This is a genomic window from Sphingomonas phyllosphaerae, from assembly GCF_036946485.1.
Taxonomy (GTDB): Bacteria; Pseudomonadota; Alphaproteobacteria; order Sphingomonadales; family Sphingomonadaceae; genus Sphingomonas; species Sphingomonas phyllosphaerae_E.
Map to the genome: position 1 here is coordinate 230,200 of NZ_JAQIJA010000006.1, position 57,671 is coordinate 287,870.

The following is a 57,671-nucleotide window of genomic DNA, read 5'->3' on the forward strand; positions in this document are numbered from 1 at the left end:
GTTCAGCATCGCGGCATCATCCTCGCCCAGCCGGCACCCCCGCGCGATCAATTGCACGTCCATCAGCGACGCCTGCTCGATCGCACCCATCAGGAAGTCCATGATGTACGAGCTGCGCGGATTGTTGTGCAGCAAGCCGAACCGGAGCTGACGCGCGCCCGACAGCATCCGCGCCGATCGGTTCGGCGTGTAGTGCAGTTCGGCGATGATGCGCACGACCCGCTCGCGCGTTTCCTCGCGCACGGTCAACGGCGCGCTGAGCACGCGCGACACCGTCATCTTGGAGACGCCGGCCTCGCGCGCGATGTCCGCGATCGTCGCCGCGCCGCGGTGACGGGCGCTGTTGCTTTTCGGTTTGCGAGAATTGCCGGCCATTTCATTCGCATCAGCGATTTGTGTGCCTTGGGTCAACAATCAACTCTTGCCTGCTACCGGTATCACTGTTACCGGTAATAAAGATCGGTGAACGGGCCGGTCGACAGGAGGGGATCACGAAGATGCGCGTTCGCATGTGGGAGGCGTTTGCCTGCTCGACGTCGTTGATTGCGGTGGCCATCGCCGCGCCGTGTGCGGTGGCGCAGACCGCCGCCGGGGCCGGGACCGGCGCGCAAACCGCGGTCGCGCCAGCCTCGGATGCCGATGCCGATGCTGATACCGCGCAGGACATCGTCGTCACCGGCGTGCGCGCCAGCCTTGACCGCGCGATCAGCATCAAGCGCAATTCCAACGGCGTGGTCGACGCGATCAGTGCCGAGGACATCGGCAAATTCCCCGACACCAACCTCGCCGAGTCGCTGCAACGCGTCACGGGTGTCTCGATCGACCGCGTCAACGGCGAGGGATCGCAGGTGACGGTTCGTGGCTTCGGGCCCGGGTTCAACCTCGTGACGCTGAACGGGCGCACGCTGCCCTCCGCCAGCGTCGGCGCGATCGGCGCGGGTGACGGCGCCGACTTCGCCACCGGCACCAGCCGGTCGTTCGATTTCTCCAATCTCGCGTCGGAAGGCGTCAACACGCTGGAGGTCTACAAGACCGGGCGCGCCGCCGTGCCGTCGGGCGGGATCGGCGCCGCGATCAACGTCATCACCCGACGCCCGATCGAGGCGCGCGACACCGGCTTCAGCGGGACGATCGGTGCGAAGGCGCTGTACGACACCAGCGCCGACCTGCGGCTGGACAAGGCCGCCAAGGTGACGCCGGAAGTGTCCGGCCTCACCAGCTGGACCAACGAGGACCGCACATTCGGCATCTCGCTGTTCGGCAGCTATCAGAAGCGCAACTTCACGACTCGCGGCGCGACGGTCGCTTACTGGAATATCCGCAGCTACGACCAGTTCCGCGATCCCGGTAATGGCTTCATCAATTCGCAGACCAGGATCACCAACGCGCCGGCGAATGGCGGCCAGCTGGTTGCGGTGCCCAACGACAGCAGCTTCTTCTATTCCGAGGCGCAGCGCGAGCGGATCAACGGCGCGGCGACGCTCCAGTTCAAGCCGATCGAAACCGTTACGATCACCGCCGACGCGATGTTCGCGCAGAACCGCCAGCGCGACGTGCGCACCAACCAGGGCAATTGGTTCAACCGCCCATTCGCGCAGGTGACGTTCGACCAGAACCCGGTGGTCGCCACGACCGAGTTCCTGCAGGAGACGATCGCGGGCGTGAAGGACGCCGGCTTCGCGCAGCAGGATCGCGCGCTGAAGAACCGCCTGCAGGATTACGGCGGCAACATGAAGTGGGAGCTGACCGATCGCGTGACGCTGTCGGTCGACGGTCACTGGGGCAAGGCGGACAGCCTGCCCGACAACCCGAACGGCAACAGCTCGAATATCACCACGATCGCCGCGCCGGTCGTCGCGGCGCAGACCGCCTCCTACACCGGCTATATCCCGGTGCAGACGATCACGCTGAACGACAAGCTGCGCGGGAACGGCAATGGCGTGCTTGACGTTGGCGATGTCGGCACGCAGATGTCGCGCTTCATCCGTTCGTCGCAAAGCCAGTCGATCAAGGAGATCCGCGCCGATCTCGGCTGGCAGCTCGACGAGGCCGGCAGCCGCCTCGACGTCGGCGGCGACCTGCGTAACCAGACGCTCACGCAACGCGCGAACTTCAGCCAGCAGGTGCTCGGCGACTGGGGCGTCAGCAATCCCGGCGACATCGAGCGCACCGCACCGGGACTGCTCGAGGAATTCTGCCTGACGTGCAAGTTCCGTCACTTCGATGCGGGCGCGTCGGGCGCGTCGCTGGTGGCGTTCCGCGCGCCGGGCACTGCGCTGATCAACGCGATGTCGCCGGTCTATGCCGCGCGCGGCAACAACATCTTCTCGACCGGGCAGCAGGATAACCGCGTGCGCGAGAAGATCACCGCCGCTTATGCGCAGCTTACGTGGAAGGCGGATCTCGCCGACCGTCCCGCGACCCTGGTCGCCGGGCTGCGTTACGAGAAGACCGACGTCTTCTCCTCTTCGGTCGTCGCGGTGCCGGCGGCGATCATGTGGACGGCGGACAACGACTTCACCCTGACCGTCTCGAACCAGAAGCAACTGGTGACGCAGACCGGCAGCTACGAAAACCTGCTGCCGTCGATGGATTTCCAGATCGAGATGGCGAAGAACCTGATCGGTCGCGCCTCGTTCAGCCGCACCATCGCGCGCCCCGATTTCGGCAACCTGTTCTCCGCCAGTTCGGTCAGCATCCCGAGCCGCGCCACGGCGGTCGGCGGGTTCGCGCCGGGATCGACCGGCAACGCCAATCTGTCGCCGCTGATCTCCGACAACGTCGATTTGTCGCTGGAATGGTATTACAAGCCGTCGAGCTTTATCTCGTTCGGCTTCTTCGACAAGCGCGTCCAGAACTTCGTCGGTACGGGGCAGACCAGCCAGAATCTGTTCGGCCTGCGCGACCCGGCCAGCGGCGCGGCGGGCACCCGGTCCGGCACGGCCAAGGCCGCGTTGCAGGGGATCGGCGCCGACATCAGCGACGTGAACCTGTTCACGATGACCGCGCTGTTGCAGCAGACGGGGAACATCGCCGCCGCGACGCAGCAGTTCCAGGCCAATCGCGTCAACGGCGCGCTGACCCAGTCGTTCATCGACGACACGCTGAAGGCCGTCGACATCATCGCCAACGCCAGCGATCCGCTATACCAATTCTCGGTCACGCGCCCGATCAACAATCGCGAGGGCAAGATCCACGGGTTCGAAGCGGCGTTCCAGCACTTCTTCGGCGACACCGGCATCGGTGTGGCCGCGGCCTATACCTATGTCCGCGGTGACGTGGGCGTGGATGTCGGCGCCAATCCCAGCGTCGACCAATTCGCGCTTCTGGGGCTGAGCGACACCGCCAACGCGACGCTGATCTACGACAAGCACGGTATCTCCGCGCGACTGGCCTACAACTGGCGCGACCGTTTCCTGCAGGCGACCAATCAGGGCGGCGATCGCAATCCCCTGTTCGTCGAACCGTTCGGTCAGTTGGACATGAACATCAGCTACGACATCTCGCCAAACTGGTCGGTGTCGCTGGAGGGGATCAACCTCACCGAGGAGAGCATCCGCACCTACAATCGCTCGAGCCGCAATCTGGCCTATGCGCAGGAACTCGATCGACGCTTCCTGCTCGGCGTGCGGACGCGCTTCTGAACGATGGGCGGCACGGTTCTTCTCGACCATGTCGATCATGGCGGACTGCGCATCGCAGTCCGCCATGGCACCGCGTTCGGCGACGCGGTCAATCAGATGCTGGTCGTGCCGACCGAGTTCATCGCCGCACAGCGCGACTACCCGATCCTGTTCCGGTTCGCGCCGGATACGCAATTCACCGCCGTCGTGCTCCTCGGACTGGATCGCGACGAGAACCTGTTCCTCGACCGGGACGGCTGGGCCGAAGGCCGCTACGTGCCGGCCGTCCAGCGGCGCGGCCCGTTCGCGATCGACGTTGCGGCCGACGATTCGGAGGATTGGGCGATTCGCGTCGCGCTGACCGATCTCCGGGTCGATGACGCGGAGGGCCGGCCGTTGTTCCTGCCCCACGGCAGCAAGGCGCCATACCTGACGCACGTTCGCGAGGCGTTGTCGACCCTGCACGCCGGAGCGGAACTGGCCGCTGCGATGTATCGCGCCTTCGACGACGCCGGTTTGCTGACCCCGGTGCGCATCGATGTCACCGTCGATGACGGACGGCGCTATGTGATCGACGATTGCTGGGCGATCGACGGCGAGCGGTTGGCGACGCTCGACGGTGCAACGCTCGGGCGGCTCAACCAGGCGGGCTATCTGGCGCTCGCCTTCGCGGCCCATGCCTCGCTCGACAACGTACAGCGCCTGATCGCCTTGAAGAACCGCGTGATCGCCGCGGGGCCGGGCCCGGCGCACCATGATTTTCTCGCGACGTACCGTGCGGACGTCGGCGTCCCGACGAACGCTTCCTGATCCCTGCACTCTATCAAGGACTTGATCATGGCATTCATCAGCCGCTGCTTCCGTTTTCGCAACGCCCTGCTGCTCGGCGTGGCGCTTGGCGTGCCATCGACGGCCATGGCGCAGGTCTACAAGGACCCGGATGCGCCGGTCGAGAAGCGCGCCGAGGATCTGGTGTCGCGCATGACGCTGGAGGAGAAGGCGCGGCAAATGCAGAACGCCGCCCCGGCGATCCCGCGGCTTGACCTGCCCGCTTATGACTGGTGGAACGAGGGGCTGCACGGCCTCGCACGCGCGGGCGAGGCGACCGTCTTCCCGCAGGCGATCGGCATGGCCGCGACCTGGGACAAGGACTTGCTGAAGGCCGAGGGCCGCGTGATCGGCACCGAGGCGCGCGCGCGTTACAATCAGGCGCAGCGCGAGGGCAATGTCGACCGCTATTTCGGGCTGACGATCTGGTCGCCCAATATCAACATCTTCCGCGATCCGCGCTGGGGGCGCGGGCAGGAGACGCTGGGCGAGGACCCGTATCTGACCGGCACGCTCGGCACGGCGTTCGTGGAAGGATTGCAGGGCGACGATCCGCGCTACTTCCTGACGGTCGCCACGCCCAAGCATCTGGCTGTCCACAGCGGACCCGAGCCGCTGCGCCACACCTTCAACGTCGATGTCGCGCCGCAGGACCTGACCGAGACGTACCTGCCCGCCTTCCGCCGCACGATCACCGAGGGTGGCGCCTATTCGTTGATGTGCGCCTATAACGCCATCAACGGCAGCCCGGCGTGTGGCAGCACGATGCTGCTCAAGGACTATGTCCGCGACGCCTGGGGCTTCAAGGGCTTCATCACCTCGGACTGCGGCGCGATCGACGACTTCGTCGCGGGGCATAAGACCCAGAAGAATTGGGAGGGGGCATCCGCGGTCTCGGTCAAGGCCGGTACCGACACCGGCTGCAACTTCCGCGACGAATATCTCGCCATCCCCAATGCGGTCCGACAGGGGCTGCTCTCCGAGCGCGACGTCGACACCGCGGTCAAGCGGCTGATGACCGCACGCATCCGGCTGGGGATGCTCGATCCGGCCGATCGGGTGCCTTTCGCCTCGATCCCCTATGCCGAAAACCACAGCGCGGCGCACCGCGAGGTGGCGTTGCGCGCGGCGCGCGAGTCGATCGTGCTGCTGAAGAACGATGGCGTGCTGCCGGTCGCCGCCTCCGCGCGCCGCGTGCTGGTGGTCGGCCCGGCCGCCGCGAGCCGCGAGGCGCTGAACGGCAATTACAAGGGCACTGCCGTGGGGCAGGCGCTGCCGGTCGACGGCATCGCGGCAGCGCTGGGCGCGGAGCGCGTGACGTTCGCGCAAGGGGCACCGTTCATCGAGCAGGTCGCGGTCACCGTGCCGCGCACCGTCTTCGGCGCGCAAGGCGTGACCGCGCGCTTCTGGAACGGCACCGGCTTCGCAGGGCCGGTGATCGCCACGCGTACCGAGCGCGAGATCGACAATGACTGGAACGGCATCGCCCCGGCGCCCGGCGTCGACAAGACTGCCTTCTCCGCCGAATATGCCGGCACGCTCACCGTTCCGGCCAGCGGCGATTACGTCTTCGAGATCGGCGACCGGCGCTGCGACTGGTCGGAGGATCAACAGACCTATGTGCTGAGCATCGAAGGTCAGCCGGATGTCCGCGCGACCTCGAAATGCTTCACCGGCGTGCCCCTGTCGACGCCGCCGATCCGCATGGAGGCGGGCAAGCCGCGGACGTTCCGCCTTGCCTTCACCCATCATTCGCCGCGGCTGGGAGCGGGGCTGACGCTGACGTGGAAGCCGCAGCCCGATGCCTTGTTGCAGGAGGCGGTGAAGGCGGCGGGCGACGCCGACATGATCGTCGCGATGGTCGGGCTGACCGCCGGATTGGAAGGCGAGGAGATGAAGGTCAACGCGCCCGGCTTCGAGGGCGGCGACCGCACCACGATCGCGCTGCCGGCGGTGCAGCAGCGCCTGCTCGACGCGCTGGTCGCGACCGGCAAGCCGGTGGCGATCGTCGGCGTGTCCGGATCGGCGCTGACCTATGGCGCGGCCGGGGCACAGGCCAAGGCGGTGGTGCAGGCCTGGTATGGCGGCGAGGCGGCGGGGCAGGCGATCGGCGACGTGCTGGCCGGGACGGTCAACCCGTCGGGACGCTTGCCGGTCACCTTCTACGCCTCACTCGACCAGCTTCCCGCCTTCGGCGATTATGCGATGAAGAACCGCACCTACCGCTATTTCGAGGGTCAGCCGTATTATCCGTTCGGCCACGGGCTCAGCTACACCCGATTCGCCTATTCGGGCGTCGGCGTGCGCTCCACGATCCGTGCCGGCCAGCCCGCCGAGGTGGCGGTAACGATCCGCAACACCGGCCCTGTCGCCGGTGACGAGGTGGCGCAGCTCTACGTCCGGCCCGTCGGTCGCCCCGATCTGCCAAAACGGTCGCTCAAGGGCTTCCAGCGCGTGCGGCTCGCCCCCGGCGAGGCACGGCAGGTGCATTTCACGCTCGATCCGCGCGACCTCGCCTTCGCCGATCAAAAGGGCGTGATGCGCGTCACGCCCGGTCGCTATGCCTTGTGGATCGGCGGTGGGCAGCAAGGCACCAACGCACCGGGTGCAGCCGCGGAAATCCGCATCACCGGGAGCAAGGTTCTGCCCAAATAGTCATCGCTTTCTTGCGCCGCCCGCCCCGGCAACAGGTTGTCGGCGGGGCGGGACGGTGCGATAGAGTGCGCGGGTGCTCGTCATGCGCGACGGGCAGGTGTTCATGCCGGTCGGGCCGCCGGCAAGCCTGCGGCGTGGAAGAACCCGATGTCCCGATTGCCCGTCTCTCCGCTGGTGCGGCTGCGTCCGCCTTCTGCGCTGCGTGCCTTTCTGAAGGGCGAGGCGTCGGGCGGGATCGTACTGATGCTGGCGGCGGCGGCGGCGATGATCGTCGCGAACAGTCCGCTGGGCGACGATTATTTCGCGCTGCTTCAGTGGCATGTCGGGCCGCTGTCGGTATTGCACTGGATCGACGACGCGCTGATGGCGTTGTTCTTCCTGCTGGTCGGGCTGGAGATCAAGCGCGAGCTGGTCGACGGGCATCTGTCGAGCTGGTCGGATCGCGCACTGCCCACGATCGCGGCGGCCAGCGGCATGGCGGTGCCGGCACTGATTTACCTGTTCGTGGTGAAGGAAACGCCGGGGCTGGCGCGGGGCTGGGCGATCCCCTCGGCGACCGACATCGCCTTCGCGATCGGCGTCATGGCGCTCCTGGGACCGCGCGTTCCCGCTTCGCTCAAGCTGTTCCTGACCACGGTCGCGATCGTCGACGATATGGGCGCCGTCGTGGTGATCGCACTGGCCTATACCGCGTCGATCGGTGGGCTGGCACTGCTGGCGGCCGCGGCGATCATGGCGGTGATGGCCGCGCTCGGGCGTGCCGGGGTGACGCGTTTGTGGCCGTATCTGCTGCTGTCGGCGGCCTTGTGGGTGGCGGTGTGGATGTCGGGGGTTCATGCGACGATCGCCGGCGTGCTGGCGGCGTTCATGATCCCGATCCGCTGCTCGCCCGGTGCGCCCGACGATGTCCGCTCGCCGCTCCATCGGCTGGAACATGCGTTACAGCCGTGGGTGGCGTTCGTGGTGGTGCCGGTGTTCGGCTTCGCCAATGCCGGTGTCGCGCTGGCGGGGGTCGGAGTGGCGACCGTGCTGCAGCCGTTGCCGCTCGGCGTCGCGGCGGGGCTGGCGATCGGCAAGCAGGTGGGCGTGTTCGGCGCGGTGCTCGCCGCGGTGCGGCTCGGCTGGGTGGCCAAGCCGCGGGAGGCGTCCTGGCCCCAGATTTACGGTGCGGCGCTGTTGTGCGGGATCGGCTTCACGATGAGCCTGTTCATCGGCGGGCTCGCCTTCGCCGACGCGGTGCAGGTCGATGCGGTGAAGATCGGCGTGCTGGCGGGATCCCTGCTGTCGGCGGTGGCCGGCTTCGTCGTGCTGCGGCTGGCGTCGTTTCCTCGCGCGCGGCGTTGAGGCGCGATGCTGCTGTCCCTCGCGCTGGCCGCCGCCAGTCCCGCCACCTTCGATCCGCTGCGCTTCTTCGCGGGGGAGACGCGCGGCACGGCTGTGCTGAAGGTGATCCTGCGCAAGGCGCGCCCGGTGAGCGTGCGCGGCACCGGACGGATCGGCGCGGACGGCGTGCTGACGCTCGACCAGATCGTGACCGAGGGCGACAAGCCGCCGCGACCGCGCCACTGGCAGCTACGCCGGATCGCGCCGGGGCGCTATGCGGGCACGCTCACCGACGCGCGCGGGCCGGTGACGGGCGTGGTGGAGGGCGCAACGCTGCGGCTGGCATTCACCAGCACCGGCGGGTTCCGCGTGCGCCAGACGCTGACGCTGCAACCCGACGGCCGCACGCTCGCCAACCGGCTGGAGGCGCGGCGTTTCGGGATCAGGGTGGCGGTGCTGACCGAGCGGATCGTCAAAGTATCGTGACGGAACGGGGCGGCATCACCGGCGGTTGGCGATGACGAACAATCTGGAGCGAGCGATGACCGACCCCCTGGTGCAGACCCGTCAGCGCGAGATCGCGACCGAGCATCTGTTGTTCAGGCTGATCGAATATGTCGAGGCGAAGCACCCGGGCCTGCTCGACTATCTTGACTACAGCCTCGACCATCTCGGCGATCCGGCCGCCGATGCCACGAAGGACGACGAAGGGGTGCGCAAGATCGCGCGGCGCATGATCACGGGCGCGCGGCGGGACCGGTAGCCCCGTCGCCCCGGACTTGATCCGGGGCCCCGCTTCTTCCTCGGCGCTCGCGTAACGAAGCGGTATCCCGGATCAAGTCCGGGATGACGGTGGCCGTCAGCGCGTCAACCGCGTGACATGCCCCATCTTGCGGCCGTCGCGCGTCTCGCGCTTGCCGTAGAGGTGCAGGTACGTATCGCGCGCCGCGACATAATCCGGCCAGCGCTCCCAGTCGGCGCCGATCAAATTCTCCATCTCCGCGCCCTGTGCGACCAATGCCGTGTCGCCGAGCGGCAGCCCGCAGATCGCGCGGACGTGATTGGCGAATTGCGAGGTCGCCGCGCCCTCGATCGTCCAATGCCCCGAATTGTGGACGCGCGGCGCCATCTCGTTGAACACCGGCCCTTCGGCGCTCGCGAAATATTCGCAGGTCAGCACGCCGACGTGGTCGAGGGCATCGGCGATCCGCCCGGTCAGCGCCGCCGCCTCGGTCCATTGCGCAGCGATCTCGGCGGGCGCGGGCAGCGTCGAGCGGTGCAGGATGCCGTCGCGATGCTCGTTCCACGGCGGGGGGTAGCTGGTGATGGTGCCGTCGCGCCCGCGCACCAGCACGATCGAGAATTCGTGGCTGAACTCGACGAACGCCTCCAGCACCGCCGGGCCGCCGATCGCCTCCCATGCTGCATCGGCGTCGGCGGGCGAGTGGAGGCGCGTCTGCCCCTTGCCGTCATAGCCGAAGCGCGTCGTCTTGAGCACCGCCGGGCAGCCGATCGTCGCGATCGCCGCGTCCAGCTCCTCGCGCGACGCGACCGCCTGCCAGCGCGCGGGGCGTCCGCCGACCTGCTCGACGAACTGCTTCTCGCGCACGCGGTCCTGCGCCACGGCAAGGCTATGCGGCGACGGATAGACCGGCACGCGCTCGGCGAGCCATTCGACCGGTCCCACCGCGATATTCTCGAACTCATAGGTGACGACGTCGCATTGCGCGGCGAAGTTGGCGAGCACCACCTTGTTGTGGTAATCGGCGCGGGTCAGCGACGAGGCGGTTTGCGCCGCGACGCTCTCGCGATCGGGAGCGAGGACGTGCGTGCGATAGCCGAGATCGGCCGCCGCGCTGGCGATCATGCGGCCGAGCTGCCCGCCGCCGAGGATGCCGATCGTGCTGCCGGGGGCGATCACCGTCATGCCGGATCGACCGCGACGCCGTCGGTCTGCTTGGCGCGCCACGCCTGAAGCCGCTGCGACAGCGCGTCGTCGGACAAAGCGAGGATCGACGCGGCGAGCAGCGCGGCGTTGATCGCGCCGGCCTTGCCGATCGCCAGCGTGCCGACCGGAATGCCGCCGGGCATCTGGACGATCGAGAGCAGGCTATCCATGCCCTTCAACGCCTTGGATTCGACCGGCACGCCCAGCACCGGCAGATGCGTCATCGACGCCGCCATGCCGGGCAGATGCGCCGCGCCGCCCGCGCCGGCGATGATGACCTTCAGCCCGCGGTCTGCCGCGCCGGTTGCGTAGTCATAGAGCCGCTGCGGGGTGCGATGTGCGGAGACGACCTTCGCCTCATACGCAATGCCGAGCGCATCGAGCGTCTCGCTCGCATGACGCATCGTTTCCCAGTCCGAGGTGGAGCCCATGATGATGCCGACGTGCGCCATCGCGTGCGGTTAGCGGGGTGGGGCGGGTAGGGCAATCGGCAAAGTTCACGAAATGTCGGCCCCGCGCAATAATGGAAAACGTCGCAGCCCGGACGCCGTCGCCCCTGCGCAGGCAGGGGCCCATGTCTGTAAAGTCCATTGCGCAAGTCTGACACACGAAACACCGCTATGTGTCAGGCGATCACCCGGACGACACAGACATAGGCCCCTGCCTGCGCAGGGGCGACGGCGTATGTTGCGGCGTCGAGGCTCACGCCGCGAGCGGCAATTCCCGCATCGCCTCTGCCGCCAGCGCGATCGAGTGGCGGCGCGCCTGATGGTCGTAAACCGCACTGGTCAGCATCAACTCGTCGACCCCGGTGCGCGCGACAAACGCCGCGATCCCGCGCGCCACCTCGTCGCGTGTGCCGATCGCGCTCGCCGACAGCGCATGGTCGAGGATCGCGGCGTGCTGCGGCGGCAGCGAGGCGCGATAGCCCGGCACCGGCGGCTTCATCCGCCCCGGATTGCCGGTGCGCAGCGCGACGAACTGCTGCTGCTGCGAGCTGGCGAGCAATTCGGCCTCCTCATGCGTGTCGGCGGCGAAGACGTTGAACCCCGCCATCGCATAGGGCTTGGCAAGCGCCGCCGACGGGCGGAAATCGCGCCGGTAGATGTCGAGCGCCTGGTCGAGCGCGTCGGGCGCGAAGTGCGAGGCGAAGGCATAGGGCAGCCCCAGCATCGCGGCGAGCTGCGCGCCGAACAGGCTGGAGCCGAGGATCCACATTTCCGGCTTCGCGCCTGCCCCCGGCGTCGCGGTGATGCCGGTGCGCCCGTCGTCGGCGAAATAGCTTTGCAGCTCGACGACATCGCGCGGGAACTCATTGGCGTCGCTGGAAAGATTGCGGCGCAGCGCATGCGCGACCCGCTGGTCGGAGCCGGGCGCGCGGCCGAGCCCCAGGTCGATCCGGCCGGGGAAAAGCGCATCGAGAGTCCCGAACTGCTCGGCGATCTGCAGCGGCGCGGAATTGGGCAGCATGATCCCGCCCGCGCCGATGCGGATGCGGCTGGTCGCCTGCCCGACATGCGCGATCACCACCGCGGTCGCCGCCGAGGCGATCCCGGTCATGCCGTGATGCTCGGCCACCCAATAGCGGTTGAAGCCGAGCTGCTCGGCATGTTGCGCGAGGTCCGCGGCATTGGCGAGCGACTGCGCGACCGAGCCGCCCTCGGTGACGGGGACGAGGTCGAGAAGGGAATATCGGGTCATATGAGGGAAGTGGGGATGGTGGCGGAGGTTCGCCATATCGATGCGGCTTGGGACGTGGAAAGCAGAGCTTGATGGCTCGCGCAGAGGCGCGGAGATGGTGCAGCTGCGGCGCAGCCACCTTTTCCAACGAAGGTCGCGCATCTGACGGCTCGGCTTCGTCGGGGGCTGCCGTCTCTGCGCCTCCGCGCGAACAAACACCTCTTCTTCGCGTCGTCGCGTGAAGCCCCGCTTTGCGCCCGCCGCCAAAGCCACTAAAGCGCCGCGCCATGCACCCGGCCTTCGCGCACGTCGATACGTGGATCTTCGACCTCGACAACACGCTCTACCCGGCGCGTGCCGACCTGTTCGCGCACATCGACCGGCGGATGACCGCGTTCATCGCCGACTTCCTGAATGTCGACTCCATCGAGGCGCGCCGCATCCAGAAGGAATATTTCCTCGGACACGGCACCACGCTCGCCGGGCTGATGGCGGATCACGAGGTCGATCCGCCCGCCTTCCTCGCCTATGTCCACGATATCGAGATGGACGCGCTGGAAGAGAATGCCCCGCTCGCCGCCGCGCTGGCACGGCTGCCGGGGCGCAAGCTGGTCTTCACCAACGGCGACCGCCCCTATGCGCTCAAGGTGCTGGAGCGGCTCGGGCTCGGGCAGAGTTTCGAGGCGGTCCACGACATCGTCGCAATGGACCTGACGCCGAAGCCCGCCGCCAGCGCCTATGCCGGGCTGTGTGCCGCGTTCGACATCGACCCGACCCGCGCCTTGTTCGTCGAGGACATGGCGCGCAACCTCAAACCCGCCAAGGCGATCGGGATGACCACCGTCTGGGTGGACAACGGGTCCGAGCAGGACCACGACGCCGACCGATCCTATGTCGACCACCGCGTGACCGACGTCACCGCGTGGGTCCAGTCTGTTTTGGAGGACCAATGACCGCCGAGCTTTCCGCCACGATCGACGCCGCGTGGGAGAACCGCGCCGAGCTGGGGCTGACCACCGGGGGCGAGGTGCGCGTCGCGGTCGACCGCGCGCTGGCGCTGCTCGACGCCGGGCAGGCGCGCGTCGCCGAGCCGGACGGCAATGGCGGCTGGCGCGTCAACCAATGGCTCAAGAAGGCGGTGCTGCTCAGCTTCCGCCTCAACGACAACGCGCTGATCGATAATGGCCCGGGCGCGGGCCATTGGTTCGACAAGGTGCCGAGCAAATTCTCGGGCTGGAGCGAGGCCGAGTTCCGCACCGCCGGCTTCCGCGCGGTGCCGGGCAGCGTCGTGCGGCGCGGCGCGTTCGTCGGCAAGGGCGCGATCCTGATGCCGAGCTTCGTCAACATCGGCGCCTATGTCGGTGAAGGCACGATGGTCGATACCTGGGCGACGGTCGGCAGCTGCGCGCAGATCGGCAAGAACGTCCACCTCTCGGGCGGTGCCGGTATCGGCGGCGTGCTCGAGCCGTTGCAGGCCGATCCGGTCATCATCGGTGACGGCGCGTTCATCGGCGCGCGTGCCGAGGTCGCGGAGGGCGTGCGCGTCGGCGAGGGCGCGGTGCTGTCGATGGGCGTTTATCTGGGTGCCTCGACCAAGATCATCGACCGCGAAACCGGCGAAACCTTCCGCGGCGAAGTGCCGCCCTATGCGGTGGTCGTGCCCGGCTCGATCGGCGGCGGCGACGGCAAGCCGGCGCTGTACTGCGCGGTGATCGTCAAGCGCGTCGACGCGCAGACCCGCAGCAAGACCAGCATCAACGACCTGCTGCGCGACTGATCCTCTCGTCATTGCGAGCATAGCGAAGCAATCCAGGGCCGGACCAGGACGCCCTGGATTGCTTCGCTTGCGCTCGCAATGACGAGCCGGATTGCACCCCCCGCGAACCTTTCCTGCGCTTCTTCGTTGCCGGCACGTAACGACAAAGAAGAAGGTCGCGAGCGTAGATGAAGACGGGGCTTTTCGCCGCCGCCGCGTTGCTGGTGGCGGGTGCGGCACAGGCGCAGCAGGTCGACATCGGCGCCTCGCCGCCCGACGACCCCAATGCGCCGAAGCCGGGTGCAAGTGCGACGACCCGCTCCGGCGATACGCAGCGCCAGCCGCGCACCCCGGCCGTGCGCCGCCCGCGCGACACCTCGCCCTCGTCGCTGGTCGGCGACACGCAGAGTTCGCCGCCGCCGGGACTGATCGGCGACTGGCAGGAAATCCGCACCCGGCTCGGCCGGCGCGGCATCGGGCTGACCGCGCGCTATGCGTCGGAAAGCGGGTATAATGTCAGCGGCGGCGACCGGAAGCTGTTCCGCGAAACCGGGCAGTTCGACGTCGGCGCTTTGCTCGACATGGAGAAGCTGGCCGGGATCAGCGGCGGCGCGGTGCAGGCGACGGTGACGTGGCGGCGCGGGTACGACCTGACCACCGATGCCGGGCTGAACACGCTGCAACAGGTGCAGGAAATCTACGGCCGCGGGCAGACGGTGCGCCTCACGCAATTGTGGTGGGAGCAGAAGATCGGAACGCGGACCGAGGTGAAGCTGGGCCGCACCAACCCCGGCGAGGATTTCGCGGCCTTCTCCTGCCATTTCATGAACCTCAGCTTCTGCGGCGCGCAGCCGGGCAATCTGGCCGGCGATTACTGGTACAACTGGCCGGTCAGCCAATGGGGCGCGCGGGTGCGCGTCGCGCTCGACGACGACCGCTACGTGCAGGGCGCCGTGTACGAGATCAATCCGCGCAATCTCGAGAATGACTTCTTCGTCGGTCACTTCCACGGCGCGACCGGCGTGCTGATCCCGGTCGAGACGGGGGTGAGCCGCGGCGGTGATGACGGCAAGGTCGGCTCGTACAAGGTCGGCGGCTGGATCGCGACCGCCGACGGCGACGACGTGCTGCTCGATCGCAATCGTCGCCCGATCGTGCTGACCGGGGCGGAGCCGCTGAGCCGATCGGGGCGCTACGGCGTCTATTTCACGATGCAGCAGCAGCTGACCGGCACGTCGAAGGACGGAAAGTCGCTGACCGGGCTCGGCATCTTCCTCAACGTGACGCAGACCGACCGCAAGACCAGCGTCACCGACAATCAGGTATCGCTCGGGCTGTTCTACAAGGGGCTGGTGCCCGCGCTGCCCGGCGACGTGCTGGGCGTCGCGGTCGCGCGCACCAACGTCAACCGTCGCGCGGCCCGCGCCGACGAACTGGTGCCGGGCACGCCCGTGCGCGACGCCGAATATGCCGCGGAGGTCTATTACAGCCTGCATCCGATCGACTGGCTCGAACTGCGCCCGAACGTGCAATGGGTGCACCAGCCCGGCGGCGTGCGCGACGCGTCCGATGTCGGCGTCGTCGGTCTGAAAGCGGCGCTGACGCTCTGAAGGCGGTGTTGTAAAACACGTAAAACAAAATGCCTCGACACCGTCATGTGGCGCGCCTATCCGGGACGTATCAGAGAAGAAGGACTTCCCATGCCGACTGCCAGCAAGGTTCTCGACCGTGTGCTCGTGCTGGAGATGGTGCGCGTCACCGAAGCCGCGGCGATCGCCGCCTCGACGCTGACCGGGCGCGGTGACGAGAAGGCCGCCGACGCCGCCGCCGTCGAGGCGATGCGCGCCGCGCTCAACGAACTCGACATCGACGGCACGGTGGTGATCGGCGAGGGCGAGCGCGACGAGGCGCCGATGCTGTTCATCGGCGAGAAGGTCGGCAGCGGGCAGGGGCCGGCGATCGACATCGCGCTCGATCCGCTGGAGGGCACGACGATCTGCGCCAAGTCGGGGCCGAACAGCCTCGCGGTGCTGGCGATCGCCGAGGCCGGCGGGCTGCTCAATGCGCCCGACGTCTATATGGACAAGCTGGCGGTCGGCCCGGGGCTGCCCGCCGGGGTCATCGACCTCGATCGCACCCCGACCGAGAATATCGCGGCGATCGCGGCGGCCAAGGGCGTCGCGCCCAAGGACATCATCGCCTGCGTCCTCGACCGTCCGCGCCACGAGGCGCTGATCGCCGAGCTGCGCAGCATCGGCTGCGGCGTGGTGCTGATCGGCGACGGCGACGTCGCGGGCGTGATCGCGACCAGCGACCCGGACACGACGATCGACGTCTACATGGGCTCGGGCGGCGCGCCGGAGGGCGTGCTGGCCTGCGCGGCGCTGCGCTGCGTGGGCGGGCAGTTCAAGGGCCGGCTGCTGTTCCGCAACGACGACGAGCGCGCCCGTGCGCGCAAATGGGGGATCGAGGATCTCGACCGCCAATATGATCTCAAGGATCTGGCGAAGGGCGACTGCATCTTCGCGGCGACCGGCGTCACCGATGGCTCGCTGCTGGAAGGCGTGCGGCGCGTCGGCGGCAAGATGACCACCGAGAGCGTCGTGATGCGCGCCTCGTCGGGCACGGTGCGCTGGGTGAAGGGCGAGCACCGCCTCGACCAGTGACCGTCGCCGCGCTGGCGGTCGCGCTGGCCAGCCTCGCGCTGCTGCTGCACGGCGGGCGCCTCGGCTATTGGCCGCGCCCGCCCGCGGTCGCGCCGGGGGCGGTGCGGCATCGCTGGTTCGCGCGGCTGGCGCTGCGTTCGCTGGTGCATTTCGGCGGCGTCGCCTTACTGTTGCTGGCGCTGCTCGGGCGCGTCGAGACGATCTGGCGCTTACCCGCGGAACTGGAGCCGGCGCGCGAGCTGGCGGTCGCGTGGGTCGGGCAACCGGGCTGGCAGCCGTTGGCACTCGGGGCCTTGGCCGGGGTGGCGATCGCGGCGGTGCTCGAACGCCGCGGGCGGCGCATGACGCTCGGCGATCTACGCGCGGTCACGCCGATGCGGCGCGCCGAACTCGGCTGGGGTGTGCTCCTCGCGGTCGAGGCGGGGGTGACCGAGGAATTGTTCTTCCGCCTGCTGCTGCCGTTGCTGATCGCCGGCGCGAGCGGATCGGCGCTGCTGGGGTTCGCAGGCGCGACCGCCGCGTTCGGCTATGCCCATAGCTATCAGGGCTGGCGCGGCGTGATCGGCACGCTGATCGCGGGCGTGTTGCTGACGCTGGTCTATCTGGTGTCGGGGCGACTGTGGGCGGCGATGCTGGTCCACGCCGCGATCGATCTCAACGGGCTGGTGCTGCGCCCGGTGCTGGCGGGCAAGGTGCGGCTTTTCGGTGCGTGAGGTCGATCGCCGACCGGTTTACCATCGACGACGATCGATCCCTTTGAAGGGAATGCCATCAACAGAATCCGTCATTGCGAGCGTAGCGAAGCAATCCAGGGCGTCCTGATCCGGCCCTGGATTGCTTCGCTCCGCTCGCAATGACGGATGCGCGACCGTTCCACCCCGATCCCGACCGGCAATGCCCCAACCTTGCCCGAATCGCCCGAATCCCCTATCTGCCCATTTTTCAGGCAGCTTCCGAACCCCTTATGCTCCGACCCATTCAGATCGGCGACGTCCGCATCGACGAGCCCGTCGTCCTCGCGCCGATGACCGGCGTGACCGACCAGCCGTTCCGCACGCTCGTCCGCCGCTACGGCTCGGGGCTCAACGTCACCGAGATGATCGCCAGCCAGGCCGCGATCCGCGAGACGCGCCAGTCGATCCAGAAGGCGGCATGGCATCTCTCCGAGGAGCCGGTGTCGATGCAGCTCGTCGGCTGCACGCCCTATGAGATGGCTGAGGCGGCGAAGCTGGCGCGCGACAAGGGCGCGGCGATCATCGACATCAACATGGGCTGCCCGGTCCGCAAGGTGACCAACGGCGACGCCGGCTCGGCGCTGATGCGCGATCTCAAGCTCGCGACGCAGCTGATCGCGGCGATCGTCGCGGCGGTCGACGCGCCGGTGACGCTCAAGATGCGGATGGGCTGGTGCCACGACAGCCTCAACGCCCCCGAACTCGCGCGGATCGCCGAGGACCTCGGCGTGAAGATGGTCACCGTTCACGGCCGCACCCGCAACCAGATGTACAAGGGCAGCGCCGACTGGCGCTTCATCCGCTCGGTCAAGGACGCGGTGTCGATCCCGGTGATCGCCAATGGCGACATCTGCTCGATCGAGGATGCCGATGCAGCGCTGGCGCAATCGGGCGCCGACGGGATCATGATCGGGCGCGGCGCCTATGGCCGCCCGTGGCTGCTCGCGCAGATCATGCACTGGCTGCGCACCGGCGAGCGGCTGCCCGACCCGTCGCTCGACGAGCAGTACCGCGTCATCGCCGAACATTATGACGCGATGCTGGAGCATTACGGCACCTTCACCGGCGTCAACATGGCGCGCAAGCATATCGGCTGGTACACCAAGGGGCTGAACGGCTCGGCGGAGTTCCGCAACCGCGTCAACCAGGAGCCCGACGCCGATCGCGTCAAGGCAATGCTCGCCGACTTCTACGCCCCCTACCGGCTGAGCGCCGCGGCGTGATGCTGGAAACACGCGGCCCGGACGCGGCGGAGCTGCTCGCCGCGCTGCCGGTCGCGGTGCTGGTGGTCGACGCCGCGGACCGGATCGCGCGCGTCAATGCCGAGTGCGAGACGCTGCTCAACCTGTCGGAACGCGCGATGCTCGGCCAGCCGCTCGCCGCGATCCTGTCCTTCCCCGATGCCGAGGCGCGCCGCGACGCGCACGCCTTCGCGATCTTCGACGCCGATGTGGAGACGATGCGCGGGCTGCGGCTGCGCGTCGATCTGATCGAGGCGGCGGTGGTCGACCATCCCGGCTGGCGCACGATCACGCTTCACCATGCCGGCGCGTCGCGGCGGCTCGGCGTCTCGACCGATCGCGCGGCGGCGGCGCGCTCGGCGGTCGGCGCGGCGGCGATGCTCGCGCACGAGATCAAGAATCCGCTGTCGAGCATCCGCGGCGCGGCGCAGCTGATCGCCGACGGCGTCGACACCGCCGAGCTGACGCAATTGATGATCGCCGAGGTCGACCGCATCACCGCGCTGATCGACCATATGGAGGATTTCACCGACACCCGCCCGCGCGAGGTGTCGCCGATGAACATCTATCCCTTGCTCGCGCACGCGCGCGGCGTCGCGCTGGCCGGCTTCGCGCGCGGCGTCGCGATCGAGGAGCGTTACGATCCGTCGCTGCCGCGCGCGATGGGCAACAGCGATTCGCTGCTCCAGGTCATCCTCAACCTGCTCAAGAACGCCGCCGCCGCGCTCGGCGAGCGCGGCGAGCGCCGCATCACGCTCGCCACCGCCTATCGTCACGGCGTGACGGTCGCGGCGGGCAAGGGGCGGGGTCGCACCCCGCTGCCGATCGAGATCTGCGTCATCGACAGCGGCCCCGGCGCCCCCGCCGACATCGCCGACCATCTCTTCGACCCGTTCGTCTCGGGCCGGCCGGAGGGCAAGGGGCTGGGGCTCGCGCTCGTCGACAAGCTGGTCCGCGACATGGGCGGGATCGTGCAATATTCGCGCGAGGGCACGCCGCACCAGACCGTGTTCCGCATCCTCTTGCCGAGAGCCATCGCATGACCCGCGTGCTGCTGGTCGACGACGACGACGCGATCCGCACCGTCGTCGCGCACGCGCTGCGCCGCGCCGGGCACGAGGTCCGCACCGCCGCGACGCTCACCGAGCTGGGGCGCGAGCTGGCGAGCCATCCGCCCGACGTGCTGCTCAGCGACGTCGTGCTCCCCGACGGCGACGGCATCGACCATGTCGCGCAGGTGCTGGCGGCGCGGCCCGACCTGCCGGTGATCGTGCTGTCGGCGCGCAACACGCTGACCACCGCGGTCCGCGCCACCGAAGCCGGCGCGTACGACTATCTCCCCAAGCCGTTCGACCTCGACACGCTGACCCGCACCGTCGCCGCGGCGCTGGCGCGCGGCGGGCGCAGCGGCGAGACGCAGGCGAGCGACGACGATCCTTCGCTTCCCTTGATCGGGCGCTCGCCGGCGATGCAGGACGTCTACCGCGTGATCGCGCGCGTCGTCTCGAACGACCTCACCGTGCTGGTGTCGGGCGAGTCGGGTACCGGCAAGGAGCTGGTCGCGCGCGCGATCCACGATCTCGGCGCGCGTCGTGCCGCGCCGTTCGTGCCGATCAACATGGCCGCGATCCCGCGCGAGCTGATCGAGGCGGAATTGTTCGGCCACGAACGCGGCGCGTTCACCGGCGCGGCGCAGCGCAACGCCGGGCGCTTCGAGCAGGCGGCGGGCGGCACGCTGTTCCTCGACGAGATCGGCGACATGCCGATCGAGGCGCAGACCCGGCTGCTGCGCGTGCTGCAATCGGGCGAGTTCACGACGGTCGGCGGCGCGCGGACGATCCGCGCCGACGTCCGCATCGTCGCCGCCACCAACCGCGACCTGCAACAGGCGGTGGCGAGCGGCCAGTTCCGCGAGGACCTCTACTATCGCCTAAACGTCGTGCCGATCGCGCTGCCCCCCTTGCGTGAACGCCGCGGCGACGTCGCGGAACTGGCGCGCCATTTCCTCGACCGCGCCGCCGCCGAGGGGCTGCCGCGCAAGACGCTAGAACAGGACGCGGTCGCGGTGCTGGAGGCGCACGACTGGCCCGGCAACGTCCGCGAGCTGGAAAATCTGATGCGCCGGCTCGCGGCCCTGTCGCGCGACGACCGGATCGGCGCGGCCGAACTCACCGCGACGATCGGCGGCGGCGCGCCCGCCGAGGCCGCCCCCGATCCGGGGATCGAGGCGGCGGTGCGCGCGATGATCGAGCGGCTGGCGCGGCAGGAACCGCGCGCGCTCGATGACGGCTCGCTGTACGCACGGATCATCGGCGAAGTCGAACGCCCGCTGATCGAGGCGATGCTGGCGCGCCACGGCGGCAACCAGCTCCGCGCCGCCCGCGCGATCGGCCTCAACCGCAACACGCTCCGCAAGCGACTGGACATGCTGGGAATCGACGTTTGAGGCCGTTCCTGCCCTGCGCCCGATAGTCACCCGTCATTGCGAGCGCAGCGAAGCAATCCAGGGCGTCCTGGTCCGGCACTGGATTGCTTCGCTACGCTCGCAATGACGGAAAGGTGCCGCCTTGGCCGTCACCCCGGACTTGATCCGGGGGTCCCGCTTCTTGATCACGCTCGTAACGGTAGAAAGCGGGGCCCCGGATCACGTCCGGGGCGACGAGGGATCGGCATACCAGGTCCTCTGCTCCCTGATTTGCATCACTCATCGGCAATTATGTGTTTTCCATGCAACACTGATGCTGTAGCGAGAGGGGAATGTTCGCAGGAGTGACATCCTCCTCCGCTACCCCGCCCGGTGCGCTGCGCCGTGTCGGCGTGACACCGGCGATCGAGCTGATGGTGCTCGCCGCCGCGGTGGCGGTCGCGCTCGTCAGCTATTTCGCGCTGCGCGGGGAGGGTGATCCCGGCCGCTTGCTCGCGCCGCCGCTGGTCGCCTCGCTGCTGGTCGCCAATCTCGTTTGCGGCATCGCGCTGATGATGCTCTTCGGTCGGCGCGTCGCGCTCCGCCGCGCCGAGCGGTCGTCGATCGGGGCAGGGGGGCGGTTGCACGTCCGCCTCGTGCTGCTGTTTTCGCTGGTCGCCGCCATCCCGGCGTTGCTGGTGACGATCTTCGCCTCGCTGCTGTTCCAGTATGGCGTGCAATTCTGGTATTCCGACCGCTCGCGCGGCATGTTCGAGAATGCGGCGTCGCTGACCCGCACCTCGTACGAACAGATCGTCCAGCGCTGGCAGGAAGCGACGTTCACCATGGCGTCGGATCTGTCGGTCACGCTGCAGGAAGTGCCGATCGACACGCTGTCGTTCCGCTCGACCTTCGGGCGGCAGGTCTATTATCGCAGCCTGTCGGAAGGCGCATTGTTCGTCCTCACGCCGCAGGGGGAAGTCCGCACGCTGGCGGTGGTCAACCCGTATGATGTCGACTTCTCGCGGTTCGTGACCAAGCCGGCGATCGCCAAGCTGCGGCAGGGGCAGAATGCGACGATCATCACCGGCGATCGTATCCAGGTCTTCACGCAGATACCGGGCAGCGACGACCTCTATCTCTATGCCGCGCGGGTCACTGATCCGAAAGAGATGACAACCCAGACCGCGCGGGCCGAGGCGGCGCTGGCCAATTACCGCCAGCTCATCGCCCGCGCCCGCTCGCTGCAACTCCAGTTCAACGCCGCGCTACTGATCGTCTCGCTGCTGATCGTCGGAATCGCGGTATGGATCGCGCTGACCGTCGCCGACCGGCTCGTCCGCCCGGTCGGCGAGCTGGTCGACGCCGCGCGCCGCGTCGAGGGCGGCGATCTGTCGGCACGCGTCCCCGAAACGCTCGAACGCGACGAGATTGGGACGCTGTCCAACGCCTTCAACAGCATGACCGCGCGACTGGTGGCGCAGAACACCGCGCTCATCACCGCCAATGCGCAGCTCGACAGCCGTCGCGCGCTGATCGAGGCGGTGATGTCGGGCGTGTCGGCCGGCGTCATCTCGATCGACGCGCGCGACCGCACGATCCGCCTCATCAATAGTTCGGCGCAGACGCTGATGGGGCTCGCCGAGCCGCCGGTCGGCCGCAAGCTCCACGACATCGCCCCCGAACTCGACGCCTTGCTCGACCAGCCGGGGCGCGAGGCGGCGGTGCAGCTCAACGTCGCGGGCGAGATGCGCACCTTCGCGGCGCGGATCGCGCGCGACGGCAGCGGCCCGATCATCACCTTCGACGACATCACGCAGCAACTGACCGACCAGCGCCGCGCCGCCTGGGCGGACGTCGCGCGCCGCATCGCGCACGAGATCAAGAACCCGCTCACCCCGATCCAGCTCGCCGCCGAACGGCTCCAGCGTCGCTACGGCAGCAAGATCGACGCCAGCGACACCACCTTCGCGCGGCTCACCGACACGATCGTGCGGCAGGTCGGTGACCTTCGGCGCATGGTCGATGAGTTCTCGTCCTTCGCGCGGATGCCCAAGCCGGTGTTCCGCGACGAGTCGCTGGTCGACATCGCGCGCCAGACGATGTTCCTCCACGAAGTCGCGCACCCCGGCATCCGCTTCGTGCTCGATCACGCCGATCCCGCGCCGTCGCTTGTCTGCGACCGTCGCCAGCTCGGGCAGGCGCTGACCAACATCGTCAAGAACGCCGTCGAAGCGGTCGAGGAGGCCGATGCCAGCGAGGCGAGCATCACGATGACGCTCGCCGAGGCGGACGGCCGCGTGACGATCGCGGTCGCCGATACCGGGGTCGGCCTCCCGCTGGAGCGCGACCGGATCGTCGAGCCCTATATGACCACCCGCGCGCGCGGCACCGGGCTCGGGCTCGCGATCGTCAAGAAGATCGTCGAGGAGCATTTCGGCACGATCAGCTTCGCGGACCGTCCCGGCGGCGGCACGATCGTGACCCTGTCCTTCGACACCGCCCCGCTGGCCGCGCTGGCCAGCGACGACCATTCCCCGTCCGACGACGACGATCGCACGATCGCGGCGTTGACCAGAAACCGGATCTAGGCCCAATGGCGATCGACATCCTCGTCGTCGACGACGAACTCGACATCCGCGAACTCGTGGCCGGCGTGCTCGAGGACGAAGGCTATGACACGCGCATGGCCGGCGACAGCGACTCGGCGCTGGAGGCGATCGCGACGCGCCGCCCCAGCCTGGTGCTGCTCGACGTCTGGCTACAGGGCTCGCGGCTCGACGGGCTCGACCTGCTCGAGGAGATCAAGCGCCGCGATCCGTCGATCCCGGTGCTGGTCATTTCGGGCCACGGCACGCTCGACACCGCGGTCGCCGCGATCCGTAAAGGTGCCGCCGATTTCATCGAAAAGCCGTTCCAGGCCGAACGCCTGCTCCTGATGGTCGAGCGCGCGACCGAGACCGAGCGGCTGCGCGCCGAGGTGGCGTCGCTGCGCGCCGCGACCGGGCGCGGCACCGATCTGACCGGCAGCTCGACCGCGATCAACGCGGTCCGGGCGACCCTGAAGCGCGTCGCGGCGACCGGCAGCCGCGTGCTCATCATGGGGCCCGCGGGCGTCGGCAAGGAAGTCGCGGCACGGCTGCTCCACGGCTGGAGCCAGCGCGCGCACGCCAATTTCGTGATCGCCAGCACCGCGGGGATGAACCCCGAGCGGATCGAGGAGGAATTGTTCGGGGTCGAGGAAAGCGGCGACCTCGTCCGCACCGGGCTGCTCGAACAGGCGCATGGCGGGACCTTGTTCCTCGACGAGATCGCCGACATGCCCGCCGCGACGCAGGCCCGCATCCTGCGCGTGCTGACCGACCAGAGCTTCACCCGCGTCGGCGGCACGCGCGTCGTCAAGGTCGACGTCCGCGTCGTCTCCGCCACCGCGCGCGACCTGAGCGTCGAGATCGCCGAGGGCCGCTTCCGCGAGGACCTGTACTACCGCCTCAACGTCGTCCCCGTCACGATCCCGCCGCTCGCCGAGCGCCGCGAGGACATCCCCGCGCTGGTCGAGCATTTCGCCGCGCATTACGCCGCCGACCGCCGCGTGCCGCCGCCCGAGATCGCCACCGACGCCTTGGTCGCGCTGCAATCCTACGAATGGCCCGGCAACGTCCGCGAGCTGCGCAACGTCGTCGAACGGACGATCATCCTCGCGCCCGGCGACCGGATCGGGCGCATCGACCTCGACCTGCTCCCCGCCGAGGTGCTCGGCACGCAGGACGCCGGCACCGGCGCCAGCGCGATCATGGGCGCACCCTTGCGCGAGGCGCGCGAGACGTTCGAGCGCGAGTATCTGCGCGTCCAGATCCGCCGCTTCTCGGGCAACATTTCGCGCACCGCCAGCTTCATCGGCATGGAACGCTCGGCGCTCCACCGCAAACTCAAGCTGCTCGGAATTACGGAAACGCGCGAGGAATAAACGCCCACCAACCGTCGCCCCGGCCTTGAGCCGGGGCCCCGCGTCTTCCTCGCGACAGAAGGAAGAAGCGGGATCCCGGATCAAGTCCGGGATGACGGGATGGGCGGTAAGGCTGTCCTACACCCTCCAACAACCGCTACGATCGACGCGGCCCCGCGCACCCTCCGCCACCAGAACCGCGCGTCACCCCCTTTACGCGCCACCTTCGCAAACTTCCGCCGCGCACGCCGCGCGCATCTGGACGTTCGCCGGCCGGAACCCTAACTTACGCCTGTCGTATTCCGATGCGATGCCACCGACGCCGGCAACGGCGCATCTCGCGGGGAACCTCCCGCCAAGAACAAGGACATTCTCTTCATGGCCGACAAGCCGACGTCGCTCCAGGACCTGTTCCTCAACGCGCTGCGCAAGTCCAAGACGCCCGTCACCATGTTCCTCGTCAAGGGGGTCAAGCTTCAGGGCATCGTCACCTGGTTCGACAATTTCTCGGTGCTGCTGCGCCGTGACGGTCAGTCGCAGCTGATCTATAAGCACGCTATTTCGACGATCATGCCCGCCGGCCCGGTCGACGTCGCCGGCATCGTCGGTCAGATGAACGACAATCCGCGCAAGCAGCCGCTGCTCCAGGACATTTTCCTCAACGCGGTTCGCAAGTCCGAGGACCCGGTGACGATGTTCCTCGTCAACGGCGTGATGCTGCAGGGCGCGATCGCCGGCTTCGACCTGTTCTGCATGTTGCTCCAGCGCGACGGCATGGCGCAGCTCGTCTACAAGCATGCGGTGTCGACCATCCAGCCGTCGCGCCCGCTCAACCTCTCCGACACCGGCGAGGATGACGACGATTCCGACGACGACGGGGAGGATTGATCCACTGTCCGTGACCACCGGCTTTGAGCGCGACCGCGACGAATTCACCCGCGGCGCCCGCGCGATCGTCGTCTATCCCGACCTCGGCGGATCGAGCCGCGATGCCGAGGCCCGGCTGGAGGAAACCGCCGGGCTTGCCGAGGCGATCGGCGTGCTCGTCGTCGATCGCGTCGCGCTGCGCATCCGCACTCCGCGCGCGGCAACGCTGCTCGGCTCGGGCCAGATCGAGGAACTCGCCACGCGTGCGCGCATGGAGGAGGCCGGGCTGATCGTCGTCGACGGCAGCCTGACCCCGATCCAGCAGCGCAACCTCGAGACCGCGCTCGAGGCCAAGGTGATCGACCGCACCGGGCTGATCCTCGAAATCTTCGGCGAGCGCGCCGCGACCGCCGAGGGGCGGTTGCAGGTCGAGCTGGCGCACCTCGATTACCAGTCCGGCCGGCTGGTGCGGAGCTGGACCCACCTCGAACGCCAGCGCGGCGGCTTCGGCTTCCTCGGCGGTCCCGGCGAGACGCAGATCGAGGCCGACCGCCGGTTGATCCGCGACCGCATGGCGCGGCTGCGGCGCGAACTCGATCAGGTCACCCGCACCCGCGGATTGCACCGCGAGCGGCGTCAGCGTGCGCCGTGGCCGGTGATCGCGCTGGTCGGCTATACCAACGCCGGCAAGTCGACGCTCTTCAACCGCCTGACCGGCGCGCACGTCATGGCCGAGGACCTGTTGTTCGCGACGCTCGACCCGACGTTGCGGCAGGTATCACTGCCCGGCATCGACAAGGCGATCCTGTCCGACACGGTCGGCTTCGTCTCGGAACTGCCGACGCAATTGGTCGCGGCGTTCAAGGCGACGCTGGAGGAGGTCGTGTCCGCCGACCTGCTCGTCCACGTCCGCGACGTCGCGCATCCCGACAGCGCCGCGCAAAAGGCCGATGTCGAGGGCGTGCTCGCCGAGGTCGGCGTGACCGAAACCACCCCGGTGATCGAGGCGTGGAACAAGCTCGATCTGCTCGACGGCGACGCGCGCGACGATCTGCTCGCCGAGGCGGCGCGCCGCGATGATGTGGTGGCGCTCTCCGCGCTGACCGGCGAGGGCGTCGACGCGCTGGTCCGCCACATCGGCGACCTGCTCACGCAGGGGCACGTCCGCTACACGCTGTCGCTCGACGCGGCCGACGGGGCAGGGGCGGCATGGCTCCACGCGCACGGTGAGGTACTCGACAGTCACGTCGAGGACGAGCGCGTCGTCTACGAGGTACGCATGTCCCCGGCCGACCACGAACGCTTCCTTACGCGCGGCGAGTGAGCGTGCTGAAGCCGTCGCCCCGGACTTGATCCGGGGCCCCGCTTCTTCGTCACCGGCCCTCGGGAAGAGCGGGATCCCGGATCAAGGCTCTCCTGAGCTTGCCGAAGGGTCCGGGATGACGCAGCAGTCGCTACTCCCCCGCCTTGACCTTCACCCACAGCGCCTCTTTCTCCGCCAGTGGCAACCCCGCAAACGCCGCCCCGCCAGCCGCCTCCATCGCCCGGAAGCGCCGCTCGAACTTCCCCGTCGCCGCACGCAAGGCCGCCTCTGGTTCGACGCCCAGATGCCGCGCCCAGTTCACCACCGCGAACAGCACGTCGCCGACCTCGTCCGCCACCTCTTCCGGCGTGGTCGCCGCCGCCACCTCGGCCAGTTCCTCGTCGATCTTCGCGCGCGGCCCTGCGGTATCCGGCCAGTCGAACCCGACCCGCGCCGCACGGTTCTGGATCTTCTCGGCGCGCAGCAGCGCCGGCAAGCCGCGCGCCACGCCGTCCAGCGGGCTCACCGCCCCCTTGGCGGCGCGCTCGGCGGCCTTCACCTCTTCCCAGCGATGGTGTCCGCCCCCGGTCTCGTCACCGAAGATATGCGGATGCCGCCGCTCCATCTTGTCGCTGATCGCCGCCGCCACGTCGTCGAACGCGAACGCGCCCGCTTCCTCGGCGATGCGGCTGTGGAACACCACCTGCAGCAACAGGTCGCCCAGTTCGTCCTTCAGCTCGCCCAGATCGTTGCGCTCGATCGCATCGGCGACCTCATAGGCCTCTTCGATCGTATAGGGCGCGATCGTCGCGAAGGTCTGCGCGCGGTCCCATTCGCAGCCGTCCGGCCCGCGAAGCCGCGCCATGGTGGCGATCAGCCGTTCGATCATCTTCGCCTTCCTCGTCGCTCAGCGCGCGATCGGCGCGCCACAGTCGATCGCTGGTGGCGGGGGCAGCGCGATCGCGCAACCGTCGTCGTGGCACGCCGGGCCTTGCTCCGGTGCGACCGTCACCACCGCCGCGCCCTTGTTGTTCTCGTAGAAGACCGACGAAAGGAGCGGCGGGAAGGCGTCGTTGAGCGCCATGTAGAGCCGCCCGCCCGTGGCCGGCGCGACGAGCCGCGCGCGATAGATATCGTGGCCGAGGTAATCGAAGTCGAGCGGATCGATCCGCACCTTCGCATCCGGGCTGCGCACGATCGCGAGCGGCTTGAGCCAATTGGCGCTGGTCACGCGGCGGTGGAAACGGAACGGCGTCAACCACCATCCGCCGCGGTCGCCGTTGACGGGGTCGGCGCTGATCCCGAGATCGCACCATTGTTCCGTGACGCGCAGCGTGATGCGATAGGTGGTTCCCGGCGTCAGCGTCCGGTGCAGGTCGGTGCAGGGCCGCTTGGCGTCGAAGCCCACTGCCGCGTCGTTCAGATCGCCGCTCTCCTCGATCGGGCACAACGTGCCGTCGCGTTCGGCCTTGGCGAGCCACCATTGCATCGGCAGCGCAAGCGGGATCGCCACCACTGCCAGCAGGACCGCCAGCGCGGCCCCGATCGGCAACAGCCACCATTTCACGAACCGCAACGTGCCCAGCCAGGCCGACGAACAGCGGATGGCCCGCGCCACTCCGCCGCGGTCGGGTTGCGGCGCCGTGCCGCGGAGCACGCAGGCCCAGGCTTCGGCGGATCGCGCGCGGATCGTTGCCCCCAGCCGTCCGCTGGCAACCACCAGCAGCAAGAGTGACCCGATCAGCCCGCCCGCCCAGAACGGATTGTTGGTATAGGTATCGATCCACGTCGCCGCCACGCCCGGCAGCACCGCCTTCAGCGGACTGAACAGACCGGGTAGCAGGCACCGGCTGTCCTCGCACAGCGCTGACCGGGTTCCCCATAGCGGCATCGCGAGCAGCGCGACCGTGACGATAATGAAGGCGAAATAGACGACGCGTCGCCACCACACGACATCCCACACCCGTGGCATCATCGCGGCGCGCGCCGCGTTGCGTGCCGGATCGAGCAGCATCGCGCGCTCGGCCGTCGACAGCAGCGGGACCACCGCGCCCGGTGCCATCGCGGCGGCGCCTGCAGCATCGGCGCCGGAGGCGGGCTGCGGCGCGTTCTCCCCGGCGCGTTGCGGCGGGTGGATCTCGAAGCGTTCGGGGATCGTGATCGGCGCATAGCGATCGGTGCCGCGCACGATCCGCGCCAGCGCGCTTTCGTGTATGCGGGCGGCGGTCAGCATCCCGCGACCGCGCGCGCGCTCCGGCGGCCAATGCAGCCGCGTTTCGGGGGCGGGCGGGTCGAGCAGTGCGTCGATCCGGCGCGGCAGATAGCGATAATAGCTGTTCAGCCCGGCGCGGCTGTCGTGGATCGGCCCGGCGCTGTTGGCGAGCGCACGGTGGCGATCGGTGATGACGTCCAGCGTGCGGAGCCCGGCCGCCTGCGCTTCCTCCAGCATCCACAGCAACGAGACATAGCTCAGGCTCTCATCCGGATAGCCGCCCCCGACATCGGCGTGCATCCCGGTGAACCAGAATTGTCGCAGCCGGTCCTCGTCCACCAGCCCGCGCGCGATCAGGTCGCGCTCGGCCAGTTCGTCCCACACGAGCGGATGGAAGGCATCGCGCTGGTCGTCGAGCGCCAGCGCGTGGCGCGCTCGCCCGACACGCTTGTTGAGCGCATAATTGGGCATCGACAGCGGATAGAACCAGTCGTCGATCGCGCGCGTGATCTCGACGCTCGGCCCGCCATAGGCCGAGACCGTGTCCCATACCCCGACGAAGCGGATCTCCGGCCGTCGGTTGCGGCGCAGGCAGTAACGCTCCTCCGGCCGCCGGAGCGCGTCGGTCAGAGCGCCGCGCACGGCACGCCATGCCTTGGTCGGCCATTGCAGCCGGCGCGGCAGGTAGCGCCGACGATAGGCGCGCCACGCATCCGCGGTCCCGCGCTGCAGGGCCGCTTCGGTATCGGCGGGCACCAGTCCTTGCGACGCGATCAGCGCAATCACCAACCGGATCGTAAACGCGCCCCGACTGAAGCCGAAGGCGTAGATCGTGTCACCGGGCGCGTAATTCCGGCACGCGAAGCGATACAGGTCGAGCACGTTGCGCTTCAGACCGACGCCGAAAATGCCCCCGAGGATTGCCAAAGGACGAAACGAGGACGTACCGACCCCATCGTCATAAAAGGCGATCTGCGGCCGCAGTCCCGGTTGCGGCGGCCCGAGATCTGCGGCCTCATAGGTGCGCCAGACGTTCGTTTTGAACAACTTGCCGCTGCTGTTGCCGGTACCGTCCGAAAACAGCAGGATCGATTTAGGACGCGGCGTGGCCGCGCTGCCCTGTGCCTGTTCCGTCATCGGCCGCTCACCCCCCGATCGCGCCCCTGAGTCGTCGCCGATGCTGCGCCCTCGACTGCCGGCAGGCAAGTGCTTGATCCGAGGCGCTAGCGCTTGCCTCGCCAGCGCAAGGATTGCGCGTTGAGCGACCGAAGGTCCACGCTGCCAGCGGCCACTGCCTCGCCGAGTTCGATGGCCGCGTTCAGGATGTGCAGGGGAGCGTGTCGGTAGGCCGGTCGTTCGGCGATGTGATCATACCAGCGGCCACCGCACGAATGGTCGAGCAGAACGCGTTGAAAACAATGGTCGGCGCTGATCGGCCAATCGCGGCTGCGCGCCAGCCGCGGCAGGGCTTCGCGGGTGAGCGTCAGCCAGTGCCGCTCGCGTGCCGCACGATCCGCATCTGGAGGGAACGTCACCGGAGCAGCCGGAGGACGGGATTGACGTCGCATCCGTCTGAAACGCGTCGGGGGCCGCAAATGCAGCCCCCGAGTAGAATTATTGCCAAACGGCGGCCCGCAGACTCGCCCTTGGACTCAAGTCAGATGTGGATCGGCTTGCCCTGAACGGCCATCGCCGCTTCCTTGACGGCTTCCGAATGCGTCGGGTGCGCGTGGCAGGTGTAGGCGATGTCCTCGCTGGTCGCGCCGAACTCCATCGCCTGCGCCGCCTGCGCGATCATCGTGCCCGCGACGCTCGCGATGCACCATACGCCCAGCACGCGGTCGGTCTTGGCGTCGGCGATCACCTTCACCAGCCCGTCCGGCTCATGGTTGGTCTTGGCGCGGCTGTTGGCCATCATCGGGAACTTGCCGACCTTGATCTCGCCCTGTTCGCGCGCGGCTTCCTCGGTCAGCCCGACGCCCGCGACTTCCGGCCACGTATAGACGACCGACGGGATCACCGCGTGGTTCACGATGCCGTGCCGGCCGGCGATATTTTCCGCGACCGCAATGCCTTCGTCCTCGGCCTTGTGCGCGAGCATCGGGCCGGGCACGACGTCGCCGATCGCCCACACGCCGTCCGTCTTGGTGCGGAAGTCGTGGTCGATCTCGATCTGGCCGCGCTGGTTGGTCGACAAGCCGGCGGCCTCCAGATTGAGCCCGTCGGTGTTCGGACGCCGCCCGATCGACACCAAGACATGGCTCGCCTCGATCGTCGTCGCTTCGCCACCGGCGGCGGGCTCGACGGTCAGGATCGCCTTGTCACCCTCGACCTTGATCCCCGTGACCTTGGTCGACAGCTGGAACTCGATGCCCTGCTTCTTGAAGATCTTGTTCGACTCCTTGCGGATGTCGCCGTCGAAGCCGGGCAGGATCTGGTCGAGATATTCGACGCACGTCACCTTCGCGCCGAGGCGGCGCCACACGCTGCCCAGCTCGAGCCCGATCACCCCGCCGCCGATCACGACCAGATGCTCCGGCACGGTCGGCAGGTCGAGCGCGCCGGTCGAGTCGACGATGATCTTCTGGTCGATCTCGACGCCAGGCAGCGGCGTGACGCTGGAGCCGGTCGCGATCACGATGTTCTTGGCGGTGACGGTCTGCCCGGCGACGTCGACGCTATGCGCATCCTTGAACGCCGCGCGGCCCTTGAGCCACGTCACCTTGTTCTTCTTGAACAGATATTCGATGCCGCCGGTCAGCTGCTTCACCGCGTCGCGGCGCTGGCCGTGCATCGTGTCGAGGTCGAGCTCGACCGTCGTCTTGATGCCGAGCTTGGCCATCGCGCCATTGGCGGCGTGATCGTACAACTCCGAGGCGTGGAGCAGCGCCTTCGACGGGATACAGCCGACGTTGAGGCAGGTGCCGCCCAGCGTCTCGCGGCTCTCGGCGCACGCGGTCTTCAGACCGAGCTGCGCAGCGCGGATCGCCGCGACATAGCCGCCGGGGCCGGCACCGATCACGAGGACGTCATAGTCGTATTCAGCCATGGCGAGGCTCCGTTCAGAATTATGTGATGAGGGCAAAAGCATTGTCGTTCGCGTCGACCGCTGCACTGACAAAGGCTCGCAGCCGAGCTACGTCTGCTTGCAGGAATCCGAGCGCTTCCTCGCCCTCGTCCGCGAGCGTTTCCGCCAGATAGACCTGATCGGAAACTGCCGCCGCCGCGTCGTAGCGCCGCGCCCATTCCTCGTCAGAGTGCGCCGACAGTGCTGTGTGGAAGGCGCAGACGGCTTTCGCCGGGATAAACCACGCCGGACCATAACCGTGATCTGGTCCCACTTCCTCGAACATGCCGAGAATGAGCCCCAACGGCCCATTCACCACGTCTGCGGTACCTGTCAGCAGGAAGTGCACTGCGTGCCATTCCTTGTCGAGGTCGATGCTCCGACCAGCGGTATGGGCTTCCTCGGAATTCACGAAGCCGTAAATGGATTCGGGATCCGCACGCAAAGCCGCGACCTCATGATCGCTGGCCCGCGCCATCACCCAAATCATTCCCATCGCTCGACTCCTTACAGGTCGATCAGGATGCGCGTCGGGTCCTCGATCGCGTTCTTGAGCGCGACGAGGAAGGTCACCGCCTCGCGGCCATCGATCAGCCGGTGGTCGTAGCTGAGCGCCAGATACATCATCGGGCGCACCACGACCTGACCGTCACGCACCACCGGCCGCTCCTCGATGCGGTGCAGGCCGAGCACCGCCGACTGCGGCGGGTTGATGATCGGGGTCGACATCAGCGAGCCGAACACGCCGCCGTTCGAGATCGTGAAGGTGCCGCCCTTCATCTCGTCCATCTTCAGCGTGCCGTCCTTGGCGCGCTTGCCGAAGTCGCCGATCGTCTTCTCGATGCCCGCGACCGACAGATCCTGCGCATCGCGGATCACCGGCACGACGAGGCCGTTCGGCGCGCTGACCGCGACCGAGATATCGGCATAATCGTGGTAAACGATCTCGTCGCCCTCGACCGAGGCGTTGACCGACGGAATGTCCTTCAGCGCCATCGTCGCGGCCTTCACGAAGAAGCCCATGAAGCCGAGACGAACGCCGTGCTTCTTCTCGAACAGATCCTTGTACTTGGCGCGCGCCTCGATCACCGCCGTCATGTCGACGTCGTTGAACGTCGTCAGCATCGCGGCGGTGTTCTGCGCTTCCTTCAGCCGCTTGGCGATCGTCTGGCGGAGGCGCGTCATCTTCACGCGCTCTTCCTTGCGCCCGCCCGACGCCGGCGCCGCCGCCGGGGCGGCCTGCGACTCCGGCGCGCTCGCCGGCTTGGTCGACGCCGCGGCGGCGACGTCTTCCTTGGTCAGGCGGCCGTCCTTGCCGGTGCCCTTGACCGTCGAGGGATCGACGCCGTGTTCGAGCACCGCCCGACGCACCGACGGCGACAGCGCCGCGGCGGCGTCGCCCTGTGCCGGGGTCGGCGACGCGGCCGGCGCCGGGCTCTCGGTCACCGCCGGCTGCGGCGCCGCGCTCTTGGCCGGTGCGCCGTCGCCGCTCTCGATCGTCGCGATCAGCGCGCCGACCTCGACCGTGTCGCCGACCTTGACCGCGTGCTGGCCCATCACGCCGGCGACGGGCGAGGGGACCTCGACCGAAACCTTGTCGGTTTCGAGGCTCGCAATCGGTTCATCGGCGGCGACCGCATCGCCGGGCTGCTTCAGCCATTCGCCGACCGTCGCTTCGGTGATCGATTCGCCCAGCGTGGGGACCAGAACTTCGGTTGCCATCTCAAACCTCGTCGTCGCGGCCGTGGCCGTTAAGTGTCGTTAGCAGGTCCCGGCGCGAACCGGGACCGTGATCGTCAGGCGGTCGGCGCCGCTGCCTTCTTCGTCGTCTCGGCCTCGCGCGTGCGGCGGATTTCGTCGCGCACGTTATGCCCCAAAGCGTCGGCGATCAGCGCGCCCTGTTCCGCCTGGTGACGCTTCATCAGGCCGGTGGCGGGCGACGCCGCCGCGGTGCGGCCCGCATAGCGCGGCCGCGCGACGCGCGCCTTGGCGATGCCGAGCGCCTCCTCGATGAACGGCTCGACGAAGAACCAATAGCCGTTGTTGCGCGGCTCTTCCTGCGCCCAGATCACCTCCTCGAGGTTGGGCATCCGCGCGATCCGGGCGGCGAGCGCCTCGGTCGGGAACGGATAGAGCTGCTCGACGCGGACGATCTGCGTGTTCTTGTCGCCGGCTGCGTCGCGCGCTTCCATCAGGTCGTAGGAGACCTTGCCGGTGCACAGCACCAGCCGCTTCGTCTCGGTATCCGCCGGTGCCGACGGGTCGGAGAGGATGCGGCGGAAGTGCGAGTCGCCGAGGAAGTCCGCCGCGCTGCTCACCGCCAGCTTGTGGCGCAGAAGCGACTTGGGCGTGAACACCACCAGCGGCTTGCGGAAGTTGCGGTGCATCTGCCGGCGCAGCAGGTGGAAGTAGTTCGCCGGCGTGGTGCAGTTCGCGACCTGGATATTGTCGCCCGCGCACAGCTGCAGGAAGCGTTCGGGGCGTGCCGAGCTATGCTCCGGGCCCTGACCTTCGTAGCCGTGCGGCAACAGCATCACCAAACCGTTGGCGCGCAGCCACTTGGCCTCGCCCGACGCGATGAACTGGTCGATCATGATCTGCGCGCCGTTGACGAAATCGCCGAACTGCGCCTCCCACATCACCAGCGTCTTCGGATCCGCCAGCGCATAGCCGTACTCGAAGCCGAGCACGCCATATTCGGAGAGCGGGCTGTCGAGCACCTCGAAGCTGCCGTGCGGGATCGTCCAGAGCGGCACGAACTTGTGCTCGTCGGTCTGGTCGACCCACACCGCATGGCGCTGCGAGAAGGTGCCGCGGCCCGAATCCTGACCCGACAGGCGGACGCCATAGCCCTCGTGGAGCAGCGAGCCGAACGCCAGCGCCTCGCCGGTCGCCCAGTCGAAGTTGCTGCCGGTCTCGAACATCTGCCGCTTGGCGTCGAGCACGCGCGACAGCGTCTTGTGGATCGCGATCGTCTCCGGAACGGTGGTCAGCGTGCGGCCGATCGAGTCGAACAGCTTCTGCTCGATACCGGTCTCGACGCTGCGCCGTGCGCTCTCGGCGTCGGCGGGGGCGTGCAGCCCCGACCAGCGCCCCGCGAACCAGTCAGCCTTGTTCGGCTTGTAGCTCGCGCCCGCCTCGAACTCGCCTTCGAGCAAGGTGACGTACTGCTTGACGTTGTCGTCGACCCACGCCTGGTCCACCACGCCCTCGGCGACCAGCCGCTTGCTGTAGATGTCGCTGACCGGCGGATGCTCGCGGATCGCCTTGTACATCAGCGGCTGGGTGAAGCCCGGCTCGTCGCCCTCGTTGTGGCCGAAGCGGCGATAGCACCACATATCGATCACGACATCGCGGTGGAACTTCTGGCGATATTCGATCGCCATCTTGGTCGCGAAGGTCACCGCCTCGGGATCGTCGCCGTTGACGTGGAAGATCGGCGCCTGCACGCCCTTCGCGACGTCCGACGGATAGGGCGACGAGCGCGCGAACTGCGGGCTGGTCGTGAAGCCGATCTGGTTGTTGATGACGAAGTGGACGCAACCGCCGGTGTTGTAGCCGCGGATCCCCGAGAAGCCGAGGCACTCCCAGACGATGCCCTGACCCGCGAACGCCGCGTCGCCATGGATCAGCACCGGCAGCGAGCGCGAATGCGTCTCCAGATCGCCCGCGATCTGCTGGATCGCGCGGGTCTTGCCGAGCACGACCGGATCGGCCGCCTCGAGATGCGAGGGGTTGGCGACCAGCGACATATGGACCTTGTGCCCGTCGAACTCGCGGTCGGTCGAGGTGCCGAGGTGGTACTTCACGTCACCCGAGCCGCCGATGTCGTCCGGGTTGGCCGAGCCACCTGCGAATTCATGGAAGATCACGCGCAGCGGCTTGCCCATGACGTTGGCGAGCACGTTCAGGCGGCCGCGGTGCGCCATGCCGAACACGATCTCGTTGACGCCCGCCGCGCCGCCATACTTGATGACGCTTTCCAGCGCGGGAATCATGCTCTCGCCGCCGTCGAGCCCGAAGCGCTTCGTGCCGACATATTTGCGGCCGAGGAACTTCTCCCACTGCTCGGCCTCGATCACCTTGTTCAGGATCGCCTTCTTGCCCTGCGCGGTGAACTCGACCTGCTTGTCCTTGCCCTCCATGCGCTCCTGGAGGAATTTGCGCTCCTCGACATCGGCGATGTGCATGAATTCGAGCCCGACGTTGCCGCAGTAATTGGCGCGCAGCGTGTCGACCAGCTCGCGGATCGTCGCCCATTGCAGCCCCAGCGAGCCGCCGAGATAGACCGGACGGTCGATGTCGCTGTCGGAGAAGCCGTGATATTCGGTGGTCAGATCGGCCGGCAGCTCGCGCAGCCCCGACAGGCCAAGCGGATCGAGGTTGGCGGCGAGGTGCCCGCGGACGCGATAGGTGCGGATCAGCAGCTGCGCGCGGATCGAGTCCGCCGCCGCCTTGACGATCGCGTCCTGCGACGGCGCTGCGGCGGCCGGGGCCGCGGCGGGCTTGCCGCCCTTCGCGGGCTTGGGGGCCGGCTCCATCTGCGTCGGGTCGAGCCCGGCGGTCAGGTCGTCGGTGGTGGTCAGCGGCCAGCGCTTGTTGGTCCAGGACGGCGCATTCATCGAGCCTTCAAGCCCTTCGAAGAAATTGCGCCAGCCGGTGTCGACCGAGTCGGGCGATTCCTTGAAGCGCGCATAGAGCGCGTCGATGAACTGGGGGCTGACGCCTCCGGCGATGTCGCTGAAATCCTGGCCTTCGTAGCCCATATCACGCTTCCCCGGCCGCTCGGCTTCTCTCCTGTGCGTCACCCCGGCGAAGGCCGGGGTCCAGAGCCGCGAGCGGCCCGCCTGCCGCTCTGGATCCCGGCCTGTGCGCCGGGATGACGTCGGTCGTCTTACTTGTTGAGCACGCTCAGCAACGTCGAGCCAAGCTCCGAAGGGCTCGCCGCGACCTTGATCCCGGCAGCTTCCATCGCCGCGATCTTGCTCTCCGCATCGCCCTTGCCGCCCGACACGATCGCGCCGGCATGGCCCATGCGACGCCCCGGCGGGGCGGTGCGGCCCGCGATGAAGCCGGCCATCGGCTTCTTGCGGCCACGCTTGGCCTCGTCGATCAGGAACTGCGCCGCCTGCTCCTCGGCGTCGCCGCCGATCTCGCCGATCATGATGATCGACTGCGTCTCCTCGTCGGCGAGGAACAGCTCGAGCACGTCGATGAAGTTGGTGCCGTTGACCGGATCGCCGCCGATCCCGACCGCGGTGGTCTGGCCGAGCCCGGCGTTCGAGGTCTGGAACACCGCCTCATAGGTCAGCGTGCCCGAGCGCGACACGACGCCGACCGAGCCCTTCTTGAAGATGTTGCCCGGCATGATGCCGATCTTGCACTCGCCCGGCGTCAGCACGCCCGGGCAGTTCGGGCCGATCAGCCGCGACTTGCTGCCCGACAGCGCGCGCTTGACGCGCACCATGTCGAGCACCGGGATACCCTCCGTGATCGCGACGATCAGCGGCACTTCGGCATCGATCGCTTCGAGGATCGAGTCGGCGGCGAAGGGCGGCGGCACGTAGATGACGCTGGCGTTCGCGCCGGTCTTGGCGACCGCCTCCGCGACGGTGTCGAAGTTCGGCAGGCCCAGTTCCTCATGGATGGTGCCGCCCTTGCCCGGCGTCACGCCGCCGACCATCTGCGTGCCGTAATCCAGCGCCGCCTTGGTGTGGAAGGTGCCGGTCTTGCCGGTCATCCCTTGCGTGATGACCTTGGTGTTCTTGTCGACGAGGATGCTCAATGTCGTCTCCCTAAAATCGGGAAGGGATGTGCCCCGGCGAAGGCCGGGGTCCAGTCGGGAAGGCGGTCATGGCAGGGCGATACGATCGTACAGGTCTTCCCAGTCGGGATTAAACCCCTCGATCTCGCGCACCTTCCAGGCTCGTTTCCACTCCTTCATCTGCAGCTCGCGCTGCCGTGCCGCGTCAATGCTGTCATGCGCCTCGTACCAGACGAGAAGATGACAGCCGTATTTTCGTGTGAAGCCACCGATGACGTCGTTGCGATGCTCCCACACTCGCTTGGGAAGATCGCTGGTGACGCCAATATAGATCGTGCCGTTGCGTCCGCTCGCCATGATATAGACGAACCCGGCCTTTTCCACTTCGAGGCTTCTCCCAACTGGGCCCCGGCCTACGCCGGGGCACTAAGGAAAGTCTTACTTCTCCAACGAACCGTCGATGCCCTTGCAGGCGACCAGCAGTTCCTTGACCGCGTCGACCGAGACCTGAAGGTTGCCCTTCGCCTCATCCGACAGCTTGACCTCGACGACCTTCTCGACGCCGCCCGCACCGATCACCACCGGCACGCCGACGTAGAGATCGTCGATGCCGTACTGGCCGGTCAGGTGCGCCGCGGCGGGCAGGATGCGCTTCTGGTCGTAGAGGTAAGCCTCGGCCATTGCGATGCCGCTGGTCGCGGGCGCATAATAGGCCGAGCCAGTCTTGAGCAAAGCAACGATCTCGCCGCCGCCGCCGCGGGTGCGCTTCACGATCTCGTCGACCTTCTCCTTGGTGGAGAAGCCCATGTCGATCAGGTCGCTGACCGGGATGCCGCTGACGGTCGAATATTCGAGCACCGGGACCATCGTGTCACCGTGACCGCCGAGCACGAAGGTGTTCACGTCCTTCACCGACACGCCGAACTCCTCGGCGAGGAAGTGCGAGAAGCGCGCCGAGTCGAGCACGCCCGCCATGCCAACGACCTTGTTGTGCGGAAGCCCCGAGAATTCGCGCAGCGCCCAGACCATCGCGTCGAGCGGGTTGGTGATGCAGATCACGAACGCGTCGGGGGCGTTGTCGCGGATGCCCTCTCCGACCGCCTTCATCACCTTCAGGTTGATGCCGAGCAGGTCGTCGCGGCTCATGCCGGGCTTGCGCGCGACACCGGCGGTGACGATGATGACGTCGGCGCCAGCGATGTCGGCATAGTCGTTCGAGCCCTTGATCGAGGCGTCGAAGCCTTCGACCGGGCCACACTGCGACAGGTCGAGCGCCTTGCCCTGCGGCACGCCTTCGACGACGTCGAACAGGACGATGTCGCCCAGACCCTTGAGTGCTGCGAGGTGCGCGAGCGTGCCGCCGATATTGCCGGCGCCGATCAGCGCGATCTTCTTGCGGGCCATCCCATCCCTTCCGTCGTTGACGTGTGAATGGTCATGCCGCCTACGCCCTTCGGGGGCAGGGGGCAACCCGTAAAGCGCGCTTCGGAAAAGTTTAATCGCAAATGGTTCGCAGGAGCATTAAGCCGTGCCATGGCCTTCGGCGAGGTAGCTTTCGGAGCGCATCTCCTCCAGCCGGCTGACCGTCCGCTGGAACTCGAACGCGCCGTCGCCGCGCGGATAGAGCTGGTCGGGCTCGGCATCGGCAGACGCCAGCAACTTGACCTTATGCTCATATAGCGCGTCGATGAGCTGCACGAAGCGCGCGGCCTCATTTCGGTTGTCCGGCCCGAGCACCGGGATGCCGACGAGGATGACGGTATGATAGCGGCGGGCGATCGCTAGATAGTCGGCCGCCCCGCGCGCCTCGCCGCACAGCTTCTTGAACGCGAAAACTGCGACGCCTTTCAACGTCTTCGGCACGCGCAACGTGCGGCCTTGAACAACCAGTTCCTCCGAGGGGACGTGCTGGCGGTCCTCGGGCGGATAGTCGGTGAGGCGGAAGAAGGCGGCGGAGAGGTCGGCGGTCGCCTGCTCACCGTTGGGCACGCACCACGTCTTCTGCGAGCCGAGCCGGTCGCGGCGATAATCGACCGGACCGTTGAGCGCGATGACGTCCAGCCGCTCCTCGATCAGCGCGATAAACCCGAGGAAATGCTCACGATTCAAGCCGTTCTTGTAGAGGTCGGTCGGCGCGCGGTTGCTGGTCGTCACCACCGTCACGCCCGCCTCGATCAACGCGGTGAACAGCCGCGACAGAATCATCGCGTCGGGCGAGTTGGTGACCATCATCTCGTCGAAGGCGAGCAGCCGCGCTTCCTCGGCGAGCGCCTCCGCGACGGGGAGGATGGGATCGCCCTGTTCCTTGCGGCGCTCGGCCGCGATGCGGGCGTGGACCTCGAGCATGAACTCGGCGAAGTGGACGCGGCGCTTTTTCGCGATGTCGACGTGATTGAAAAAGAGGTCCATTAACATGGACTTGCCGCGGCCGACGCCGCCCCACATGTAGATGCCACGCGCCGGGATGGTGCGGCGACGGAACAGGCCGGTGGTGCGCGGCTTCTCCAGCTCGGCGGCCAGCGCGTCGAGGCGGGCGGCGCCGGCGGCCTGCTCGGGATCGGGACGCAGTTCGTCGGCCGCGATCAGCGTTTGGTAGGCGGCCAGCACCTTGCCCATGTCGTTCCTTCCAGCGTGGATGTTGCTGTGCACAATATGCGGCTGCTTTGGGCGAGCGGGCGCGACGGATCAAGTCGGGGTTCGGTAGCGTGCGGTGACGCTTTCATCGCCGCTGGTGCCGGATCGTGCGCGAAAAAATCCCTCTTCGGACGTGATCGGTAGCGCGTCGGAGGCGATCAGGGCACCAATCGGCGCTTCTGGGCGCAACCGGGAACACAAAAAACCAGCGCCCCGAACGAGGCGCTGGTTCGTATCTCTTCGCTCGCGATGGCGGTGGCGAGCGCCTGGCGTCAGACCAGCCGCTCGACTTCCATCTTCTTGATCTCCGCGATCGCCTTGGCGGGCGACAGCCCCTTGGGGCAGGTGTTCGCGCAATTCATGATCGTGTGGCAGCGATAGAGGCGGAACGGATCCTCCAGCGCGTCGAGCCGCTCGCCGGTCATCTCGTCGCGGCTGTCGGCCAGCCAGCGATAGGCCTGCAGCAGGATCGCCGGACCGAGGAACTTGTCCGAATTCCACCAATAGCTCGGGCACGAGGTCGAGCAGCAGGCGCACAGGATGCACTCATACAGGCCGTCGAGCTTGGCGCGCTCCTCCGGCGACTGGAGCCGTTCCTTGCCGGCGGGCGGCGGGGTGACGGTCTGCAGCCACGGCGTGATCGACGCATATTGCGCATAGAAGCGGGTGAAGTCGGGGACGAGATCCTTGATGACGTCCATCGCGGGTAGCGGCGTGATCTTGATCTCGCCCTTCACATCCTCGATCGCGGTGGTGCAGGCGAGGCCGTTGCGCCCGTCGATGTTCATCGAGCACGAACCGCAAATGCCTTCGCGGCACGAGCGGCGGAAGGTCAGCGACGGGTCCTGCTCCGACTTGATCTTGATGAGCGCGTCGAGGACCATCGGCCCGCATTCGTCGAGATTGACCTCGAACGTGTCGTAGCGCGGGTTCTCGCCCGAGTCGGGATCGTAGCGATACACCTTGAAATTGCGCATCGTGCCGCCGGGCTGCGGCGAGGGATGCTTCTGCCCGCCCTTGATCTTGCTGTTCTTCGGGAGCGTGAACTCGGCCATGCGCGCGTCTCGTCTTGGTCAGAATCGTCGGCGCACAGAAGGCGCACCGGCGCCGTTACTCGGGCGGCGGGTACACGATCGCGAGGCTGGCCGCAAACATGCCCGTCGCCCGCCTAGTTAGCCATTATGCCCCGCCGCTCAAGAGGCGATCGCACGTTCCAGCGCCGCGACGTCGATCCGCACCATCTCCATCATCGCCGCCATCGCCTTCGCCGCGTGCTGCGGGTCGTTCATCAGCTCGGTCAGGCGACGCGGCACGATCTGCCAGGCCACGCCCCAGCGGTCCTTGAGCCAGCCGCATTGCATCTCCGTGCCGCCATCGGCGAGGAAGGCATCCCAATAGCGATCGACCTCCGCCTGATCGGCGCAATCGACCGACAGCGACATCGCCTCGCTGTGCTGCGGGCCGGGGCCGCCGTCGAGCAGCGCGAACCGGCGACCGGCCAGCGTGAACTCGACCGTCAGCACCTTGCCCGCCGCGCCACCGGGATAATCGAGCGGCGCGCGCATGACGCGGTCGATCGCGCTGTCGGGGATCAGGGCGGTGTAGAAGCGCGCCTGTTCCTCGGCGGTGCCGTTGCACCACAGCCATGTCGTCACCTTGTCCATCACGCCGACCGCGTCCCGACGAAGCCGATCCGTGCGCCGTCCGGGTCGGCGGCGACGACCGAGAAATGGTCGTGCGGGATCGGATCCGGGCCCTGAAGAATGGTGCCACCGCCCTCGACCACGCGCGCGACCGCCGCATCGATGTCATCGACCTGTGCGTAGAAGAGCCAGCCGGGCACGCCATCCGGCAACACCGGCATCGTCGCGCCGAGACAGGTGTCGCCGACGTGCACGAACTTATACTCGCCCAGCGGCCCCATCGGCATCCCGCCCTCGTGCCGCCAGCCGAACACGCGCGCATAGAAGGCGAGTGCGCGTTCCTGATCGGGTGCGGTCAGTTCGTTCCACACCATTTGCCCCGGTTCGTCGTAGGGCGGGGTGACGAAGGCGCGCGACGGCTGATCCATCGCGCCGCGCATCACGTAGAAGGGTCGGCCTTCCGGATCGGCCAGCAACGCCATCCGCCCGACCCCGTCCATGTCGACCGCCGGCATCAGCAGCGTGCCGCCCGCGTCCTGCGCGGTCGCGATCGCGGCGTCGACATCGTCGACTCCGACATAGAACAGCCAGCCCGGCGTCGCGTCGGCGTGCGGACGCGGCATCAGCCCCGCGACGCCCTCGCCGCCCGCCGTGCTGACGATCCGATAGTCCATCCCCGCCACGTCGCCCGACGGCGCGACCTGCCAGCCGAACAAGCGTTCGTAGAAAGCCTGTGCGCGGTCGGCGTCGGCGGCGTGATATTCGTACCAGATCGGGGTGCCGTGCGGGTTCCTCATGCTGCCTCTCCTGCCGGGGCGGCGGACATGTCCATGTGCACCGTCTCCCAGATGTGGCCGTCGGGATCTTCGAACGCGCCGCCGTACATGAACTGCTGATCGGCGATCGGCCGCGTCTCGGTGCCGCCCGCGGCGCGTGCGGCGGCATGGATCGCATCCACCGACGCGCGATCGTCGAACGACAGGCAGAACAGCGCCGCGCTGACCTGCTGCGTGTCGGCGATCGGCTTGTCGGTGAAGGTGGCGTAGAAGCCGTGGTCGAGCAGCATCACGCTGATCGCGTCCGACCAGCGCATCGCCGAAGCGACGTCGTTCGAGAAGTCGGGATTTTTCTCGAATCCGATCGCCTCGTAGAAGGCGGTGGCGCGGGCCACATCGCCGACCGGCAGGTTGATGAAGATCATCCGCATCGCGCTCGTCCTCTCCCCGAGTCGTTATCACGCCATCATGCGCCAACGTCTGCGCGCGGCAAGTGCCGGGAAACCGGCGCCAAATGCGTGCGTTCAGCCCACGTTCTCCAGCCCCGAACCGGCCGGGTGGGGCGTGCGGCGGGTTGACGCGGGCGCGCCGGCTTCGCAGTGGTTCGGGAAACTCCAGCGAAACGGCGTTACGCATGACCGATATTCCGAACACGCAGCCCGACAGCCGCGACACCACGATCCTCGATGCGCCCGACAAGATGGTGCGCGTCCGCGACCTGTTCGGCATCGATTCGGACATGGAGGTGCCCGCCTTCTCCGAGGCGGACGAGCGCGTGCCCGATCTCGACCCCGCCTATGTCTTCGATCCCGACACCACGCTGGCGATCGTCGCCGGCTTCGCGCACAACCGCCGCGTGATGGTGCAGGGCTATCACGGCACCGGCAAGTCGAGCCATATCGAGCAGGTCGCGGCGCGGCTGAAATGGCCGTGCATCCGCATCAACCTCGACGCGCACATCAGCCGCATCGACCTGGTCGGGCGCGACGCGATCGTGCTGCGCGACGGGCAGCAGGTGACGGAGTTCCGCGAGGGGCTGTTGCCCTGGGCGCTCCAGACCCCGACCGCGTTGGTGTTCGACGAATATGACGCCGGACGCCCGGACGTGATGTTCGTGATCCAGCGCGTGCTGGAGACCGAGGGCAAGCTGACGTTGCTCGACCAGAATCGCGTCATCCGCCCGAACCCGTATTTCCGGCTGTTCGCGACCGCCAATACCGTCGGTCTGGGCGACACCAGCGGGCTGTATCACGGCACGCAGCAGATCAATCAGGGGCAGATGGACCGCTGGAACGTGGTCGTCACGCTCAACTATCTGCCGGCGGTCACTGAGGCGCGGATCGTGCTCGCCAAATCGGGCGAATATGACAAGCCGGAGGGCAAGAAGCTGGTCGAGAACATGGTCCGCGTCGCCGACCTGACGCGCAAGGGCTTCGTCAACGGCGACATTTCGACCGTGATGAGCCCGCGTACCGTGATCACCTGGGCGCAGAACGCGCTGATCTTCGGCGATGTCGGCTTCGCGTTCCGGCTGTCGTTCCTCAACAAGTGCGACGAGGCGGAACGCGCACTGGTGGCGGAATATTACCAGCGTGTGTTCGGCAAGGACCTGCCCGAGAGCGTGGTGGCGAAGGGTTGAGATGATGAACGCCGCCGAGGCGATCGAGACGTTGAAGCGGTTGCGCGCCGATCTGGAAGCGGCTGGTGTCGAGCATCTGTCGCTCTTCGGCTCCACCGCGCGCGGCGAAGCGCGGAGCGACTCCGACATCGACCTTGCCGCTTCGCTGCGGCCGGGCACGAGCTTCGGCGCGTTCAGGCTCGTTCGGCTGGAACGACAATTGGCAGACTTGCTTGGCTCCCGGGTCGATCTGGTTACGGAACCGTCGGATCGACCGCGTCTTCAGGCAGAGATTGATCGCGATCGTGTCGTCGTTTTCTGAGCGGACCTTGCTGCGGCTTCGCGACGTGGTCGACAACGCCGATCGCGTCGCGCACTATATCGATGGCATGTCGTTTGCCGATTTTGCAGCGGATCGTATGCGTGTCGATGCGGTGGAGCGCTGTATCGAGCGGCTTGCCGAAGCGTTGGTGCAAATCGGTGCGTACGAACTGGCGACGATCGCGCCAACCATCTCACTGGCGGAGGTGAAGAGCATCGGTAATCGTCTGCGGCACGAGTATCGTCACATCGACAAGCGCGTGATCTTCGATACGGCGCGCGATGACTTGCCCGCATTGCGCACGTCATGCGCGGCGGCACTGGAGCGCTGATGAGCACCGACACCCCCCTCGACCGCTTCAAGGCCGTGCTCGGCGGGACGGCGCGTGCGCTGTCCGACGAGGCGGAGGTGGAGCTTGCCTACACCGCCGATGCGCCCGCGCAGTCCGGCAAGCATCTGCGCGTGCCGATGCCGGCGCGGACCCTGCCCGCCGAGCAGGTCGCTGAGGCGCGTGGCTTCGCCGATGGTTTCGCGCTGCGGTTGCGCCATCACGACGATGCGCTCCACGCCCGCGGCGCGCCTGCGGAGGCGAATGCGCGGTCGGTCTATGACGCGATCGAGACGGCGCGCGTCGAGGCGCTGGGCAGCCGCGGGTATGACGGGATCGCCGACAATCTGGCGCGTGCGCTCGACGTGCGCCTGCGCAGCGACCCGATCACGCGGGCGCGGACCAAGAACGAGGTGCCGCTCGCCTCGGCGCTGGGGCTGATGGTGCGCGAGGCGCTGACCGGGCGGCTGCCGCCGGTCGAGGCCGAACCCGGATTGGCGCTGGTGCGCGAGTGGATCGAGGGCAAGGTCGACCTTTCGTCGCTGGCGCTCGCGCTCGACGACCAGCGCGCCTTTCAGGGGCTGACCCGCAAGCTGCTCGAACAGCTCGAACTCGTCGAGGGCGAGCAGGAGCCGCAGGACAGTGACGAGGGCGGCGAGGACGAGGAAGGCGAAGAGGGGCAGGACACCGACGAGGCCGACGAGGGCGAGGCGGAAGGCTCCGAAGGCGAGTCCGAGGTCGAGGCGCGCGGCCAGCAGCGCGACGATCAGGCGCAGGAAGGCGAGAGCGAGCAGCTCGAAGGCGACGACATCGACGACGCCGAGGGCGAGCCGGGCGACGACGGCGAGGAGGGAATGCAGCCGGTGCGCCCCAACCGCCCGCCCGCCGATCTGTCCGCGCAGTTCGACTATAAGGTTTGGACCGAGCGGTTCGACGAGGTGGTGGCCGCGACCGAGCTGTGCGACGCCGAGGAACTGGCGCGGCTGCGCGGCTATCTCGACCAGCAGCTCGTCCACCTGCAATCGGCGGTGTCGAAGCTCGCCAACCGGCTCCAGCGGCGGTTGATGGCGCAACAGTCGCGGTCGTGGGACTTCGATCAGGAAGAGGGGCTGCTCGACGCGGCGCGGCTGGCGCGGGTGGTGGTCAACCCGACGCAGTCGCTGAGCTACAAGATCGAACGCGACACCGATTTCCGCGACACGGTGGTGACGCTGCTGATCGACAATTCGGGGTCGATGCGCGGGCGGCCGATCTCGATCGCGGCGATCAGCGCCGATATTCTCGCGCGCACTTTGGAGCGGTGCGGGGTGAAGACCGAGATACTCGGCTTCACGACGCGCGCGTGGAAGGGCGGGCAGAGCCGCGAGACGTGGCTCGCCGCCGGTCGCCCGCCGCAGCCGGGGCGGCTCAACGACGTCCGCCACATCGTCTACAAGCGCGCCGACGAGCCGTGGCGGCGCGCGCGGCCCGCGCTGGGGCTGATGATGCGCGAGGGGCTGCTGAAGGAGAATATCGACGGCGAGGCGCTGCTGTGGGCGCATGGCCGGATGATGGCGCGGCCCGAGGAGCGGCGTATCCTGATGGTCATCTCCGACGGTGCGCCGGTCGACGATTCGACGCTCAGCGTCAATTCGGGATCGTATCTTGAGCGGCACCTGCGGCAGGTGATCGCATGGATCGAGAAGCGCTCGCCGGTCGAGCTGGTCGCGATCGGGATCGGGCATGACGTGACGCGCTATTACAGCCGCGCGGTCACGATTATGGATGCCGAGCAGCTGGGCGGCACGATCATCGAGCAGCTCGCGGCGCTGTTCGATGCGGAGTGACGTCGTTCGCCTGACCGGCGCGTGACACGATCATGATCGCACCACCGCGCGACGGCTTCATCGGCCCGGTCAAACGATCGGTCACGATCGCCGGCCATGCGACTTCGGTCAGTCTGGAGCCCGTCTTCTGGACCGCGCTGGAACGTGCCGCGCTTTCGCACGCGCTGCCGCTGTCGGCGTTGATCGCACAGATCGACGCCTTGCGCATCGCGCAGGACGATCCCCCCAATCTGGCGAGCGCGCTGCGATCGTGGCTGGCGAGTGTACCGCGCCACTTCTACGACAATGATGCAAGCCAATCGCATTAGCGTTGACAGTGAAAGTCACTCGCAATAGGCGGGCCCCCATAACAAAGGGGGTTCATCAGAATGTCTTCGTCCACGGCCTCGTTCCTCGCGCTGTCATGCATCGGCTTCATCGCTTCGGCTCCGGCGATGGCCGATACGCCTGAGCGCCCGACGACCGAGCAGGATGGTCGCACGCGGATCGACCGCGACGATGTGGTCGTGACCGGCGCGCGCGAACGCGCGCCCGATCAGCTCGAGAGCCCCAAGGCGACCGCCGCGCTGCTCGATACGCCGCAGACGGTGACGGTCATTTCCGACCAGGTCCTCCGCAAGCAGAACCTGTTGACCCTGCGCGACGCGCTCCAGACGTTGCCCGGCATCACCTTCGGCGCCGGTGAGGGCGGGGGCGGCTATGGCGACAGCATCAATTTGCGGGGCTATTCGGCGAACAACGACATCACCATCGACGGCATCCGCGACAGCGCACAATACAGCCGCACCGATCCATTCAACCTGCAGCAGATCGAAGTCTACAATGGCGCGAACTCCGTCTTCAACGGATCGGGCTCGGTCGGCGGCACGATCAATCTGGTCAGCAAGGAGCCGCGCCCCGAGGATCTGACGATCGCGCAGGCGGCGATCGGCACCGATCGCTATTACCGCGCCGCGCTCGACGCCAATGAGCGGGTGAACGACACAGTCGGTGTTCGGCTGAACGCGGTGTACCATCACAACGACGTGCCCGGCCGTGACGTCGAGAAGTACGAGCGCTGGGGCGTGGCACCGGCGGTGACGATCGGGATGGGCGGCCCGACCAGCCTGACGCTCGCCTATGTCCACCAGCAGGATCGCAATACGCCGCTGTACGGCATTCCGTATTTCAACAACGATCTGGTCGGCGGGCTCATCACCGGCGCGGATCGCAGCGACTATTACGGCTATCGCAACCTCGACCGGCAGGACATCGACGTCGACCGGCTGACTGCGACGTTGCGCCATCAGGTCGACGATCATCTGTCGGTGCGCAACCTGACGCGGTGGCAGCGCGTGGGCCAGTATAGCGTCACCAGCGCGCCGCAGGGGACGTTCTGCCTGTCGAGCGGCACCCAGCCGGTGCAGGTCGCAGGCAAGACGACCGGCGCGGCGTGTATCACCACCGTCAACGGCGCGACGATCACCATTCCCGCCGGCCAGTGGCTGCCGTCCGGACCGCGCGGACTGGTGCGCGATCAGGTCAATCAGCTGTTCGCCAACCAGACCGACATCCGTCTGGAACATGGCGAGAAGGGCGGCGTGCGTAACGTCGCGAACGTCGGCGTGTCGTGGATGGTGGAGGATTACCGGATCGTCACCGGATCGCTGTTGCGCAATGCCGACGGCTCGGCCACCGCGCCGCTGCCGCTGCTGGCGATCAGCAACCCGGACACCGATTATCGCGGACCGATCAACTACATCGCCACCGCGCATTCCAAATCGACGACGCAGAACGTCGCGGTCTATGCGTTCGATACGCTGGAACTCGGCCGGCACGTCGAGGTGAACGCGGGCGTCCGCTGGGAACAGCAACATGCCGAATTCAACCAGCTTCCGGTCGCTGCGGCGCCCGGCGTGACGCAGCCGGTGGTGGCGCAGGCGCGGCAGGTGAACCGCGAGCGGCTGTTCTCGTATCGCGCGGGGCTGGTCTATCATCCGGTGCAGGACGTCAGCGTCTATGCCAGCTACGGCAACGCGAAGACGCCGTCGTCGGCGAGCGTCAGGGCGGGCTGCGTCAGCGTCTCCAACGCGATCGTCACCAACACCTGCGACGTCGCGCCGGAGACCGCGCGCAATTACGAGGTGGGCGTGAAGGCCGGGCTGTTCGGGCGACGGCTGGAACTGACGGCGGCGGCGTTCCGCAACGAGCGGACCAACTACCGCATCCCTTCCAACGACCCCGCGCTGCCGACGGTGCAGGTGCTCGACGGGCGGAGCCGCGTCGACGGGATTGCGCTGGGCGCGTCGGGCAACGTCACGCGCAACTGGACGATCTTCGCCAATTACACCTATCTCGACAGCGAGGTGCGGCAATCGGTGTCGGACTTCTGCCTCGCCAACCCGGGGCGCAGCGGGTGCGGCAACACCGCTGCCGACCCCGATCCGCAGCGCGGCAGCCCGCTGGTGCAGACGCCGACACATTCGGGCAGCCTGTTCACCACCTACAAGCTGCCGTTCGGGCTCGAGGTCGGCTATGGCCTGACCTATCAGGGGGCGTTCACCACCTATGTGCCGACGCTCGCCAATGCCGCGCTGCTCAAGACCGACGATTATCTGATCCACCGCGCCTATCTTGCCTATAGCTTCCGCGAGGGGCTGACGATGCAGCTCAACGTGCAGAACTTCACCGACGAGAAGTATCTGACCAACGTGCGCAACAACGTGAACGCGACAACCGGGGTGGTCACCGGCGGCTGGGCGATGCCGGGCGATCGGCGGCAGGCGACGCTGAGTGTGTTCTACAGCTTCTGACGCACGTACATCCGCTGTCATTGCGCGCGAAGCGAAGCAATCCAGTGTTTCGCGCTGCCCTGGATTGCTTCCCCCGGCCTTCGCCGGGGCCGCAATGACGGTCGTAAAGGATTATCTATGCTGATCGCGATCCCCGATGTGCTCGACGCCGCGACGCTGGCGCAGGTGCGGGCGACGATCGACGCCGCGGACTGGATCGACGGCAACGAGACGTCCGGGCCGCAGGCGGCGCTCGCCAAGCGCAACAGCCAGTTGCCCGAGGACGGTGCGGCGGCGCGCTCGGCGGGGGGGATGATCCTCGACGCGCTCGGCCGGACGCCGTTGTTCGTGGCGGCGGCACTACCCGCCAAGGTCTTCCCGCCGTTGTTCAACCGGTACGAGGGCGGGCAGGATTTCGGCGTCCATGTCGACAATGCGATCCGCATGAAGCGCGGGAGCGACTTTCGCCTGCGCAGCGATCTGTCGGCGACGCTCTTCCTCGCCGATCCCGACAGTTACGACGGCGGCGAGCTGGTGATCGAGGAGCAGTTCGGGACGCAGGCGGTGAAGCTGCCGGCCGGGCATATGGTGCTCTACCCCGCCTCCAGCCTGCACCGGGTCGCGCCGGTGACGCGCGGGGTGCGGCTGGCGAGCTTCTTCTGGATCCAGTCGATGGTCCGCGACGATGGTGCGCGGCGCATCCTGTTCGAGCTGGATCAGGGCGTGCAGGCGGTCGCGGCCGCGCAGGGGCAGGGCGCGGCGGCGACGGTGCAGCTGACGGGGGTGTACCACAATCTGCTTCGCCGCTGGGCGGAGGTGTAGGGCGCTTCCGTCATTGCGAGCGTAGCGCGCTCGCAATGACGGATAAGGACCTCGCCGCTTACTTCCGCCGGAACAGGCAGTCAAATTCGACCGCGCAGGCCGGGTCGTCGACCATCGTGTTGACGGTGCGGAATTGCGCGGGGGTGAAGCCGAGCGAGTCGATGTACGCCAGCGCCTCGGTGAACGACCACAGCCCTTCGTAGAGCGGCAGCACCGGCAATTCGAGCAGCAGCGCCGAGGTGCGCGCCAGCACCGCCTGCGCGCCGTCGAGCACCGCGCGCTCGTGGCCCTGCGTGTCGATCTTCAGCAGGATTGAGGTGGCGGGATCGTTCGCCAGCACCGAGTCGAGGGTCGCGATCGGCACCTTCTCGGTACCGATCACGCGCGGGTCGACCGCGAGGCGCTCCGCGGTGCCGCCGTCGAGCGCGTGGAGCGAATTCAGCGTGTGATTGTCGTAGAGGTTGATCTCCACCTCACCCGGTTCGGCACCCAGCGCGAGGCGCGAGACGGTCCAGTTCGGATCGCGCGCGGCCCTTTCCTGCAGTGCCGCGAACACCTTTCCCACCGGCTCGAAGGAGTGGATGCGGCCGGTGTAGTCGCGCTCGCGCACGCTTTCGGCGAATTGGCCGAGATTGCCGCCGACATCGACGACCAGATCGATGTGCCGCGTGCGCAGGAAGTTGCCGAAGGTGGCCGCGCGGGACGCCTCGATGCCGAAGCGGTTCAGGACCTTGTTCGCGAGCGCACCCAACATCTTCAACCCCCCGTCGTGCGCGGCGGGCATGTCAGAAGCGACGGGGGTGCGCCACTGTAAAGTTGTGCGGTGGGGGTGGCGGGATGCGGGTTCGGCGGCGGGGGCGCGAATGTTGCGAATGTTGAGACGCCGACGGGGTTGTCGTGGATGGTGAGAAGGGGTGACGCGGCACGTGCGTCGACAGGCTCAGCACGAACGGGGTGGGGGGCAGCGGCTCGGCGGCGGATAAGGGCCGGCGGTGTCAAAGGGCTTCGTCATTGCGAGCGGAGCGAAGCAATCCAGGGCTGGATAACGACGCCCTGGATTGCTTCGCTCCGCTCGCAATGACGGATCGTGGCGTTGTAGGACAGGCGTGGATCAGCGCCCGAGCAACACGCGCGCTTGTCCGGCGATCTGTGCGAGCATCGCGGCATTCGGGGCCTGCGCGTTGCGCGCGCGGTCGATCACCGCGCGGAATTGGCCGACGCGCGCGGCGTTCTTCGCCAGCCATGCGTCGACCAAAGCGACCGGATCGCCCGCGCCGCCGCGGCCGAGGAAGTCGAGCCGCAATTGCTGGAAGTCGCGTGCGAGGCCGGCGATCAGCAGCCGCTCCCACGGATCGCTGGGGTTGATCCGGGTCGCGGTGCCCTGCGCCCAGTCGAGCCCAAGCCCTTCGCCGAGCCGGGTGAAGGCGCGCGCCAGCTGCGTCTCGTCGATCGCGGCGCGCTCGCCGAGGTCGGCGAGCCCGACCGCGCCGTCCAGCTCGAACAGTCGCACGACGCTGAGCGCCAGATCGTGCGGCGCGCCCGCCGCCTCCAGCGTGTCGGCGATGCGCCGCGAGTGGGCGCGCGCCTCGTCGAGCAGCAGGTCGTCGGTGGCGGCCGCGAGCCGGTCGATCCCGCCCGACAGTCGTGCGAGCACGGTCGAGGGGAGCGTGCCGGGCGCGGTGGCGCGGAGCAGGTCGGCGATCTGCGAGCGGACCGCGACCGCGACCTCGTCGAACAGCGCCAGCCGCCCGGCCTCGGGCATCGCGGTCGTCTCGATCGCCTGCCACAGGGTCGCGAGGTCGAACTGCCGCTCGGCAACGACGAACATCGCGGCGATGTCGGCGAGCGTCGCGCCTTCTTCCTCGGCCAGCTCGAACGGGTGGAGGATGCCGATGCGGTTGACGATGCGGTTGGCGAGCTTGGTCGCGACGATCTCGCCGCGCAGGCGGTGCGCGTCGATGGCGTCGGCGAACCGCTCCTGCATCGCGCGCGGGAAGGCGGCATGGAGGTCGGGGAGCAACGCATCGTCCTCGCCGAGCGCCGAATGTTCGATCGCGTCCTGCAACGACAGCTTCGCGGTCGCCAGCAGCACCGCCAGCTCGGGGCGAGTCAGCCCGCGGCCCTCGCCGGTGCGGCGGAGCAAGTCGGTGTTGCTCGCCAGTCCCTCGACCTGCCGGTCGAGCCGGCCCGATTCCTCGAACACCTCGATCAGCCGGACGTAGCTGGGCAGCGCCTGCGCGCCGCCACCCTCGGCGATCGACAGGCCGAGCGTCTGGAGGCGGTTGTCCTCCAGCACCAGTTGCGCGACGTCATCGGTCATGCTGCCGAGCAGGACGTTGCGGTCCTCGAACGACAGCCGGCCCTCGATCATCTCGCGGTTGAGCGCGATCTTGATGTTGACCTCGTTGTCCGAGCAATCGACGCCCGCCGAATTGTCGATGAAGTCGGTGTTGATCCGCCCGCCGCGCGCCGCGAAGGCGATGCGCGCCGCCTGCGTGACGCCGAGATTCGCGCCCTCGCCGATCGCGATCGCGCGCAGTTCCTCGGCATCGACGCGCAACCGGTCGTTGGCGGGATCGCCGACGGTGGCGTTGTTCTCGGCCGCCGCTTTCACATAAGTGCCGATGCCGCCGAACCAGATCAGATCGGCGGGGCTCTTGAGGATCGCCGAGATCAGCGCGGTCGGCTCCAGGCGGTCGGCGGTGATGCCGAGCGCAGCCTGCACCTGCGGGGTGAGCGGAATGGACTTCATGTCGCGCGCGAACACGCCGCCGCCCGCGGAGATCAGCGAGGTGTCGTAATCGGCCCAGCTCGACCGGGGGAGCGCGAACATCCGCGCACGCTCGTCCCAGCTCGCCGCCGGATCGGGATCGGGGTCGAGGAAGATGTGGCGGTGGTCGAAGGCGGCGACCAGCTTGATCGCCTTCGACAGCAGCATGCCGTTGCCGAACACGTCGCCCGACATGTCGCCACACCCGACGACGCGGATCGGCTGCGTCTGCACGTCGAGCCCGCGCTCGGCGAAGTGGCGCTGGACCGATACCCATGCGCCCTTGGCGGTGATGCCCATCGCCTTGTGGTCATAGCCCTGCGACCCGCCGCTGGCGAAGGCGTCGCCGAGCCAGAAGTCTCGGTCGAGCGCGATCCGGTTGGCGACGTCGCTGAACGTCGCGGTGCCCTTGTCGGCGGCGACGACGAAATAGGGGTCATCGCCATCAAGGATCGTCACGCCCTGCGGGTGAACGACCGTGCCGTTCTCGATATTGTCGGTGATCGACAGCAAGGTGCGGATGAAGATGCGATACGCCTCGGTGCCCTCCGCAAGCCATGCGTCGCGGTTCGAGGGCGCGGGGAGCTGCTTGGCGTAGAAGCCGCCCTTCGCGCCGGTCGGCACGATGACGGCGTTCTTGACGCGCTGCGCCTTCATCAGCCCGAGAATCTCGGTGCGGAAGTCGTCGCGGCGGTCGGACCAGCGCAGGCCGCCGCGCGCGACCGGGCCGGCGCGCAGATGGATGCCCTCGACGCGCGGCGAATAGACCCATACCTCGCGCCACGGCAGCGGGGCGGGGAGGCCGGGAATCTTCGCGCTGTCGAGCTTGAAGGCGAGCGCCTCGTTCGCCGCTTCGGTGAAGGCGTTGGTGCGCAAGGTTGCGTCGATCACCGCGCGGAAGGCGCGCAGGATGCGGTCGTCGTCGATCCCGGTGACCGCGTCGAGCCCGGCGTCGATCACGCCCTGCGCCGCCTCGGCATCGGCGGTCGAAGCCGGGTCGTGGACCGCGACGAAGCGCTCGACCAGCGCCTTGGTGACGGGGCGGACGCGGGTCAGCGTGTCGACGACATTGGCGGGGCCGTAGCTCATCCCGGCCTGTCGCAAATAGCGATACCAGGCGCGGAACAGCACGACCTCGGACGGCGACAGCCCGGCTTCCAGCATCAGCCGGTTGAACCCGTCATCCTCGGCGCGGCCTTCGAGCACCTGCGCCAGCGCTTCCTGCAAGGTTTCGGCGCTGGCGAGCACCGCGGGAATGTCGGCCTTGGTCTCGAGCGTGAAGTCGTGGATCGAGCTGCGTTCCTCGTCGGTCAGCGCGGTCGGCATTTCCTCGATCACGCGGAAGCCGAAATGTTCGAGCGCCGGCACCGCGTCCGACAGCGCGAGCGGGCCGCCCTGGCGATAGACCTTGAGGTGGAGCATCCCGTCGCCGCCCGCGGTGAAGCGCACCTCGCGGTCGGCATCGCCGACGAGATTGGCGATCGACACGATGTCGCGCGCCGCCTCGTCGGCGCTCGCGCCGGTGCGGTAGCGGACCGGGAAGGCGGCGGCGTGGCGCAGCGCGAGGCGGGCGGCGCGCGCGGGGCCGACCTCGTCCGCCAGCGCGGCCTCGATCGACGGCGCCCAGCCGCGCACCATCTTCTCGAGCTGCGCGTCGAGCGTCAGCGCATCGGGCAGCACGCCCGCGCCGCGCAGGTCGATCGTGTAGCGGAGCAGCGCGACGCGCCCGTCCTCGACGCTGGTCGACCAGTTGAGCACCTGGCCATTCGCCGCCTCGGCGAGCATCTCGCCGATCGCGACGCGGCGCGCGGTGGTCATCTCGTCGCGGGGCAGCCACACGAACGCATAGAGGTGCCGGCCGAGCGGGGAGGGGACCAGCACCAGCTTCGGGCGCGGGCGGTCGGCGAGGCTCATCGCGGTGAGCGCCAGCTCCTCCATCGATGCCGCGCTGATCGCGGTCATCAGATCGTGCGGCAGCGTCGCGATGGCGTGGGTCAGCGCCTTGCCGGTGTGGCCGGCGGGGTCGAAGCCGAACTTCGCCTCGCTCGCCGCCAGCCGCTGACGCAGCACCGGCACGCTGCGCGGCGGGGCGTTGAGCGCGGCCGAGGTCCACAGCCCGGCGTGGATCGACAGGCCGGTGACGCGCCCGCCGGTATGGATCGGCACCACCAGCAGGTCCAGCGGCACGCGGCGGTGGACCGGCGAGATCAGGCTCGACTTGAGCAGCAGCGGCGCAGAATTGCCGGCGACGAAATAGTCGATCGCCAGCCGCCGCGAGCGGTCGGCGAGGATCGGCACCTCATGATCGTTGACGACGATGCCGAGCGGGGCGGCGGCGTCGACCGTGCCGTCGGCGTGCCAGCGCTCATGCCCCAGCAAGGTGAAATGCCGGTCGAGGAACCAGCGCAGCAGCGCCGCGCCTTCCGGATCGCCCCCGACATCGTCGATCACCCCGGCATCGGCCGCGAGCGTGCCTTGCATCGCGCGCCAGTCGCGCACCGCGACGCGGACGTCGGCGAGCAGCCGCTCGATCTCGTCGGTCAGCGCACGCCGGTCGCGCGCGTCGACGCGCTCCAGCTCGATGTAGATCATCGATTCGGGCTTGCCGTCGGCGCCCTCGATGTCGGTCAGCCGGCCCTCGGCATCGCGCGAGACGCGGATCACCGGGTGGATGACGCGATCGACCGCGATGTCGCGGTCGCCGATCGCCGCCGCGACCGAATCGACGAGGAACGGCATGTCGTCGTTGACGATCGCCAGCCGCATCCGCCGCCGCGCGCCGTCGCCGGGCAGTTGCTCCAGCGCCAGCACCGGCGTGCCCGGCGCGCGCACCGCGGCGGTCTGGGCGAGGAAGGCCGCGGCCTCCGCCTGCTTGTCCTCGCCGAAGCCGGCAAGCTCGCCGGGCAGGGCGCGATAGGTGAGCCGCGCCGCCAGCGCAGCAGACAGTATCTGAAGAGACTTTTCCGGCATGGGCGAAGCTATGCGCCCCTCGCGCGCCTAGCTCAAGCGTTGCCGTACTGCATTGGTGCAGCGTGGAATTGCATCAATGCAGCCGGCGCAGCACCTGCGCGGCGAGCTTCGCATCGTCGCCGACGGTGCCCACGACGACGATGCCGGTCGCGGTGGCGCGGCCGAGCAGCACCACGGCTGCGCCTTCGTCGAGTCCGCTGTCGATCGCCAGTTCGGCGAGCGGCGCGCGTTCGGCGAGCGGCAGCGCGGGGGCGTCGTCCGCCTCGGGCTGGCGCAGCGCGCGTTCGCTGGCGACGATCCCCTTGATCCCGCCCTCCGCGCGTTCCAGCGCATGGGCGAGCGCGCCCGCGCCGATGCCGGTACGCTGCGCCCAGGCGAGCACGGTGGCCGCCTCGGTCAGCCGCGTCTTGTCATGGTCCACGCCGAAGACGAGCTTGGCGATCGCGGTCATCGGCGCGCGCGCCTGCACGCGGATGTCGGCGGCGGCGAGCAATTCCTCCAGTCGCGCCGGATCGGCCGCGGCGGCGAGCGCGACGTCGTGCGCGCGGCCGAGCGCGCGGTACAGCGCGGCATGGCTGCGCAGTCGCGCGACACGCGCCGCAGCGGCGCTGTCCCGCGCGGCGGCAAGCAGATCGTCGAGCGTCGTCGGCGCGACCTCCGGCTCCGGCACGGGAGCCGCCGCGCACGGGCCGTCCGCCCAGACGCCGCCGGGCAGCGGATCGTGGCGCGGCGCGCGGATCGCCGCGGCCAGCTCGGCATCGAGCCCGGCCTGATCGTCGGCGGCGACCAGCTCCTTCCAGTTGATGACGCCGTAGATATAGTCGATCGACTGCGCGTCGGACGAGAAGGGCATCAGGATACCGCGGTACATCGTATTGTGCCCGCGTGTGCCGGTGAATTCGGCCTCGAACCCGATCGGCGCGCGATTGGCGATGATCTGCAGATAATGGTCGGTCAGCCGCGACAGCAGCGAGCGCGAGGGGACGTCGGAGATGCGCGCGATCGACTGGTCCACCGCGCATTCCTCCCGCAATGCGCGGCCGATGAACTGGATCGCCGGATCCTCGACGCCGGCGGAGAAGTCGAGCAGGACGCTGTGCGGGCCGAAATCGGCGATGCTTTCCGGCTCCAGATCCTCGATCGCGGGATAGGCGCGGCCGCGCAGCAGCGATAC

The 57,671-nt window shown here is 68.1% G+C and carries 47 protein-coding genes (2 of these 47 only partly in view); 25 read left to right on the top strand and 22 right to left on the bottom strand.

Annotated features, from left to right (window positions below):
• On the bottom strand, positions 1-375 hold the start of the coding sequence (locus tag PGN16_RS16845; protein WP_335310528.1) for a LacI family DNA-binding transcriptional regulator. Its footprint begins 702 nt before the window's first position; only the first 375 of its 1,077 coding nucleotides appear in the window; the start codon lies at positions 373-375; the stop codon falls past the left edge of the window.
• Between the two features lie 122 nt (positions 376-497).
• Between PGN16_RS16845 and PGN16_RS16850 the strand changes: the two genes are divergently transcribed.
• From PGN16_RS16850 to PGN16_RS16875, 6 genes are all read left to right on the top strand, one after another.
• Positions 498-3,644 (top strand): TonB-dependent receptor, encoded by a 3,147-nt coding sequence (locus PGN16_RS16850; RefSeq protein ID WP_335310529.1) that lies wholly within the window; start codon positions 498-500, stop codon positions 3,642-3,644.
• 3 nt (positions 3,645-3,647) lie between these two features.
• Positions 3,648-4,433: a SapC family protein gene (locus tag PGN16_RS16855; protein ID WP_335310530.1), complete on the top strand. Its 786-nt coding sequence runs from the start codon at positions 3,648-3,650 to the stop codon at positions 4,431-4,433.
• 27 nt (positions 4,434-4,460) lie between these two features.
• Positions 4,461-7,106 (top strand): glycoside hydrolase family 3 C-terminal domain-containing protein, encoded by a 2,646-nt coding sequence (locus PGN16_RS16860; protein ID WP_335310531.1) that lies wholly within the window; start codon positions 4,461-4,463, stop codon positions 7,104-7,106.
• A gap of 147 nt (positions 7,107-7,253) precedes the next feature.
• On the top strand, positions 7,254-8,450 hold the full coding sequence (nhaA, locus tag PGN16_RS16865) for a Na+/H+ antiporter NhaA (protein WP_335310532.1): 1,197 nt from the start codon (positions 7,254-7,256) through the stop codon (positions 8,448-8,450).
• Positions 8,451-8,456: 6 nt separating this feature from the next.
• On the top strand, positions 8,457-8,915 hold the full coding sequence (locus PGN16_RS16870; protein WP_335310533.1) for a DUF3833 family protein: 459 nt from the start codon (positions 8,457-8,459) through the stop codon (positions 8,913-8,915).
• Between the two features lie 55 nt (positions 8,916-8,970).
• Positions 8,971-9,192: a hypothetical protein gene (locus PGN16_RS16875; protein WP_335310534.1), complete on the top strand. Its 222-nt coding sequence runs from the start codon at positions 8,971-8,973 to the stop codon at positions 9,190-9,192.
• 96 nt (positions 9,193-9,288) lie between these two features.
• Here PGN16_RS16875 and PGN16_RS16880 read toward each other — a convergent pair whose 3' ends face one another.
• The 3 genes from PGN16_RS16880 to PGN16_RS16890 form a co-directional block, all read right to left on the bottom strand.
• On the bottom strand, positions 9,289-10,356 hold the full coding sequence (locus PGN16_RS16880; RefSeq protein WP_335310535.1) for a 5-(carboxyamino)imidazole ribonucleotide synthase: 1,068 nt from the start codon (positions 10,354-10,356) through the stop codon (positions 9,289-9,291).
• Positions 10,353-10,829, bottom strand: a complete 477-nt coding sequence (purE, locus tag PGN16_RS16885; protein WP_335310536.1) for a 5-(carboxyamino)imidazole ribonucleotide mutase — start codon at positions 10,827-10,829, stop codon at positions 10,353-10,355. Before purE ends, PGN16_RS16880 begins: the two co-directional genes overlap by 4 nt.
• A gap of 250 nt (positions 10,830-11,079) precedes the next feature.
• Positions 11,080-12,078: an LLM class flavin-dependent oxidoreductase gene (locus PGN16_RS16890; RefSeq protein WP_335310537.1), complete on the bottom strand. Its 999-nt coding sequence runs from the start codon at positions 12,076-12,078 to the stop codon at positions 11,080-11,082.
• Positions 12,079-12,344: 266 nt separating this feature from the next.
• Here PGN16_RS16890 and PGN16_RS16895 point away from each other — a divergent pair, with 266 nt between their 5' ends.
• The 12 genes from PGN16_RS16895 (at position 12,345) to hflX (ending at position 26,995) form a co-directional block, all read left to right on the top strand.
• Positions 12,345-13,010 carry a pyrimidine 5'-nucleotidase gene (locus PGN16_RS16895; protein WP_335310538.1) on the top strand — a complete coding sequence of 222 codons (666 nt, stop codon included), beginning with the start codon at positions 12,345-12,347 and terminating at the stop codon, positions 13,008-13,010.
• Positions 13,007-13,834 (top strand): 2,3,4,5-tetrahydropyridine-2,6-dicarboxylate N-succinyltransferase, encoded by an 828-nt coding sequence (gene dapD, locus PGN16_RS16900; RefSeq protein ID WP_335310539.1) that lies wholly within the window; start codon positions 13,007-13,009, stop codon positions 13,832-13,834. Before PGN16_RS16895 ends, dapD begins: the two co-directional genes overlap by 4 nt.
• 167 nt (positions 13,835-14,001) lie before the next feature.
• Positions 14,002-15,423, top strand: a complete 1,422-nt coding sequence (locus PGN16_RS16905) for a carbohydrate porin (RefSeq protein ID WP_335310540.1) — start codon at positions 14,002-14,004, stop codon at positions 15,421-15,423.
• 90 nt (positions 15,424-15,513) lie between these two features.
• Positions 15,514-16,479, top strand: a complete 966-nt coding sequence (gene glpX / locus PGN16_RS16910; RefSeq protein ID WP_335310541.1) for a class II fructose-bisphosphatase — start codon at positions 15,514-15,516, stop codon at positions 16,477-16,479.
• A complete protein-coding gene (locus PGN16_RS16915; RefSeq protein ID WP_335310542.1) occupies positions 16,476-17,192 on the top strand; it encodes a CPBP family intramembrane glutamic endopeptidase in 717 nt (238 codons plus the stop codon). Before glpX ends, PGN16_RS16915 begins: the two co-directional genes overlap by 4 nt.
• A 251-nt stretch (positions 17,193-17,443) precedes the next feature.
• Positions 17,444-18,436 carry a tRNA dihydrouridine synthase DusB gene (dusB, locus tag PGN16_RS16920; protein WP_335310543.1) on the top strand — a complete coding sequence of 331 codons (993 nt, stop codon included), beginning with the start codon at positions 17,444-17,446 and terminating at the stop codon, positions 18,434-18,436.
• Entirely contained in the window at positions 18,436-19,497 is a 1,062-nt protein-coding gene (locus tag PGN16_RS16925; protein ID WP_335310544.1) for a two-component system sensor histidine kinase NtrB, read from the top strand. The genes dusB and PGN16_RS16925 overlap by 1 nt, the downstream gene beginning before the upstream one ends.
• Positions 19,494-20,900 (top strand): nitrogen regulation protein NR(I), encoded by a 1,407-nt coding sequence (gene ntrC, locus PGN16_RS16930; RefSeq protein WP_335310545.1) that lies wholly within the window; start codon positions 19,494-19,496, stop codon positions 20,898-20,900. Before PGN16_RS16925 ends, ntrC begins: the two co-directional genes overlap by 4 nt.
• 311 nt (positions 20,901-21,211) lie before the next feature.
• Positions 21,212-23,449, top strand: coding sequence for a sensor histidine kinase (locus tag PGN16_RS16935; protein WP_335310546.1), 2,238 nt, complete (start codon positions 21,212-21,214; stop codon positions 23,447-23,449).
• A gap of 5 nt (positions 23,450-23,454) precedes the next feature.
• Positions 23,455-24,825 carry a nitrogen assimilation response regulator NtrX gene (gene ntrX, locus PGN16_RS16940; RefSeq protein WP_335310547.1) on the top strand — a complete coding sequence of 457 codons (1,371 nt, stop codon included), beginning with the start codon at positions 23,455-23,457 and terminating at the stop codon, positions 24,823-24,825.
• A 357-nt stretch (positions 24,826-25,182) separates the two neighbouring features.
• Positions 25,183-25,692, top strand: a complete 510-nt coding sequence (gene hfq / locus PGN16_RS16945) for an RNA chaperone Hfq (RefSeq protein WP_184035621.1) — start codon at positions 25,183-25,185, stop codon at positions 25,690-25,692.
• A gap of 10 nt (positions 25,693-25,702) precedes the next feature.
• Complete coding sequence (gene hflX / locus PGN16_RS16950; protein ID WP_335310548.1) at positions 25,703-26,995, top strand: GTPase HflX; 1,293 nt, start codon at positions 25,703-25,705, stop codon at positions 26,993-26,995.
• A 130-nt stretch (positions 26,996-27,125) separates the two neighbouring features.
• Here the strand turns inward: hflX and mazG are convergent, their stop codons facing one another.
• The 15 genes from mazG to PGN16_RS17025 form a co-directional block, all read right to left on the bottom strand.
• Positions 27,126-27,863: a nucleoside triphosphate pyrophosphohydrolase gene (mazG, locus tag PGN16_RS16955; RefSeq protein ID WP_335310549.1), complete on the bottom strand. Its 738-nt coding sequence runs from the start codon at positions 27,861-27,863 to the stop codon at positions 27,126-27,128.
• An 18-nt stretch (positions 27,864-27,881) separates the two neighbouring features.
• Positions 27,882-30,323: a DUF2235 domain-containing protein gene (locus PGN16_RS16960; RefSeq protein ID WP_335310550.1), complete on the bottom strand. Its 2,442-nt coding sequence runs from the start codon at positions 30,321-30,323 to the stop codon at positions 27,882-27,884.
• 86 nt (positions 30,324-30,409) lie between these two features.
• Positions 30,410-30,721 carry a GCN5-related N-acetyltransferase gene (locus PGN16_RS16965; RefSeq protein ID WP_335310551.1) on the bottom strand — a complete coding sequence of 104 codons (312 nt, stop codon included), beginning with the start codon at positions 30,719-30,721 and terminating at the stop codon, positions 30,410-30,412.
• A gap of 122 nt (positions 30,722-30,843) precedes the next feature.
• Positions 30,844-32,235 carry a dihydrolipoyl dehydrogenase gene (gene lpdA, locus PGN16_RS16970; protein WP_335310552.1) on the bottom strand — a complete coding sequence of 464 codons (1,392 nt, stop codon included), beginning with the start codon at positions 32,233-32,235 and terminating at the stop codon, positions 30,844-30,846.
• A gap of 19 nt (positions 32,236-32,254) precedes the next feature.
• Positions 32,255-32,749, bottom strand: coding sequence for a DUF1877 family protein (locus PGN16_RS16975; protein WP_335310553.1), 495 nt, complete (start codon positions 32,747-32,749; stop codon positions 32,255-32,257).
• Positions 32,750-32,760: 11 nt separating this feature from the next.
• Positions 32,761-33,975: a 2-oxoglutarate dehydrogenase complex dihydrolipoyllysine-residue succinyltransferase gene (gene odhB, locus PGN16_RS16980; RefSeq protein ID WP_335310554.1), complete on the bottom strand. Its 1,215-nt coding sequence runs from the start codon at positions 33,973-33,975 to the stop codon at positions 32,761-32,763.
• A 74-nt stretch (positions 33,976-34,049) separates the two neighbouring features.
• Complete coding sequence (locus PGN16_RS16985) at positions 34,050-37,019, bottom strand: 2-oxoglutarate dehydrogenase E1 component (protein WP_335310555.1); 2,970 nt, start codon at positions 37,017-37,019, stop codon at positions 34,050-34,052.
• A 128-nt stretch (positions 37,020-37,147) separates the two neighbouring features.
• On the bottom strand, positions 37,148-38,038 hold the full coding sequence (gene sucD / locus PGN16_RS16990; protein WP_335310556.1) for a succinate--CoA ligase subunit alpha: 891 nt from the start codon (positions 38,036-38,038) through the stop codon (positions 37,148-37,150).
• A 66-nt stretch (positions 38,039-38,104) separates the two neighbouring features.
• Positions 38,105-38,401, bottom strand: coding sequence for a GIY-YIG nuclease family protein (locus PGN16_RS16995; RefSeq protein ID WP_335310557.1), 297 nt, complete (start codon positions 38,399-38,401; stop codon positions 38,105-38,107).
• A 54-nt stretch (positions 38,402-38,455) separates the two neighbouring features.
• Positions 38,456-39,421, bottom strand: a complete 966-nt coding sequence (gene mdh / locus PGN16_RS17000) for a malate dehydrogenase (protein WP_335310558.1) — start codon at positions 39,419-39,421, stop codon at positions 38,456-38,458.
• Positions 39,422-39,538: 117 nt separating this feature from the next.
• Positions 39,539-40,633: a cell division protein ZapE gene (gene zapE / locus PGN16_RS17005; RefSeq protein ID WP_335310559.1), complete on the bottom strand. Its 1,095-nt coding sequence runs from the start codon at positions 40,631-40,633 to the stop codon at positions 39,539-39,541.
• A 290-nt stretch (positions 40,634-40,923) separates the two neighbouring features.
• Positions 40,924-41,706 carry a succinate dehydrogenase iron-sulfur subunit gene (locus PGN16_RS17010; RefSeq protein WP_281391686.1) on the bottom strand — a complete coding sequence of 261 codons (783 nt, stop codon included), beginning with the start codon at positions 41,704-41,706 and terminating at the stop codon, positions 40,924-40,926.
• Positions 41,707-41,844: 138 nt separating this feature from the next.
• Positions 41,845-42,315, bottom strand: coding sequence for a VOC family protein (locus PGN16_RS17015; protein WP_335310560.1), 471 nt, complete (start codon positions 42,313-42,315; stop codon positions 41,845-41,847).
• Positions 42,315-43,091 carry a VOC family protein gene (locus tag PGN16_RS17020; protein ID WP_335310561.1) on the bottom strand — a complete coding sequence of 259 codons (777 nt, stop codon included), beginning with the start codon at positions 43,089-43,091 and terminating at the stop codon, positions 42,315-42,317. Before PGN16_RS17020 ends, PGN16_RS17015 begins: the two co-directional genes overlap by 1 nt.
• Positions 43,088-43,501, bottom strand: coding sequence for a VOC family protein (locus tag PGN16_RS17025; protein ID WP_335310562.1), 414 nt, complete (start codon positions 43,499-43,501; stop codon positions 43,088-43,090). Before PGN16_RS17025 ends, PGN16_RS17020 begins: the two co-directional genes overlap by 4 nt.
• 203 nt (positions 43,502-43,704) lie before the next feature.
• Between PGN16_RS17025 and cobS the strand changes: the two genes are divergently transcribed.
• The 7 genes from cobS to PGN16_RS17060 all read left to right on the top strand — a co-directional run bounded on the left by cobS (position 43,705) and on the right by PGN16_RS17060 (position 50,757).
• Positions 43,705-44,709, top strand: a complete 1,005-nt coding sequence (gene cobS / locus PGN16_RS17030; RefSeq protein ID WP_335310563.1) for a cobaltochelatase subunit CobS — start codon at positions 43,705-43,707, stop codon at positions 44,707-44,709.
• 4 nt (positions 44,710-44,713) lie between these two features.
• A complete protein-coding gene (locus PGN16_RS17035; RefSeq protein WP_335310564.1) occupies positions 44,714-45,010 on the top strand; it encodes a nucleotidyltransferase family protein in 297 nt (98 codons plus the stop codon).
• On the top strand, positions 44,982-45,341 hold the full coding sequence (locus PGN16_RS17040) for a HepT-like ribonuclease domain-containing protein (protein WP_335310565.1): 360 nt from the start codon (positions 44,982-44,984) through the stop codon (positions 45,339-45,341). Before PGN16_RS17035 ends, PGN16_RS17040 begins: the two co-directional genes overlap by 29 nt.
• Entirely contained in the window at positions 45,341-47,164 is a 1,824-nt protein-coding gene (gene cobT, locus PGN16_RS17045; protein ID WP_335310566.1) for a cobaltochelatase subunit CobT, read from the top strand. The genes PGN16_RS17040 and cobT overlap by 1 nt, the downstream gene beginning before the upstream one ends.
• A gap of 32 nt (positions 47,165-47,196) precedes the next feature.
• Positions 47,197-47,472, top strand: coding sequence for a ribbon-helix-helix domain-containing protein (locus PGN16_RS17050; protein ID WP_335310567.1), 276 nt, complete (start codon positions 47,197-47,199; stop codon positions 47,470-47,472).
• 60 nt (positions 47,473-47,532) lie between these two features.
• Entirely contained in the window at positions 47,533-49,956 is a 2,424-nt protein-coding gene (locus tag PGN16_RS17055; RefSeq protein WP_335310568.1) for a TonB-dependent receptor, read from the top strand.
• Between the two features lie 117 nt (positions 49,957-50,073).
• Positions 50,074-50,757, top strand: coding sequence for a Fe2+-dependent dioxygenase (locus tag PGN16_RS17060; RefSeq protein WP_335310569.1), 684 nt, complete (start codon positions 50,074-50,076; stop codon positions 50,755-50,757).
• A gap of 58 nt (positions 50,758-50,815) precedes the next feature.
• Here PGN16_RS17060 and PGN16_RS17065 read toward each other — a convergent pair whose 3' ends face one another.
• The 3 genes from PGN16_RS17065 to PGN16_RS17075 all read right to left on the bottom strand — a co-directional run.
• Complete coding sequence (locus tag PGN16_RS17065; RefSeq protein WP_335310570.1) at positions 50,816-51,511, bottom strand: FkbM family methyltransferase; 696 nt, start codon at positions 51,509-51,511, stop codon at positions 50,816-50,818.
• A gap of 357 nt (positions 51,512-51,868) precedes the next feature.
• Positions 51,869-56,497: an NAD-glutamate dehydrogenase gene (locus tag PGN16_RS17070; RefSeq protein WP_335310571.1), complete on the bottom strand. Its 4,629-nt coding sequence runs from the start codon at positions 56,495-56,497 to the stop codon at positions 51,869-51,871.
• A gap of 73 nt (positions 56,498-56,570) precedes the next feature.
• On the bottom strand, positions 56,571-57,671 hold the 3' portion of the coding sequence (locus PGN16_RS17075) for a PAS domain-containing protein (protein WP_335310572.1). 129 nt of this gene lie beyond the right edge of the window; only the last 1,101 of its 1,230 coding nucleotides appear in the window; the start codon falls outside the window, past its right edge; its stop codon occupies positions 56,571-56,573.

Excerpts from the sequence above, each read along its gene's own strand:
- PGN16_RS16850 (WP_335310529.1), top strand. The coding sequence starts at position 498 with ATGCGCGTTCGCATGTGGGAGGCGTTTGCCTGCTCGACGTCGTTGATT.
- PGN16_RS16855 (WP_335310530.1), top strand. The coding sequence starts at position 3,648 with ATGGGCGGCACGGTTCTTCTCGACCATGTCGATCATGGCGGACTGCGC.
- PGN16_RS16860 (WP_335310531.1), top strand. The coding sequence starts at position 4,461 with ATGGCATTCATCAGCCGCTGCTTCCGTTTTCGCAACGCCCTGCTGCTC.
- nhaA (WP_335310532.1), top strand. The coding sequence starts at position 7,254 with ATGTCCCGATTGCCCGTCTCTCCGCTGGTGCGGCTGCGTCCGCCTTCT.
- PGN16_RS16870 (WP_335310533.1), top strand. The coding sequence starts at position 8,457 with ATGCTGCTGTCCCTCGCGCTGGCCGCCGCCAGTCCCGCCACCTTCGAT.
- PGN16_RS16875 (WP_335310534.1), top strand. The coding sequence starts at position 8,971 with ATGACCGACCCCCTGGTGCAGACCCGTCAGCGCGAGATCGCGACCGAG.
- PGN16_RS16880 (WP_335310535.1), bottom strand. The coding sequence starts at position 10,356 with ATGACGGTGATCGCCCCCGGCAGCACGATCGGCATCCTCGGCGGCGGG.
- purE (WP_335310536.1), bottom strand. The coding sequence starts at position 10,829 with ATGGCGCACGTCGGCATCATCATGGGCTCCACCTCGGACTGGGAAACG.
- PGN16_RS16890 (WP_335310537.1), bottom strand. The coding sequence starts at position 12,078 with ATGACCCGATATTCCCTTCTCGACCTCGTCCCCGTCACCGAGGGCGGC.
- PGN16_RS16895 (WP_335310538.1), top strand. The coding sequence starts at position 12,345 with ATGCACCCGGCCTTCGCGCACGTCGATACGTGGATCTTCGACCTCGAC.
- dapD (WP_335310539.1), top strand. The coding sequence starts at position 13,007 with ATGACCGCCGAGCTTTCCGCCACGATCGACGCCGCGTGGGAGAACCGC.
- PGN16_RS16905 (WP_335310540.1), top strand. The coding sequence starts at position 14,002 with ATGAAGACGGGGCTTTTCGCCGCCGCCGCGTTGCTGGTGGCGGGTGCG.
- glpX (WP_335310541.1), top strand. The coding sequence starts at position 15,514 with ATGCCGACTGCCAGCAAGGTTCTCGACCGTGTGCTCGTGCTGGAGATG.
- dusB (WP_335310543.1), top strand. The coding sequence starts at position 17,444 with ATGCTCCGACCCATTCAGATCGGCGACGTCCGCATCGACGAGCCCGTC.
- PGN16_RS16925 (WP_335310544.1), top strand. The coding sequence starts at position 18,436 with ATGCTGGAAACACGCGGCCCGGACGCGGCGGAGCTGCTCGCCGCGCTG.
- ntrC (WP_335310545.1), top strand. The coding sequence starts at position 19,494 with ATGACCCGCGTGCTGCTGGTCGACGACGACGACGCGATCCGCACCGTC.
- PGN16_RS16935 (WP_335310546.1), top strand. The coding sequence starts at position 21,212 with ATGTTCGCAGGAGTGACATCCTCCTCCGCTACCCCGCCCGGTGCGCTG.
- ntrX (WP_335310547.1), top strand. The coding sequence starts at position 23,455 with ATGGCGATCGACATCCTCGTCGTCGACGACGAACTCGACATCCGCGAA.
- hfq (WP_184035621.1), top strand. The coding sequence starts at position 25,183 with ATGGCCGACAAGCCGACGTCGCTCCAGGACCTGTTCCTCAACGCGCTG.
- mazG (WP_335310549.1), bottom strand. The coding sequence starts at position 27,863 with ATGATCGAACGGCTGATCGCCACCATGGCGCGGCTTCGCGGGCCGGAC.
- PGN16_RS16960 (WP_335310550.1), bottom strand. The coding sequence starts at position 30,323 with ATGACGGAACAGGCACAGGGCAGCGCGGCCACGCCGCGTCCTAAATCG.
- lpdA (WP_335310552.1), bottom strand. The coding sequence starts at position 32,235 with ATGGCTGAATACGACTATGACGTCCTCGTGATCGGTGCCGGCCCCGGC.
- PGN16_RS16975 (WP_335310553.1), bottom strand. The coding sequence starts at position 32,749 with ATGGGAATGATTTGGGTGATGGCGCGGGCCAGCGATCATGAGGTCGCG.
- odhB (WP_335310554.1), bottom strand. The coding sequence starts at position 33,975 with ATGGCAACCGAAGTTCTGGTCCCCACGCTGGGCGAATCGATCACCGAA.
- PGN16_RS16985 (WP_335310555.1), bottom strand. The coding sequence starts at position 37,019 with ATGGGCTACGAAGGCCAGGATTTCAGCGACATCGCCGGAGGCGTCAGC.
- mdh (WP_335310558.1), bottom strand. The coding sequence starts at position 39,421 with ATGGCCCGCAAGAAGATCGCGCTGATCGGCGCCGGCAATATCGGCGGC.
- zapE (WP_335310559.1), bottom strand. The coding sequence starts at position 40,633 with ATGGGCAAGGTGCTGGCCGCCTACCAAACGCTGATCGCGGCCGACGAA.
- PGN16_RS17010 (WP_281391686.1), bottom strand. The coding sequence starts at position 41,706 with ATGGCCGAGTTCACGCTCCCGAAGAACAGCAAGATCAAGGGCGGGCAG.
- PGN16_RS17015 (WP_335310560.1), bottom strand. The coding sequence starts at position 42,315 with ATGGACAAGGTGACGACATGGCTGTGGTGCAACGGCACCGCCGAGGAA.
- PGN16_RS17020 (WP_335310561.1), bottom strand. The coding sequence starts at position 43,091 with ATGAGGAACCCGCACGGCACCCCGATCTGGTACGAATATCACGCCGCC.
- PGN16_RS17025 (WP_335310562.1), bottom strand. The coding sequence starts at position 43,501 with ATGCGGATGATCTTCATCAACCTGCCGGTCGGCGATGTGGCCCGCGCC.
- cobS (WP_335310563.1), top strand. The coding sequence starts at position 43,705 with ATGACCGATATTCCGAACACGCAGCCCGACAGCCGCGACACCACGATC.
- PGN16_RS17035 (WP_335310564.1), top strand. The coding sequence starts at position 44,714 with ATGAACGCCGCCGAGGCGATCGAGACGTTGAAGCGGTTGCGCGCCGAT.
- cobT (WP_335310566.1), top strand. The coding sequence starts at position 45,341 with ATGAGCACCGACACCCCCCTCGACCGCTTCAAGGCCGTGCTCGGCGGG.
- PGN16_RS17050 (WP_335310567.1), top strand. The coding sequence starts at position 47,197 with ATGATCGCACCACCGCGCGACGGCTTCATCGGCCCGGTCAAACGATCG.
- PGN16_RS17055 (WP_335310568.1), top strand. The coding sequence starts at position 47,533 with ATGTCTTCGTCCACGGCCTCGTTCCTCGCGCTGTCATGCATCGGCTTC.
- PGN16_RS17060 (WP_335310569.1), top strand. The coding sequence starts at position 50,074 with ATGCTGATCGCGATCCCCGATGTGCTCGACGCCGCGACGCTGGCGCAG.
- PGN16_RS17065 (WP_335310570.1), bottom strand. The coding sequence starts at position 51,511 with ATGTTGGGTGCGCTCGCGAACAAGGTCCTGAACCGCTTCGGCATCGAG.
- PGN16_RS17070 (WP_335310571.1), bottom strand. The coding sequence starts at position 56,497 with ATGCCGGAAAAGTCTCTTCAGATACTGTCTGCTGCGCTGGCGGCGCGG.